At 56.8% G+C, this 55,857-nt stretch carries 60 protein-coding genes and 1 tRNA gene (1 of these 61 only partly in view); 20 read left to right on the top strand and 41 right to left on the bottom strand.

Going from position 1 to position 55,857, the window contains the following annotated elements:
* The 6 genes from ACQZ45_RS25850 to ACQZ45_RS25825 all read right to left on the bottom strand — a co-directional run.
* A protein-coding gene (locus ACQZ45_RS25850) for an FAD-binding oxidoreductase (RefSeq protein ID WP_080849886.1) crosses the window boundary here: on the bottom strand, positions 1-605 show its 5' end (the start). It extends 802 nt beyond the left edge of the window; the window shows 605 of its 1,407 coding nt (coding positions 1-605); the start codon lies at positions 603-605; its stop codon lies off the left edge, out of view.
* A gap of 121 nt (positions 606-726) precedes the next feature.
* Positions 727-1,329 carry a 2-hydroxychromene-2-carboxylate isomerase gene (locus tag ACQZ45_RS25845; protein ID WP_080849885.1) on the bottom strand — a complete coding sequence of 201 codons (603 nt, stop codon included), beginning with the start codon at positions 1,327-1,329 and terminating at the stop codon, positions 727-729.
* The gene (locus ACQZ45_RS25840; protein ID WP_080849884.1) at positions 1,326-1,904 is read right to left on the bottom strand and encodes a TetR/AcrR family transcriptional regulator; all 579 of its coding nucleotides are present in this window, start codon (positions 1,902-1,904) and stop codon (positions 1,326-1,328) included. The genes ACQZ45_RS25845 and ACQZ45_RS25840 overlap by 4 nt, the downstream gene beginning before the upstream one ends.
* Positions 1,905-1,952: 48 nt before the next feature.
* Positions 1,953-2,981 (bottom strand): ketopantoate reductase family protein, encoded by a 1,029-nt coding sequence (locus tag ACQZ45_RS25835; RefSeq protein ID WP_448742611.1) that lies wholly within the window; start codon positions 2,979-2,981, stop codon positions 1,953-1,955.
* Positions 2,982-3,301: 320 nt separating this feature from the next.
* Positions 3,302-4,459: an ATP-binding protein gene (locus ACQZ45_RS25830; RefSeq protein WP_080849882.1), complete on the bottom strand. Its 1,158-nt coding sequence runs from the start codon at positions 4,457-4,459 to the stop codon at positions 3,302-3,304.
* Positions 4,456-5,154 carry a response regulator gene (locus ACQZ45_RS25825; RefSeq protein WP_004431575.1) on the bottom strand — a complete coding sequence of 233 codons (699 nt, stop codon included), beginning with the start codon at positions 5,152-5,154 and terminating at the stop codon, positions 4,456-4,458. Before ACQZ45_RS25825 ends, ACQZ45_RS25830 begins: the two co-directional genes overlap by 4 nt.
* Positions 5,155-5,324: 170 nt before the next feature.
* Between ACQZ45_RS25825 and ACQZ45_RS25820 the strand changes: the two genes are divergently transcribed.
* Positions 5,325-6,110: a phosphatase PAP2 family protein gene (locus ACQZ45_RS25820; RefSeq protein ID WP_080849881.1), complete on the top strand. Its 786-nt coding sequence runs from the start codon at positions 5,325-5,327 to the stop codon at positions 6,108-6,110.
* 140 nt (positions 6,111-6,250) lie between these two features.
* On the opposite strand, the gene ACQZ45_RS25815 is transcribed toward ACQZ45_RS25820, so the two are convergent.
* The 9 genes from ACQZ45_RS25815 to ACQZ45_RS25775 all read right to left on the bottom strand — a co-directional run bounded on the left by ACQZ45_RS25815 (position 6,251) and on the right by ACQZ45_RS25775 (position 13,220).
* On the bottom strand, positions 6,251-6,535 hold the full coding sequence (locus ACQZ45_RS25815; protein WP_004431579.1) for a copper-binding protein: 285 nt from the start codon (positions 6,533-6,535) through the stop codon (positions 6,251-6,253).
* A gap of 24 nt (positions 6,536-6,559) precedes the next feature.
* Entirely contained in the window at positions 6,560-7,036 is a 477-nt protein-coding gene (locus ACQZ45_RS25810) for a cupredoxin domain-containing protein (protein ID WP_004431582.1), read from the bottom strand.
* A 41-nt stretch (positions 7,037-7,077) separates the two neighbouring features.
* Complete coding sequence (locus ACQZ45_RS25805; RefSeq protein WP_004431584.1) at positions 7,078-8,427, bottom strand: multicopper oxidase family protein; 1,350 nt, start codon at positions 8,425-8,427, stop codon at positions 7,078-7,080.
* A 14-nt stretch (positions 8,428-8,441) separates the two neighbouring features.
* Positions 8,442-9,905, bottom strand: coding sequence for a TolC family protein (locus ACQZ45_RS25800; protein WP_004431586.1), 1,464 nt, complete (start codon positions 9,903-9,905; stop codon positions 8,442-8,444).
* A complete protein-coding gene (locus tag ACQZ45_RS25795; protein WP_065663201.1) occupies positions 9,902-10,132 on the bottom strand; it encodes a hypothetical protein in 231 nt (76 codons plus the stop codon). The genes ACQZ45_RS25800 and ACQZ45_RS25795 overlap by 4 nt, the downstream gene beginning before the upstream one ends.
* A gap of 87 nt (positions 10,133-10,219) precedes the next feature.
* Positions 10,220-10,633, bottom strand: a complete 414-nt coding sequence (locus ACQZ45_RS25790) for a hypothetical protein (protein ID WP_080849880.1) — start codon at positions 10,631-10,633, stop codon at positions 10,220-10,222.
* 88 nt (positions 10,634-10,721) lie between these two features.
* Positions 10,722-11,645: a hypothetical protein gene (locus ACQZ45_RS25785; RefSeq protein WP_448742610.1), complete on the bottom strand. Its 924-nt coding sequence runs from the start codon at positions 11,643-11,645 to the stop codon at positions 10,722-10,724.
* 123 nt (positions 11,646-11,768) lie between these two features.
* Positions 11,769-12,668 (bottom strand): helix-turn-helix transcriptional regulator, encoded by a 900-nt coding sequence (locus tag ACQZ45_RS25780; RefSeq protein WP_080849878.1) that lies wholly within the window; start codon positions 12,666-12,668, stop codon positions 11,769-11,771.
* A 105-nt stretch (positions 12,669-12,773) separates the two neighbouring features.
* The gene (locus ACQZ45_RS25775; RefSeq protein WP_080849877.1) at positions 12,774-13,220 is read right to left on the bottom strand and encodes an acetyltransferase; all 447 of its coding nucleotides are present in this window, start codon (positions 13,218-13,220) and stop codon (positions 12,774-12,776) included.
* Positions 13,221-13,443: 223 nt separating this feature from the next.
* On the opposite strand from ACQZ45_RS25775, the gene bioB reads away from it, so the two are divergent.
* From bioB to ACQZ45_RS25750, 5 genes are read left to right on the top strand one after another with little or no spacing between them, the layout of a single operon-like run.
* Positions 13,444-14,463 carry a biotin synthase BioB gene (gene bioB / locus ACQZ45_RS25770; RefSeq protein WP_019566574.1) on the top strand — a complete coding sequence of 340 codons (1,020 nt, stop codon included), beginning with the start codon at positions 13,444-13,446 and terminating at the stop codon, positions 14,461-14,463.
* Positions 14,460-15,602 (top strand): 8-amino-7-oxononanoate synthase, encoded by a 1,143-nt coding sequence (locus ACQZ45_RS25765; protein ID WP_112200709.1) that lies wholly within the window; start codon positions 14,460-14,462, stop codon positions 15,600-15,602. Before bioB ends, ACQZ45_RS25765 begins: the two co-directional genes overlap by 4 nt.
* Positions 15,599-16,237 carry a dethiobiotin synthase gene (bioD, locus tag ACQZ45_RS25760; protein ID WP_080849875.1) on the top strand — a complete coding sequence of 213 codons (639 nt, stop codon included), beginning with the start codon at positions 15,599-15,601 and terminating at the stop codon, positions 16,235-16,237. The genes ACQZ45_RS25765 and bioD overlap by 4 nt, the downstream gene beginning before the upstream one ends.
* Positions 16,234-17,547, top strand: coding sequence for an adenosylmethionine--8-amino-7-oxononanoate transaminase (locus ACQZ45_RS25755; RefSeq protein WP_448742609.1), 1,314 nt, complete (start codon positions 16,234-16,236; stop codon positions 17,545-17,547). The genes bioD and ACQZ45_RS25755 overlap by 4 nt, the downstream gene beginning before the upstream one ends.
* Before the next feature lie 2 nt (positions 17,548-17,549).
* Positions 17,550-18,536 carry a beta-ketoacyl-ACP synthase III gene (locus ACQZ45_RS25750; RefSeq protein WP_080849873.1) on the top strand — a complete coding sequence of 329 codons (987 nt, stop codon included), beginning with the start codon at positions 17,550-17,552 and terminating at the stop codon, positions 18,534-18,536.
* Positions 18,537-18,658: 122 nt separating this feature from the next.
* Here the strand turns inward: ACQZ45_RS25750 and ACQZ45_RS25745 are convergent.
* Together ACQZ45_RS25745 and ACQZ45_RS25740 are read right to left on the bottom strand one after the other, a co-directional pair.
* Positions 18,659-18,732: transfer RNA gene (locus tag ACQZ45_RS25745), tRNA-Gln, on the bottom strand.
* A gap of 123 nt (positions 18,733-18,855) precedes the next feature.
* On the bottom strand, positions 18,856-19,293 hold the full coding sequence (locus tag ACQZ45_RS25740) for an Lrp/AsnC family transcriptional regulator (RefSeq protein WP_004431612.1): 438 nt from the start codon (positions 19,291-19,293) through the stop codon (positions 18,856-18,858).
* A 132-nt stretch (positions 19,294-19,425) separates the two neighbouring features.
* On the opposite strand from ACQZ45_RS25740, the gene rocF reads away from it, so the two are divergent.
* Positions 19,426-20,346, top strand: a complete 921-nt coding sequence (rocF, locus tag ACQZ45_RS25735) for an arginase (protein ID WP_025595246.1) — start codon at positions 19,426-19,428, stop codon at positions 20,344-20,346.
* Positions 20,347-20,359: 13 nt separating this feature from the next.
* A complete protein-coding gene (locus ACQZ45_RS25730; protein WP_080849872.1) occupies positions 20,360-21,415 on the top strand; it encodes an ornithine cyclodeaminase in 1,056 nt (351 codons plus the stop codon).
* A gap of 23 nt (positions 21,416-21,438) precedes the next feature.
* Here ACQZ45_RS25730 and ACQZ45_RS25725 read toward each other — a convergent pair whose 3' ends face one another.
* The 5 genes from ACQZ45_RS25725 to ACQZ45_RS25705 form a co-directional block, all read right to left on the bottom strand.
* The gene (locus ACQZ45_RS25725; RefSeq protein WP_041694708.1) at positions 21,439-22,323 is read right to left on the bottom strand and encodes a DMT family transporter; all 885 of its coding nucleotides are present in this window, start codon (positions 22,321-22,323) and stop codon (positions 21,439-21,441) included.
* 264 nt (positions 22,324-22,587) lie between these two features.
* Positions 22,588-23,580, bottom strand: a complete 993-nt coding sequence (iolG, locus tag ACQZ45_RS25720; RefSeq protein ID WP_080849871.1) for an inositol 2-dehydrogenase — start codon at positions 23,578-23,580, stop codon at positions 22,588-22,590.
* Between the two features lie 232 nt (positions 23,581-23,812).
* Positions 23,813-25,063, bottom strand: a complete 1,251-nt coding sequence (locus tag ACQZ45_RS25715) for an adenylate/guanylate cyclase domain-containing protein (RefSeq protein ID WP_080849870.1) — start codon at positions 25,061-25,063, stop codon at positions 23,813-23,815.
* A 224-nt stretch (positions 25,064-25,287) separates the two neighbouring features.
* The gene (locus tag ACQZ45_RS25710) at positions 25,288-25,518 is read right to left on the bottom strand and encodes a helix-turn-helix domain-containing protein (RefSeq protein WP_004431634.1); all 231 of its coding nucleotides are present in this window, start codon (positions 25,516-25,518) and stop codon (positions 25,288-25,290) included.
* 257 nt (positions 25,519-25,775) lie between these two features.
* Positions 25,776-26,891: an RHE_PE00001 family protein gene (locus ACQZ45_RS25705; protein WP_080849869.1), complete on the bottom strand. Its 1,116-nt coding sequence runs from the start codon at positions 26,889-26,891 to the stop codon at positions 25,776-25,778.
* Positions 26,892-27,113: 222 nt separating this feature from the next.
* Between ACQZ45_RS25705 and ACQZ45_RS25700 the strand changes: the two genes are divergently transcribed.
* Entirely contained in the window at positions 27,114-28,418 is a 1,305-nt protein-coding gene (locus ACQZ45_RS25700) for an MFS transporter (RefSeq protein ID WP_004431639.1), read from the top strand.
* Between the two features lie 62 nt (positions 28,419-28,480).
* Here the strand turns inward: ACQZ45_RS25700 and ACQZ45_RS25695 are convergent, their stop codons facing one another.
* The 4 genes from ACQZ45_RS25695 to ACQZ45_RS25680 all read right to left on the bottom strand — a co-directional run bounded on the left by ACQZ45_RS25695 (position 28,481) and on the right by ACQZ45_RS25680 (position 32,674).
* Entirely contained in the window at positions 28,481-29,818 is a 1,338-nt protein-coding gene (locus ACQZ45_RS25695) for a sensor histidine kinase (protein WP_080849868.1), read from the bottom strand.
* Positions 29,819-29,824: 6 nt separating this feature from the next.
* Positions 29,825-30,478, bottom strand: a complete 654-nt coding sequence (locus tag ACQZ45_RS25690) for a response regulator transcription factor (RefSeq protein WP_004431644.1) — start codon at positions 30,476-30,478, stop codon at positions 29,825-29,827.
* Positions 30,479-30,543: 65 nt separating this feature from the next.
* Positions 30,544-32,199 (bottom strand): phosphoethanolamine transferase, encoded by a 1,656-nt coding sequence (locus ACQZ45_RS25685; protein WP_080849867.1) that lies wholly within the window; start codon positions 32,197-32,199, stop codon positions 30,544-30,546.
* Positions 32,200-32,410: 211 nt separating this feature from the next.
* The gene (locus tag ACQZ45_RS25680; protein ID WP_065663213.1) at positions 32,411-32,674 is read right to left on the bottom strand and encodes a spike base protein, RCAP_Rcc01079 family; all 264 of its coding nucleotides are present in this window, start codon (positions 32,672-32,674) and stop codon (positions 32,411-32,413) included.
* A 348-nt stretch (positions 32,675-33,022) separates the two neighbouring features.
* Here ACQZ45_RS25680 and ACQZ45_RS25675 point away from each other — a divergent pair, with 348 nt between their 5' ends.
* The 5 genes from ACQZ45_RS25675 to ACQZ45_RS25655 all read left to right on the top strand — a co-directional run bounded on the left by ACQZ45_RS25675 (position 33,023) and on the right by ACQZ45_RS25655 (position 38,009).
* A complete protein-coding gene (locus tag ACQZ45_RS25675; RefSeq protein WP_162691729.1) occupies positions 33,023-33,925 on the top strand; it encodes an iron-siderophore ABC transporter substrate-binding protein in 903 nt (300 codons plus the stop codon).
* Positions 33,922-35,886 (top strand): Fe(3+)-hydroxamate ABC transporter permease FhuB, encoded by a 1,965-nt coding sequence (gene fhuB / locus ACQZ45_RS25670; protein WP_080849865.1) that lies wholly within the window; start codon positions 33,922-33,924, stop codon positions 35,884-35,886. The genes ACQZ45_RS25675 and fhuB overlap by 4 nt, the downstream gene beginning before the upstream one ends.
* A 34-nt stretch (positions 35,887-35,920) precedes the next feature.
* A complete protein-coding gene (locus ACQZ45_RS25665; RefSeq protein WP_080849864.1) occupies positions 35,921-36,730 on the top strand; it encodes an ATP-binding cassette domain-containing protein in 810 nt (269 codons plus the stop codon).
* Between the two features lie 248 nt (positions 36,731-36,978).
* Positions 36,979-37,506 carry a DUF992 domain-containing protein gene (locus ACQZ45_RS25660; protein ID WP_004431668.1) on the top strand — a complete coding sequence of 176 codons (528 nt, stop codon included), beginning with the start codon at positions 36,979-36,981 and terminating at the stop codon, positions 37,504-37,506.
* A gap of 92 nt (positions 37,507-37,598) precedes the next feature.
* On the top strand, positions 37,599-38,009 hold the full coding sequence (locus tag ACQZ45_RS25655; RefSeq protein WP_013762038.1) for a c-type cytochrome: 411 nt from the start codon (positions 37,599-37,601) through the stop codon (positions 38,007-38,009).
* A gap of 3 nt (positions 38,010-38,012) precedes the next feature.
* Here ACQZ45_RS25655 and recX read toward each other — a convergent pair whose 3' ends face one another.
* The 7 genes from recX to ACQZ45_RS25620 all read right to left on the bottom strand — a co-directional run bounded on the left by recX (position 38,013) and on the right by ACQZ45_RS25620 (position 44,987).
* Positions 38,013-38,603, bottom strand: coding sequence for a recombination regulator RecX (gene recX / locus ACQZ45_RS25650; RefSeq protein WP_013762039.1), 591 nt, complete (start codon positions 38,601-38,603; stop codon positions 38,013-38,015).
* 73 nt (positions 38,604-38,676) lie between these two features.
* On the bottom strand, positions 38,677-39,597 hold the full coding sequence (locus ACQZ45_RS25645) for an SMP-30/gluconolactonase/LRE family protein (protein ID WP_013762040.1): 921 nt from the start codon (positions 39,595-39,597) through the stop codon (positions 38,677-38,679).
* Between the two features lie 35 nt (positions 39,598-39,632).
* On the bottom strand, positions 39,633-40,580 hold the full coding sequence (locus ACQZ45_RS25640; RefSeq protein ID WP_013762041.1) for an ABC transporter permease: 948 nt from the start codon (positions 40,578-40,580) through the stop codon (positions 39,633-39,635).
* Positions 40,577-41,518 (bottom strand): ABC transporter permease, encoded by a 942-nt coding sequence (locus ACQZ45_RS25635; protein ID WP_013762042.1) that lies wholly within the window; start codon positions 41,516-41,518, stop codon positions 40,577-40,579. Before ACQZ45_RS25635 ends, ACQZ45_RS25640 begins: the two co-directional genes overlap by 4 nt.
* The gene (locus ACQZ45_RS25630; RefSeq protein WP_013762043.1) at positions 41,515-42,978 is read right to left on the bottom strand and encodes an ATP-binding cassette domain-containing protein; all 1,464 of its coding nucleotides are present in this window, start codon (positions 42,976-42,978) and stop codon (positions 41,515-41,517) included. Before ACQZ45_RS25630 ends, ACQZ45_RS25635 begins: the two co-directional genes overlap by 4 nt.
* 101 nt (positions 42,979-43,079) lie before the next feature.
* A complete protein-coding gene (locus ACQZ45_RS25625) occupies positions 43,080-44,096 on the bottom strand; it encodes an ABC transporter substrate-binding protein (RefSeq protein ID WP_004431691.1) in 1,017 nt (338 codons plus the stop codon).
* Between the two features lie 606 nt (positions 44,097-44,702).
* Positions 44,703-44,987, bottom strand: a complete 285-nt coding sequence (locus ACQZ45_RS25620) for a hypothetical protein (protein WP_448742608.1) — start codon at positions 44,985-44,987, stop codon at positions 44,703-44,705.
* 82 nt (positions 44,988-45,069) lie between these two features.
* Between ACQZ45_RS25620 and ACQZ45_RS25615 the strand changes: the two genes are divergently transcribed.
* Both ACQZ45_RS25615 and ACQZ45_RS25610 read left to right on the top strand, forming a co-directional pair.
* Complete coding sequence (locus tag ACQZ45_RS25615) at positions 45,070-45,789, top strand: DUF2971 domain-containing protein (RefSeq protein WP_448742607.1); 720 nt, start codon at positions 45,070-45,072, stop codon at positions 45,787-45,789.
* 40 nt (positions 45,790-45,829) lie between these two features.
* Positions 45,830-46,552, top strand: coding sequence for a DUF2971 domain-containing protein (locus tag ACQZ45_RS25610; protein WP_448742606.1), 723 nt, complete (start codon positions 45,830-45,832; stop codon positions 46,550-46,552).
* 149 nt (positions 46,553-46,701) lie between these two features.
* Here the strand turns inward: ACQZ45_RS25610 and ACQZ45_RS25605 are convergent, their stop codons facing one another.
* The 6 genes from ACQZ45_RS25605 to ACQZ45_RS25580 form a co-directional block, all read right to left on the bottom strand.
* A complete protein-coding gene (locus ACQZ45_RS25605) occupies positions 46,702-47,337 on the bottom strand; it encodes a recombinase family protein (RefSeq protein ID WP_448742605.1) in 636 nt (211 codons plus the stop codon).
* Between the two features lie 242 nt (positions 47,338-47,579).
* Positions 47,580-48,728, bottom strand: coding sequence for a hypothetical protein (locus tag ACQZ45_RS25600; protein WP_065688803.1), 1,149 nt, complete (start codon positions 48,726-48,728; stop codon positions 47,580-47,582).
* A 28-nt stretch (positions 48,729-48,756) separates the two neighbouring features.
* Entirely contained in the window at positions 48,757-49,470 is a 714-nt protein-coding gene (locus tag ACQZ45_RS25595; protein ID WP_448742604.1) for a hypothetical protein, read from the bottom strand.
* Positions 49,471-49,724: 254 nt separating this feature from the next.
* Positions 49,725-50,069, bottom strand: coding sequence for a hypothetical protein (locus tag ACQZ45_RS25590; protein ID WP_448742603.1), 345 nt, complete (start codon positions 50,067-50,069; stop codon positions 49,725-49,727).
* A gap of 73 nt (positions 50,070-50,142) precedes the next feature.
* The gene (locus ACQZ45_RS25585) at positions 50,143-50,400 is read right to left on the bottom strand and encodes a hypothetical protein (protein WP_448742602.1); all 258 of its coding nucleotides are present in this window, start codon (positions 50,398-50,400) and stop codon (positions 50,143-50,145) included.
* Entirely contained in the window at positions 50,378-51,361 is a 984-nt protein-coding gene (locus tag ACQZ45_RS25580; RefSeq protein ID WP_448742601.1) for a hypothetical protein, read from the bottom strand. The genes ACQZ45_RS25585 and ACQZ45_RS25580 overlap by 23 nt, the downstream gene beginning before the upstream one ends.
* A 74-nt stretch (positions 51,362-51,435) precedes the next feature.
* On the opposite strand from ACQZ45_RS25580, the gene ACQZ45_RS25575 reads away from it, so the two are divergent.
* From ACQZ45_RS25575 to ACQZ45_RS25560, 4 genes are all read left to right on the top strand, one after another.
* Positions 51,436-52,218, top strand: a complete 783-nt coding sequence (locus ACQZ45_RS25575) for a DNA-methyltransferase (RefSeq protein ID WP_448742600.1) — start codon at positions 51,436-51,438, stop codon at positions 52,216-52,218.
* Positions 52,219-52,274: 56 nt separating this feature from the next.
* Complete coding sequence (locus ACQZ45_RS25570; RefSeq protein WP_448742599.1) at positions 52,275-52,775, top strand: lysozyme; 501 nt, start codon at positions 52,275-52,277, stop codon at positions 52,773-52,775.
* A 213-nt stretch (positions 52,776-52,988) separates the two neighbouring features.
* Positions 52,989-53,549, top strand: a complete 561-nt coding sequence (locus ACQZ45_RS25565) for a hypothetical protein (RefSeq protein ID WP_448742598.1) — start codon at positions 52,989-52,991, stop codon at positions 53,547-53,549.
* On the top strand, positions 53,549-53,692 hold the full coding sequence (locus ACQZ45_RS25560; protein ID WP_448742597.1) for a hypothetical protein: 144 nt from the start codon (positions 53,549-53,551) through the stop codon (positions 53,690-53,692). The genes ACQZ45_RS25565 and ACQZ45_RS25560 overlap by 1 nt, the downstream gene beginning before the upstream one ends.
* Here ACQZ45_RS25560 and ACQZ45_RS25555 read toward each other — a convergent pair.
* Positions 53,682-55,103, bottom strand: a complete 1,422-nt coding sequence (locus ACQZ45_RS25555; RefSeq protein WP_448742596.1) for a phage tail protein — start codon at positions 55,101-55,103, stop codon at positions 53,682-53,684. The genes ACQZ45_RS25560 and ACQZ45_RS25555 overlap by 11 nt on opposite strands.
* 36 nt (positions 55,104-55,139) lie before the next feature.
* On the bottom strand, positions 55,140-55,857 hold a 718-nt coding region (locus ACQZ45_RS25550), incomplete at its 5' end, for a hypothetical protein (protein WP_448742595.1).

Below are 55,857 nucleotides of genomic sequence, written 5' to 3'. Positions count from 1 at the left end.
AGCGTCCCCTCGGAGCCGACGAACAGCCGCGTTAGGTCATAACCTGCTGATGATTTACGCGCCCGCCCGCCGGTGCGGATGACCTGGCCGTTCGGCAAGACGACTGTCAGCGACAGCACGTTTTCTCGCATTGTGCCGTAACGCACGGCGTTTGTGCCGGAAGCGCGGGTTGCCGCCATGCCGCCGATGGACGCATTGGCGCCAGGATCGATCGGAAAGAACAGGCCCATGTCGCGCAGATGCGTGTTCAGTTGCTCGCGCGTGACGCCGGCCTCCACCGTGCAATCGAGATCCTCGGCGCTGATGCGGACGATTTTCGACATGCGCGACAGATCGACCGAGACACCGCCACGCACTGCCGTCAGATGGCCTTCGAGCGAAGTGCCGGTGCCGAAGGCGATGACGGGAACACCTTCAGCGGCGCAAAGCCGCACGGCTTCCGCCACATCATCCGTGCTCTCGGCGAAAACGACGGCATCCGGGATCGCTGGCGTATGGTGGGATTCGCCACGGCCGTGTTGTTCCCGCAATGCCTGCGCGGTGGAAAAACGCTCGCCGAAACGGTTGCGCAAAGCGTTCGAGAGAGCGGGAGGCAGTGCGCTCATCGCGATACTCCGCGCGAAGAGGGCGGGAAAAGAGACATGAGAAACTCCACGGGAATGGTCTGGAGAGAGCCATGGCCGGGTTGCGGCCACGGCGTGACAGTCACCCGGTTTTCGGCGGGGATCAGGCGGCCAGTTTTTCGCCCTTGAGATGACGTTCGAGGAAGGGCAGGCTGTCCTGTCCCCAATACAGTTCGTCCTCGTAGCGGAATGTCGGAAGCCCGAACACACCGGCTGCCTTTGCGGCCTCATAATTGGCTTTCCGGATGGCTTCCACGGCATCGCTTCCGCCGCGTTCGTCCAGCGCCGCCCCGTCGAAACCGGCTTTGTCAGCGATTGCGCGGCGAACTTCGGCATTGCCAATATCTTGGCCTCCTTCCCAGAAAGCTTCCTGAAGCGCCTTGGTCAGCCTCAACCAGTCCTCGCCCGCATCGATCGCGGCAATGACCATGAAGCCGGCCGGCGTGGGATCGGAAAGGGCGGCGCGATTGTCGAAGTTAAGGGACTTGCCGCGCAACGCCGCCCATCGCTTCAAATCCTTCGTCCAATAGGCGCGGCGCGCTTCCGGACGGTTGCGTGAGTAGATGGCGCCATTATCCTCGATCAGCGGGATGACATAGGGCCGTATCGTGGCGTTGTGCTCGTTAGCGAGCGCGGCGAAAGGCTCCAGGCCGAGAAAGGCCCAGGGGGAGCCGATGCCGAAGAAATAGTCGATGGTCTTGGTCAAATCTTTTCTCCTGAGGATATCTTGCCGGTGGTGAGATCGAACACCGAGAGCGCACAGTCCCGGGCGATGAGTACGGCATGCGGATCGCGCCCGACCGCGACGGTGGCAAGTGCGCCTTCGTAAAGAAGCGAAAGGTGGGAGGCGGCCTGATCCAGTCGCACCCCCGCTTTCGACATGACGGTCTCGAAAATATCCCGCACCATTCTTTTGTGGGTTCGAGCCACGGTGACGACGCGTTCGGAATCGCCGTGTTCGGCAACCGCGAGTGCAAAGGCACAGCCCCTGAATTCAGGGCTGTCGGCCTTCTCGTAAAGCCGCTCGAAAATCACCCGCAGCTGGTCCCTTGGATCAATCGTCGCCGTCAGAACATCCTTCAGCGAGCGAATGACACGGTCGTGGCGATCCTGAAGATAGGCCGCGACAAGATGATCCTTGGACGGAAAATGCCGATAGAGAGTAGCTTTTGCGACCTTCGCTTCTTCGATGATGCGGTCGATACCGACTGCCCGGATACCTTCGGTATAAAACAGCGCTCCGGCGGCGGTGAGAATCTGGTCTGGAATGGCTTCTCTCATTTTATCGCTTCAGCTTGGTGGTTTCATGGGAAGAACGGGTCGCACGCATCATTGCGCGGCGGCGAGACCGGTTTTGTCGCGCTCGTGGAGCTGCCCGACAAAAGAAAGGATCGCGTCAAGCGGCACCGCCTTCGAGAAGCCGCCCTGATGCGCCAGCCTGCCGCCAAGAGACTGGATAGCCTCGTTATACGGTGTCGCGACGTTATGCAGACGGCCGAGCAGCACAATCTCACCGTTGAGAAAATCGACCTCGCTGGAAGCGCCGCGGGCAAAGCTCTGCCAGGTCGATTGCTGGCCGGGCTGAATGCCGCTGTTTTGAGCGATGCTCCAGCCTGAAATATCGACAGCCCGTTCAGAGGGAGAGGCGAGATTGTAGCCTGCTACCTCAAGCGCCTTGCGGGCTTCATTGACCAGCGCTTCGGCGATCGATGCTCGCAGATCGTCTTCTCCGTCGAACAGATCCAGCGCGTTGCGGACGTTATGAAGCAGTTTTGCCGATTTCCAGCGGCGGATATCGCTGCTGGTTTCCGCAAGATAATTGGCGCGTGTGAGGTCTGCGGCAATCTCCTTCGCCGTTTCGTCGGAACCGGCCGGGAAGCGCCCGATCGTGACCACGCCGACCTGCGGATTGCCGGCCGCCGCAACCGCGCCGGTTTGTGTAAACCGGGCAGGGGTCAGAATACTGGCGCCGTAGACATTGGCGAAGGTCCTGAGCGCCAGCGCTTCCGTCGCCAGACCGTTCTGAAAGGTAACCACCGGCAACTGCGTGGCTGTTAGACCTTCCACGCCGGATACCTGTCGCCATGACCAGTGTGCCAGAGTGGCTGCCGCATCCTGCGTTTTGACGGTCAGCAGCAGGATATCGTCGGGCGCCAGGTCCGGCGGAGCGGATACGTCGAAGGCGTTCAGCCTTATTTGTTGCGTGCCTGAGGGGCGTTGGTAGCTCAGCCCCTGTTCAATGATGGAGGCAATTTGTGCGCCGCGTCCGACCAGAGCATATTTGATGCCGGAAAGCTCGAACTGCGCGGCAAGGCTCGCGCCAACCGCGCCTGCGCCAATGATAACGTATCGTGTCACCTTTTCCCCCAATTCAACCGGGCCGATAATGCGCCAGTATCAATTGCAGCGGTGCAGTTTGCTGGATCGATACGGGATTTCGCTCAACATCGGTCCTCCCTGATGGCGACCAATGATGACAGCTAAACTAGGCATGAGGAGCGCCTCAAGAAAGACAGGTCGTTCTTTTTCTATCTATTTTATAGAAAATAATTCGGCGTAAGGAAAATTTGCGATCACCTTATTCCCGACAGCAGTCCTGGCGCGGCGAAACCCTGGAATAAGCCCCGACGAAGCACACCGTCAGCGCGCATGGGAGAGCATCAACTCGCCGGGATTTTTCAGGTGGCTGCCTTGAAGAGAACCGTGACGACGGTTCCGCCGTCTTGTCGCGGATCTATCTGCAAATCGCTGTCATGCGCCCTTGCGATCGCTCGAGCAATCGACAGGCCGAGGCCGGTGCCACCGGTCTTACGTGCACGCGACGGCTCTGTGCGCCAGAAGAGTTCGATGCCGTGTGCCTCGATGCCGGGGGGGAAACCCGGCCCGTTGTCTTCGATTGTTATGAAGGGACGTCCTTCCCGGACTCCGGTCGAGCAGAAGAGGCTCTTCCCGCTCGCCGCATAGCGGCGTACATTATCCATCAGGATGAGCAGCAGCTGTTGAAGGCGTTGAGGGTCGCCGCTAATTGGAGCCGTCTGCAGCGACATATCGAGACGAATTCCTGCCTCTTCGAGAAGAGGCCGTGCCGCCTCCGCCACGGCCGCGCATTCGGTAGCGAGATCGAGTGGCCGCATCTCCGTAACGAGACTGTTGGTTTCTGCCAGCGAAAGCGTCCGCAGATCGTCGACGAGACGCGCAAGTCCTTCCACATGGCCGATGAGGTGGCGAATGGCCTGCTTGTCGAGCGGAAAGACGTCATCGGCAATGCCGTGTAAACGGCCTTGCAGGATGGTCAGCGGGGTGCGCAGCTCGTGGGCTACCGCCATGGTGTTGAACTTCAACCGGCGCTCCATCATCTGAAGCTCCTGCGTCAAAGTCTCGAAACTGTCGACCAGAAATCCGACTTCGGCGATGCGGCTCGCCTTGATCTTTGCGCCTCCGCTGAAGTCGCCGGTCGCCATGCGCCGCGCCGCGTCGGCAAGTTCGCCGAGAGGTGCTGCAATGCGCCGGGAGATGAAATAACCAAGCAAGCTGCACAGGAAGACACCGAGCAATCCGAAGAGGAACACCGATTTGAGAAGTTCGCTATCTGCCTGGTCCTCCAGGCCCGGTAAAACCTCGATAAGGGCCTGAAGCTGGCTCTGATCCGGCATCACGCCCCGGTCAATATCCGAGAAAGCCTTGGCGGCATCAGGCGACAGTTGGGCAAGGATGCGCTCCTCAATGGTGTCCGAATACCAGGAAACGCCGAAATAGACCAACGCAACCGCAAAGATGAGCATTGTGGTGATTGTGATCGCCGTCATCGTGCGCAGGCGGAGCCGCCGGAACCTCATGATGTCTGCTCCCTGGCAAGCCGGTAGCCGATGCTGCGCACCGACACCAGATAACCGCCAGCACCGTGATCCGTCAGTTTTTTACGCAGATTGGCGATGTGCGTATCGACCGTGCGTGCCAGCGCATCGCTTTCCGGCAGGCAGGCATCCAGAAGATCGGCGCGCTGAAAGGCATAGGTGGGGCGACGCGTCATATGGGCAAGAATTCTGAATTCGCTGAGCGTCAACGGCAGAACGGTTCGTCCCGCATCGCTGCAAACAGCCGCGATGTAAGCTTCGGTATCTATTTCGATGGCGCCGAAACGCAGGATCCCTCCGCCAGTTGGCTGACGCGAGCGTTTTAGAACGGCATTCACCCGGGCGACCATTTCCTGCGGGTTGAAAGGTTTGACGATGTAGTCGTCGGCACCCAGGCGCAGACCGGTCAGCTTGTCCATATCTTCGGCAAGGGCGGTGACCATGATGATCGGTGTATCACGCTCCCGCCGTATGCGTGTCAGCACATCGATGCCATCGAGCTTCGGTAGCCCGATGTCGAGAAGAATGAGATCCGGCCGCAGCATGGAGAAATGCGTCATGGCCGTCTCGCCATCCCCGGCTCTAACGGTTCTGTATCCGTCACGAATGAGATAGGCGTCCAGAATCTGCATGATGTCGGGGTCGTCTTCGACGATGAGAATGAGACCTTTGTCCATGCTGACCTTACGAACTTACTGATATTACCGCTTTATTGCCGGGACGCTAAGCCGACGCAAAGCGCCGGGCAAGAGCTGTCGCCCGAGATAGATGCTGCAGGCACGCTTTTCCTCTCAGTCTTGAGACTTCCTCCGCAGAACCTTGACATTTCTACGGAAGAAAGCTGGCCATGCACCAGTATCTCTCCCATAAGACCGAACAGAAATGGCCAGGCCGGCCCGAAAAACCGAAGTTCCGCTTTGCCGTCATCCCCACGGCGCGCCAGACTTTCGCATGGGTTTCCGGCAGCCCATCCCTGCTCGCGCTTTCGACCACGCTTGCAATGATGGTCTTCTTCACTGTCAGGCCGGATATCGATCTTGACGCCAGTCGCTGGTTCTGGACAGATGGTTTTCGTCTTGGCGAGGATCAATTCTTGATTTCCGTCCGCGATCTGAACCGCGCACTTCCCGCCATTTTATTGTCCACGCTTGTCTGCCTGCTCCTTGCAACGCCATTTGTGTCCGGCGTGCGGCGTGCCATCCGCCCTCACAAACTGCTACTTGTTCTCACCTTTTATGCGCTTGGGCCGGGTGCGACCGTGCATGTGCTGAAAAACCTGTTCGGACGTGCCAGACCGCGGCATATCAGTGAATTCGGGGCGGATTTGTTTTTTACGCCCGTTCTTTCCCTCGATGGCAGCTGTTCGCGCAACTGCTCCTTTCCATCCGGCGAAAGCGCGTCCGCAATCGCCCTGCTAGCGTTCATCATCTTCCTGCCGGAAAAATTCCGCCTGAGTGCCACGGCGATCTTGATGCCGTTCATCGTGCTTTGCTCCCTAAACAGGGCAGCTATGGGCGCACATTTTCTCTCCGATGTCCTGATTGCATGGCCACTGATGCTCGCCGTGTTCCTCTCACTGCATCGGCTGTTCACGAAGCATGCGGACACAATCGACACTGTGCTTCTGCGCTAATTCATGGGAATACGGCATAGCGCCGAACAAAGGTCATGCCCCGAGCAATAAATTTGTGTCCGGGGTTCGTCCGCCGCCTGCTCAAATCGCACATGCCCGTGCCTGTGGTCTGGTACGGGCATGTGCAGACGAGGACTGCCTTATTTCACCTGCGCGACGACCAGCTTGCCATCCGCACGTTCGGCGATGAACTCGATGTTCGCGCCTTCCTTGAGCTTGGCGAGCAGGGCATCGTCCTTGACGCGGAACACCATCGTCATGGCGGGCATGTCGAGGTTCTTCAGTTCCTCATGAATGATGGTGACTTTCTTGGCGGTAGCGTCGACCTTCTTCACCGTACCCTTGGTGAATTCCTGTGCGAATGCGCCAAAGGGGGCTGTAAGCAACAAAGCGGCTGCAAGGGTAATTTTAACGATCGTCTTCATGGTCAGATTCCTTTTTTCGATTGGTTACTTGGCCGAAACTTTGAGATCGCCGCGCATGCCGGCCTCGTAATGTCCGGGCTTCAGGCAGGCGAATTCGAACATGCCGTCATTGGTGAATTTCCAGATAATTTCGCCGCTTTCGCCCGGCGCAAGGCTGATTGCGTTCGGATTGTCGTGTTCCATCTCCGGGGCCTTTGCCATGGCGGCCTTGTGCTCCAGATTTGCGCTCTGTTCGTCGAGAATGAATTCATGGTCCAGCTCGCCGACATTCTTCACGGCAAAGCGAACGGTCTTGCCCTTCTTGAATTCGAACTTGGCGGGCGTGAACAGCATCTTGCCATCAGGCGTTTCCTTCATGGTGACCTGTATGGTCTGGGTTACCTTGGATTTGTCGCCGGGTTCGCCAATCGCCATCGCTTCATGGCCGCCGCCGTGGGTGCCCGATGCGAAGGCGGGTGTGGCAAGAGCGGTGAGAAGCAGTGCAAGTTTCAGTCTGGTCATCGAATTTTTCCTTGGTTCTGGTGGGGATATGGTCTGCACGATCAGCCGTGTTTCATTGGTTTCGGCGTGATCTGTGTTTTCGGATCATTGGTCTTTTCGGTATCCGGCACGTCGCCGGTCCATTCCCAGGCCTGGGTACCGGGCGGGTTTTGGTACCAGCCGGGATCTGAGTAATCGCCCGCGGAGATGCCTTCGCGGACCTTCACCACGGAGAACATGCCGCCCATTTCGATGGGGCCGTGCGGACCCCAGCCGGTCATCATGGGAACGGTGTTCTCAGGGATTTCCATCTCCATCGCGCCCATATCGGCCATGCCGGCTGTACCCATCGGCATGTATTCCGGCCGCACCTTTCGGATCTTTTCGGTGACGGTCTTCTTGTCGACGCCGATGAAGGTCGGGACATCGTGTCCCATCGCATTCATCGTGTGGTGCGACTTGTGGCAATGGATCGCCCAGTCGCCGACATATTTGGCGTCGAATTCATAGGCCCGCATCGCGCCGACGGGTATGTCGATGCTGACCTCCGGCCACCGGGCCTCGGGCCGCACCCAGCCGCCATCCGTGCACGTCACCTCGAAATCATAACCGTGCATGTGGATCGGGTGGTTGGTCATGGTCAGGTTGCCGACCCTGACACGCACCCGGTCGTCCTTGGAGACCACCAGCGGATCGATGCCCGGAAATACCCGGCTGTTCCATGACCACAGATTGAAGTCCGTCATGGTCATGATTTTCGGAACGTAGGAGCCGGGATTGATGTCGAAGGCGTTGATCAGGAACACGAAGTCGCGATCAACAGGCATGAAGGTCGGGTCCTTTGGATGGACCACGAAAAAGCCCATCATGCCCATCGCCATCTGCACCATCTCGTCTGAATGCGGGTGGTACATGAAAGTGCCGGACTTCACGAGATCGAACTCGTAGACGAAGGTCTTGCCAACGGGGATATGCGGTTGTGACAGGCCGCCGACACCGTCCATGCCTGATGGCAGGATCATGCCGTGCCAGTGGACCGTTGTATGTTCCGGCAGCTTGTTGGTCACGAAAATCCGCACCCGGTCGCCTTCTACGGCCTCGATGGTCGGGCCGGGTGACTGGCCGTTATAGCCCCAGAGGCGGGCGGTCATGCCCTCCGCCATCTCGCGTTCCACCGGCTCGGCGACAAGGTGGAATTCCTTGACGCCATTGTTCATCCGGAAGGGCAGGGTCCAGCCGTTGAGGGTGACGACTGGATTGTAATCGGGACCGGTAGTGGGCTTGACGGGGGCTTGCGTCGCTGCCGTTTCCATCACGGCCGCTTCCGGCAGGCTGCTATTCGATGTCTTTGCCCAGGCCGCCGTGGAGACCATTGCGGCGCCGACGCCCAGAAAGTTTCTTCTATTGAACATGGTCGTTTCCTTTCTCAGTGTCCGCCACCGCTGCCGCCACCAGTGGCGGCAACTTCGGTCTCCGCGCCTGCCGTACCCGCGCCACCGCCGTAGATGGCGGGCGCAAGGCCGGCTTCCGCGAGCCAGAAGTCACGTTTGGCATTGATGGCGAGCAGGTTCGAATTGACCTTTTCGCGGCTGTCGGCGAGCAGTTCGAAGGTGTTGGTGAGCATGCCGTTATAGGTCAGCAGCGACTCCTCCTCGATCTTGGTCCGCAGCGGCACCACGCTGTTGCGATAGTGCCGGGCGATGTCGTAGTTCGAGCGATAGGCCTGATAGGCGGAGCGGGCTTCGGAGCGGATATTGACCGCTTTTTCGGCCAGCAGGTTTGCTGCGCGCATATAGGCGAGTTCGGATTCCCGCATTCTTGCCCGACCGGAATCGAAGATCGGAATGACGAATTCCAGCTCGGCATTGCCCGTCGTCTGTTTGTGTTTTTCGCCGTCTTCAAGTTCGCGTTCGGTCTCGAAGCCGGAACGAAGTTCTAGATCGGTGACGTATCGGGTGGCTTCTGTGAGTTTGAACGACCGGGCGGTCGATTCCAGATCGAGCTTCGCCATCTGCAAATCCACCCGGCGCTGCAGCGCCTCAGCCTCGATCATCTCACGTTTGGCCAGATCCTTTGGAAGCTGGGGCAGGCGGTTGGGGATGGAGTAGTCTATGTCCGCGCCCCACAGGCCCATCAGCCTTGTCAGTTCCTCCTTCGCAAGCCGGGCTTCAAGCCGCGCCTTGGCGATCTGGCCGGTCAGTTCGGCATAGAAGACCTGCTCGCGAGCCTGGCCTTCCTTGTTCAGCGAGCCTGCTTCGCCAAGCTTCCTCGCAAGTTCCGAGGCGGCATCCGCGGCTGTCTGGGCCTGCGCCAGCTGGCCGACATTTTCCCAGGCAGCAACCGCCGTGATCCAGGCGCGGCGGGTATCTGCCGCCAATTGCAACGTCTTCAGCGCGGCTGCGAGCTGCGCCTTTCGGAAGCCGGTATCGGCAATCTCGACATTCTGTTTGAGCGTGGCCAGTGCCAGAATATTGGTGACGATCACACCCTCGATCGCCTTGTAGGCCCGGAGCCCCGGAGTGCCGATCCCCGTCAATCCGATGCCGACCCTCGGATTGACCAGCATGGTCGATTGCCAGGCGGTTGCGGCCGATTCACCCAGATCGGCATAGGCCGCCTGAAGGCCCTTGTTGTTGAGGAGCGCGACCTGAACCGCCGTCTCGACATCGATTGTTTTCGCTGACATCAGCGATTTGACGCGGGTTGCGGTTGCCTGCGCCTCGGCCCGGTTCTGTATCCAGACAGTCTGCTTTCCTGTCGCCTCGGTCGCCCTGGCCGAAACGGTGGTGAAGCCTGCGTTCTTCGAGGTGTAGTCGGTGGCCGTGACGCAGCCGCCAAGAACGAGCGGGACGGAAAGGACGGCCGTGAGTTTGATCACGCGTAGCGTCATGATGCGTCTCCTTTCGGAGCCTGCGCATCGTTCTGGTTTCGCCAGGGCTTCGGGTCCACCGGCGCACGGTGCGAATAACCTGCGACCGGTGTCTGATAACGCAGAGGGGTGACGCCGAGTGACGGGTTTGCCGCGTCTTCATACGAGGCGGCCTCGTTCATCGAGGATGTGGCTGTGCAGCCGCCCAGCAAAAGGGGCGCTGCAACCACGATGTAGATAGGGTTCATGGTAATTTCCGAACAGGAGATGCAACGGCGCGACTGCGCTAAAGCCGTTCACGCACGATCATTGCCCGAGAGGCGGGCTTTGCCTGTTCAGATATTCGGTGGACGGTGAAGCAGCGGGATCTGGCCCACGGTCTTGCTGTCGTCAAGGAAGGAACGGATGGAATTGACGACTGGTACGCCAAGGGCGTCATGCGCAATCAGTACCGCCATGCCGAGACAGAAATCGTTGCAGCATTCCGGCTTCACGGGCTTTTTGACGCCGCTGTCGTGGTCTGCCGTATCCATATTATGGTGGTCGCTGGACATCATGGCCGAACCGCCATGGTCCATCATCGCGCCATGATCCATCATCATGGCGGATTGGGTGGTCTGCATTTCCGCGGTATCGGGGCCATGCATTGCGGCATTGACGGTGGAAACGCTGTATCCCGCCAGTGACAATATCATCACCAGTCGAAACAGCAGTGCCGTCAATTTCGATGTTCGCAACATCCCACGCATGCCCTGTAGAAGAGCCGCAGTCCTGAAGTTTGTCAATGGATATCGCTCATAACCATCAATAAATAGCACGCCTGCCGGTTCTTAAACCTTACACTGTCTCCATAAAGGCATCGTCGAGAATGAGGAGTTTACGTGCCTGCATGCGGGCATATTCCTCGTAAAAGCCCTGGGAGATCCAGAGAGCGGAACGCCCCTTCCGTCCGCTCCAGCCGATGCCGCCGATCAGTTCGGCCGCGCCAAGCTTGCGCCTGACATGGATTCGGGAAAGGGAGAGCGATGCCGCCAGTTGCGATGCTGTTTTCACATCCGTCAGGTGTCTGCCCTGTTCTGTCGGCTTTTCCCAGTCGATCCCGGCGATCAGGCGGTCCATCAGCAGCCCGCCCGCGTCGAACCAGTTGAAGATGATGGAAAGCGGGCCCGGGCAACGCACTTCCGGATTAGAAAGCAGCGCCGGCGCCACGCGGGGATGGATGTGTGCGAGCATGGTTTCGGACCGCTCGATGAACTGAGAGGCCCTGAACCCCTCATCGATGAGGTCCAGCGCCTGAAAATGCACGTCGTACCATTGGGCAAGCATCGCCAGCGTGGAAGGTGAAGGCACCACGCCATCGGCCGGCTTTTCGCCGGCTTGGTGCGCCGGTCTAGTCAGGCCGCGTTTCAGCGCCTCTTTGAAGAAGGCATAGGCGACATCATGGCTTGCAAGGCCGTGTTGGAGCGCGAGTTGGCCGAAATCTTCCCGCGTCAGGGCGGGTTCGTCCGTTCCGGTCTTGCGCTTTTGAAAATAGAGCGCCAACAGCGCGTGGCAAAGAAGCCGGCTCTGGCGCGTGGCGAAAAGCGCGGTTATGTCGGGCGAACCTTCGTAGAGGGTGATGAAACTTCCCGCCAGCAGCCGTAGTGCTGCCGCGAAAGCACCCGTTTGAAGCAACCGGTCGATTTCGCTGGGTGGTAGCCTGCGGCCAACGGCGGAGGCGTCCGGCAACCCGGAGATCGCGAAATCGAAAAAATTGGTCATGGGCAGCGCTCCTCGAATTGCCGGCACCACCCTCCTTGCGGAGTGTAATGAGGATTGGATGATCCATCGGCCTTACAGGGGTCGGGATGAGGCGTCTTCTCATTGCGCGCAGAGGTGACACTTTTAGGCCGTCGGCATGCCCGTGGCGCGGGCTTCGCCGGGCGTCATGCCATAGGTGCTGCTGAACACCCGGTAAAAGGTTGGAAGACTGTCGAAGCCGCAGCCGTACGCGACCTGCGTGATTGGCAGGGCGGGAGATTCCAGCAGCAGGCGTCGCGCTTCCTCGATCCGCATGGAGGCGAGCGTGCGGGAAAAAGACAGCTCTGCGCCTTCGAAAACGACGTGCAGTTGCCGAAGCGAAATGCCCAGTTCCTTTGCCACTGCGGCAGGCGTGAGGTTCTGCCAGGACTTTTTGCGCATCATGATGTCCTGGGCCGCATAACAAAGCCCGGTGCGGAGTGCGGCGCGCACTTCCGGCATTGCAGGCGAAAGCCGTCCACGCGCCGTCATGGCTAATCGGGCGATATGTGTCACATCGCGCACGGGATCGATGAGCCTGCCGCGTTCGGCGTTCAGCGCGTTGAAGAGCGCCCGGAACGGCCGGGAGAAGGCGGTCTTGTCGGCGTAACGCGTGGCGAACAGGTCATCGGCCGGTCGGCCAAGCATGACTTCGTCGTCGACAGGGATCTTGAGCATCTTGTAGTGAAAATCCGCCTCACCGCCGGGTATCGCGTCATAGGGCAAGTCCGAATAGTTGATGGTGAAATCACCACCGCAAACGGCATGGATCCTGTCTCGACCGGCATGCAGCAACCCCGAACCCTTCACCTGCAAGCCAATGCAGAGGCTGTCGCCGGCAATGCGGGCAATATCGGCTTCCGTGCGGTTGACCCGGTAAGAGGAAGCGCGCATTTCGCTTACGACGGCGCCTGCAACAGAGCGCGCCTGAAACGACCCGCTGAAGGTCTGGCGGCGATCCGGCGCAAGCTCGATCGTTACGCCAAACAGGCTTTTGCCGCGCACTTCGCGCCATTGGTCGAAGCGGTGCTCGGGCTGAAAATCCTCGGTTGCGAAACGGATGATGGTGTTCGTGGCTTGCTCCCCCCAGATGAGCCATGTCCCCCCGGCTTATTGTTCGGTTGCGCCAAACCCAAGATGGACGAGCGGATAGGGACGTCCCTGCCCGTCGAGGTCGGAGCGTCCCGTCGGCTTGAAACCGAGCCGGCGATAAAAGCCCATGGCCTGCGTATTCTGTTCGTTGACATCGGTGGTCAGCGCGGGGTGTGTGGCAAGTGCTGCCTGCACGAGCGCCTTGCCGATGCCTCTGCCGTGATAATCCGGATCGATGAAAAGCGCTTCCATGTGCCCTTCATGCAGAAACATGAACCCGAGAGGCTTATCCGACGCATCAACGGCGAGCGTCAAAGCGGCCTCGGGAAGAAAAGCCGTCACTTCTTCCTCGATTGCGGCGCGATCCGCTCTGTGAAGAAAATCATGGGTAGCGTCTACGGCCTTACACCATATTTCAAGGATGCGGGCCGTGTCGCGAGCGTTGGCGGGACGAAATGTGATCATGCCTCACCCATAGCAATTGCGGCGTTTTTGCGCCATGGGTCTCTTTCGCAAGGCGTTTTCCCATTCGCTAAATCCCCGCAGCCAAACGCCGCAGTCTTATCCCGCATATTTCTTCGATCTCCGGTGCCTGACGTTTTTCTCGAAAAAAGTCCTTGCAAAAGGGTCCGATAAAAAAATAGATAAAAATAAGTTCTATCTATTTATTTGAAGGGAAGATCGCCGGATGAATCAGATTATCACGGAAATTGAACAAAATCAGGCGCAGATTCCCTCAATCAAAGCGGATCCTTCACTCGAAGAAGCAAAAATTATCTATAATTTACCATTTAATGACCTCCTGTTCCGGGCACAGCAGGTGCATCGTCGCCATTTCGATGCCAACGCCATCCAGATGAGCCGGCTTTTATCGATCAAGACCGGCGGCTGCCCGGAGGATTGTGGTTATTGCAGCCAGTCCGCCCGCAATCCAACAGGTCTGAAGGCTTCCAAACTCATGGAGGTGGAGCGAGTGCTGGCAGAGGCGCGCAAGGCGAAAGAGGGCGGGGCGACGCGCTATTGCATGGGAGCGGCGTGGCGCAACCCTAAGGAGCGCGACATGGAGGCGGTGGTGGCCATGGTCGAAGGCGTCAAGGCGCTCGGCATGGAAACCTGCATGACACTCGGCATGCTGACGCCGGAACAATCCGAACGTCTCGCTCACGCCGGGCTAGATTACTACAATCACAATGTCGATACGTCGGAGCGGTTCTATTCGGAGATCATCACCACCCGCACCTTCGAGGATCGGCTGGAAACGCTCGCCAATGTTCGTGATGCCGGCATGAAGGTCTGCGCCGGCGGCATTCTCGGCATGGGAGAAACGGTCGAGGACCGTATTTCCATGCTGGTAACCCTTGCCAATCTGCCGGTTCCGCCGGAAAGCGTGCCGATCAACATGCTGATCCCGATCCCCGGCTCGAAGCTTGCCAAGGCCGCTCCGGTTGATCCGATCGACTTCGTCCGCACCATTGCGCTTGCGCGCATCCTCATGCCCCGTTCGCATGTGAGGCTTTCCGCCGGACGTACCGAAATGAGTGATGAGACGCAGGCGCTCTGTTTTCTGGCCGGGGCGAATTCCATCTTCGTCGGCGAGACGCTGCTGACGGCGGATAATCCGGGGGAAGATCACGATACGGCGCTGTTCCGGCGACTGGGCCTGAAGCCGATGGCGTTGCAAACGGCGGAAGCGGGAGAGACCCGGTGAATTCGTCGGCGCTCTCCGCCTATGAGCTGAAGCTTGCCGGTCTGCACCGCAAGTCGCGCCTGCGGGCGCTAGCGCCCCGGCAGGGTATCGACTTCACCTCCAACGACTATCTCGGGCTTGCCGATGCACCCCGGCTGAAGGCGGCGATCACTGACGCAATCGAGAGGGGCGTGCCTGTGGGTGCAGGTGGTTCGCGGCTGCTTCGTGGCAACCATCCCGAACATGAGGCGCTTGAAACGGAGGCGGCGGTATTTTTCGGCGCTGAGAGGGCGATCTATTTCGGTAGCGGATTTGCCGCCAATGCCGCACTTTTTTCCGCACTGCCGCTACGGGACGACCTCGTTCTCTACGATGCGCTGATCCATGCCAGCGTGCATGACGGCATTGCCGCCGGCAAGGCGAAGGCGGTCGCTGTGCCGCATAATCAGGTTGAGGCATTCGAACGGGAAATAAACCGATGGCGGCAGGCGGGCGGCAAAGGTCGCCCGTGGATCGCGGTGGAGAGCCTCTATTCCATGGATGGTGACCGGGCGCCGGTTGCGGCCCTTGCCGACCTCGCCGGGCGACATGGCGGCTTTCTCGTCGTCGATGAGGCGCATGCCACCGGCGTGTTCGGGCCGGGCGGGCGCGGCCTGGCCGCTGAACTGGAAGGTCGGGGTAATGTCTTGGCGCTGCACACCTGCGGCAAGGCGCTTGGTCTTTCTGGCGCGCTTATCAGTCTGCCTGCGGTTCTTGCCGATTACCTCACCAACCGCGCCCGCGGTTTCATCTATTCGACCGCGCCGTCACCGCTGATGGCGGCGGCTGTGCGGGAGGCCTTGCGGATCGTCGCCGACGAGCCCTGGCGGCGCATCCGTCTGGAAGAACTGATAAATTTGGCCAGCGAACAATTACGATCCCGGCTGGGCGTGACGCCCGGCGGCTCGCAGATATTGCCGGTGATGATTGGTGACAATGCGCGTGCACTGAAGATCGCCACGCGTATGCGAGACGGCGGCTTCGACGTGCGCGCTATCCGCCCGCCAACGGTGCCGGAAGGCACGGCACGCCTGCGCATATCCATTACGCTCAATGTCGAGGAAAGCCAGATCGCCGATATGGTCGGGCTGCTCGCCCTCGCCATGGAGGAGGAACGATGAGCCTCCGTTTCATCGTCTCGGGCACCGATACGGGTATCGGTAAGACGGTTTTTTCTGCGGCGCTTACTTACGCATTGCAAGCCCATTACTGGAAGCCGGTGCAATCCGGGCTCGAGGAAGAGACCGACAGCGAGGTGGTGGAGCGGATGGGTGGCGTGCCGCGCACGCGCATCCTGCCGGAGGCCTATCGCCTGAAAATGCCGGCCTCACCGCATCTTTCGGCCCGCTTCGACAATGTCACGATCGAGCCCGAGCTTTTGCTGCCGCCGGAAACGGATGGGCCGCTGGTGATCGAAGGGGCGGGCGGTCTGCTGGTGCCGCTGACCGACACATTGCTGTTTGTCGATATTTTCGCCCGCTGGCGAATTCCGCTGATCCTGTGCGCCAGAACCTCACTCGGCACCATCAACCACACGCTGCTGTCGCTCGAGGCGCTGCGGCTGAGAGCCATTCCGGTGCACGGCGTGGTCTTCATCGGTGATGAGAACCGGGAAATTCAGCGCATTATCGCCGATATCGGCCGAGTTCGCTCGCTTGGCCGCTTGCCTCGCATACCGGAGATGACTGCCGAGACGCTGCACCATGCATTCGCTCAACAATTCGATCTCGCTGATTTCCTGGAGGTGCCGGCATGAGTCGTTCCCGCGTCTGGCATCCTTTCACCCAGCACGGGCTGGAACCGCCGATGAAACGCATCGTCTCGGCGGAGGGCGCCTATCTGGTCGATGAGGATGGCCAGCGGTTGTTCGATGCAATTTCATCCTGGTGGGTCATCACTCACGGCCACCGGCACCCGGCAATCATGTCCGCCATCCGCGCAGCGACCGAGACCTTCGACCAGATCATTTTCGCCGAGTTTTCGCACGAGCCGGCCGAAACGCTGGCCAAAGGGCTGATCGAACTCGCGCCTGCCGGCTTGGAACATGTGTTTTATTCCGATAGCGGTTCGACCTCGGTGGAAGTGGCGCTGAAAATGGCGCTCGGTTATTTTCACAATTGCGGTGAAAAGCGAGATCGCATCGTGGTCATGGAGCACGGCTACCACGGTGATACGATCGGCGCCATGTCGACGGGCGAACGCGGCGTGTTCAATGCTGCGTATGAACCACTGCTATTCGGCGTCGACCGACTTGCTTTTCCGGAAGCGGATTGTGAGCAGGAGACGCTCGACATGTTCGAGAGCTTTTGTCGTTTGGGCCGAGTCGCCGCCTTGCTGATCGAGCCGCTTGCTCTAGGTGCCGGTGGCATGAAGATTTACCGCGCGGACGTTCTCGCCGGACTGAAACAAATTGCCGAACGCTACGGTTGCCTTGTCATCGCCGACGAGGTGATGACGGGCTGGGGCCGGACAGGAACCATGTTCGCCTGCGAGCAGGCGGGAGTTTCACCGGATATTCTGTGCACCTCCAAGGGGCTGACCGGCGGCTCCCTGCCGTTGGCAGCGACCTTGTGCAGTGGCGAAATCTTCGACGTGCACTTCTCGACCGATCGCCGCAAGACCTTTTTCCATTCGAGTTCCTACACCGCCAATCCGATTGCCTGCGCTGCCGCTGTCGCCAATCTGCAGGTTTGGCGGGATGAGCCAGTGGTGCAGCGCATCGGTCAACTGCAAGAAGTGCTGCGCGACAATCTCGGGAGATTTGCGGATGACAGGCGCTTCACCAACATACGCCAGATTGGAACCATCGCAGCGATTGACCTCGTCGTGCCCTCCGGCGGTTATCTCGCGGAGGCGGGGCCACGCATGCGGCAATTGTTCCGCGAGCGCGGGCTCATCATCCGCCCGCTCGGCAATGTGCTCTATCTGATGCCGCCCTATTGTTCGACGGCGCAAGACCTCACCCGTGCCTTCGACGCCATGGACGAAGTGGCCTCGATCGTGACTGAAGCCGCTCCGGGGGAACCCGGCGCGGCCGCGATCAAAAACCGTCTCCGAAAGGCCTGACAATGCAGACCCGTTCTTCCCGCATGGCTGGCTTCGGGCATGCCGTGCCAGTGCGATGTGTCCGCAACGCGGAGATTGAGACGCGTCTTGGGCTGGAGGCTGGCTGGATAGAGCGTCGGACGGGGATACGCACACGTTATTGGGCGCAAGAGGGCGAGACGCTGAGCGGCCTTGCCGAAAAAGCCGGCCGCATGGCACTGGAAAACGCGAAAATTGGCGCCGAGGATATCGCACTGACATTGCTTGCGACCTCCACACCAGACCATCTTTTGCCGCCTTCGGCCCCGCTGCTTGCGCACCAGTTGGGCCTCACACAATCCGGGGCGATCGATCTTGCCGGGGCCTGTTCCGGTTTTCTCTATGCGCTCACTCTTGCGGATGGTTTTGTCCGCACCCACGGCCGCGCGGTGCTGGTTGTTGCCGCCAATATCTTAAGCCGTCGTATCAATCCGGCGGAAAGGGCAACTGCGGTTCTGTTCGCCGATGCTGCCGGCGCCGTCGTGCTTGTCCCCTGCCGGGATGCGCAGCGCGGCTTTTTGTCTGCCGATCTCGTTTCGGATGGGAGCGGTTACGACCTGATCCAGATCGCGGCGGGCGGCAGCAGCCAGCCTTTTTCCAATGATACAGAGGCTGAAGATACCCTGATGACGATGCGGGACGGCCGCGAAGTCTTTTCCCGTGCGGTCGCCGCGATGACGCAGACCTCACAGCGCGCTCTGCAACGCGCAGAAATGACGGCCACCGATATCCAGCGGTTCGTGCCGCATCAGGCCAATGCCCGCATGTTCGATGCCGTCTGCGGCAATATCGGCATCGACCGGCAAAAGACGGTACGTACAGTCGAAACCTTCGGCAACTCTTCTGCCGCCACTATTCCGCTTTCGCTTTCCGTTTCCAATGCTGAGCGGCCCATCACGGAGGGTGAAACGCTGTTATTGACGGCGGCAGGGGCGGGGATGACTGGGGGGGCGGTGGTGTATCGAGGCTAGGCCAGCTGGATACGGAAATGTCTGAGTCGGATCGAGCCGCGCGCACAACGTTGGCAGATATAGGCAGAGCGCGGTGATGCAGCTCAAGTGCTCGAAACAGTTTGATTTTGTTTGGAGAAATTTGGCTGGGGAACCTGGACTCGAACCAAGATTAACGGAGTCAGAGTCCGTCGTTCTACCATTGAACTATTCCCCAAAAGCCTGAAGCGGGTTACCGCGTTCGCTTTGGTGGGTCGTCATATAGATGATTTCTTGCGAGGCGCAAGTCGAAAAAATCGAAAAATGCGTTTTCGTCGCTCTTTTGCGTCTGTCTCCTGCGTCAGAGCCGCGCACGGGTGGAGCGTGGGGTGGAGAGCAGAAGGCTGGTCTCGCTGCCGGTAATGCCAGGGACAAGGCGGATACGGCGGAGCACCGCGTCGAAATCGCTGAGAGTGGCGGCGTTAAGTTCTACGATCAGGTCCCAGCGGCCGTTCGTGCTGTGAATTTCGGATATTTCCGGGAAACCGCCGAGCGTGCGGATGACGCGGTCCGTCACATGGCCTTCAATCTCGATCATCATGATGCCGCGGATCGCCGCCTCCACCGCATCGGCACGCAGGATGACGGTGTAACCGATGATAGTGCCGTCATTTTCCATTTTTTCGATGCGTGAGCGTACCGTTGCGCGCGAGGTTTCCGTCTCGATCGCCAGATCGGAAATGCTGCGTCTGCCGTTATGCCTCAAAAGGGTCACGAGCCGTTCGTCGAGATCATCCATTGGTAGCCATTCTGATAAATAGATTTGACCAAATCGATAGCCTATTTCGATAATATTGCCAATATTTGATGTTCATTCCGCCATGTCTGTGTGGTTTAGTGAGGTTATCGGTTTATAAAAGCGAGGGCTCAAATGGATATCAGGCTGATCGGTGCGCCGTTGCAAATCGGAGCCGGGCAATTGGGGTGTGAGATGGGGCCGAGTGCGTATCGCATCGCCGGTCTCACGCGGGCGCTCGAAGATCTGGGCCATCGGGTGGTCGATACCGGCAATGTGACGCCGGCGCCGCTGAGGGAGTTTAGCCACCCCAATCCGGCGGTGCATCATCTCGCTGAGACGGTGGCCTGGACCGAGGCGCTGACGGAGGCCGCCTATCGCGAAAGTGCTGCCGCCGTGCCGATCTTTCTTGGCGGCGACCACGCAATTTCCGCGGGAACCGTCGCCGGCATGGCGCGGCGGGTGGCGGAGAGTGGCCGGCCGTTTTTCGTGCTCTGGCTCGATGCCCATACTGATTACCACACGCTTGAAACGACGCGCAGTGGCAACCTGCATGGCACGCCGGTCGCCTATTTCAGTGGTCGCGACGGATTTTCGGGTTACTTCCCCCCGCTCTCCCATGCAGTTCCTGAGGAAAATATCGGCATGATCGGCATCCGCAGCGTCGATCCGGCCGAGAGAGCCGCACTGGAAGACAGCGGCATCACCGTTCACGACATGCGCTCGATAGACGAGCATGGTGTCGCGGTTCTGCTGCGCGCGTTCCTTGCGCGGGTGCAGGCGGCAAACGGCCTGTTGCATGTCAGTCTCGATGTCGATTTCCTGGAACCGTCGATCGCGCCTGCGGTCGGCACCACTGTTCCGGGTGGGGCGACGTTCCGTGAGGCGCATCTGGTGATGGAGATGCTGCATGATAGCGGGCTTGTGTGCAGTCTCGATCTCGTGGAGCTTAACCCGTTTCTTGATGAGCGCGGCAGGACGGCGACGCTGATGGTCGACCTGGCTGCCAGCCTGATGGGCAAGCGGGTTATGGACCGCCCGACGCGGGCCGGCTGAGGGGGATGATGCAATGACGATTATACCGAACCTTAATATCGTACCTTTCGTCAGCGTCGATCATATGATGAAACTCGTGCTGCGCGTGGGGATCGATACGTTTCTGCGCGAGCTGGCCGACGTGGTGGAAGAGGATTTCCGCCGCTGGGAAAGTTTCGACAAGACGCCGCGCATCGCATCGCATTCCCAAGAGGGCGTTATCGAGCTGATGCCGACCAGTGATGGAACGCTGTATGGCTTCAAATATGTGAACGGCCATCCGAAAAACATGAAGGAGGGCCGCCAGACGGTGACTGCTTTTGGGGTGCTTTCCGATGTCGGCAACGGCTATCCGCTGCTCCTGTCCGAAATGACCATTCTGACGGCGCTGCGCACCGCTGCTACTTCGGCTGTCGCTGCAAAACACCTAGCCCGCAAAAATGCCCGCTCGATGGCCATCATCGGCAATGGCGCGCAGAGCGAGTTCCAGGCGCGGGCCTTCAAGGCCATTCTCGGCATCGACACGGTGCGGCTTTTCGATATCGACCGGACCGCCAGTGAAAAATGCGCCCGCAATCTTGCCGGGCAGGGCTTTACCATCGAAATTTGCGATAGTGCGCAGAGCGCAGTGGAGGGTGCAGATATCATCACCACCGTCACGGCTGACAAGCAATATGCGACAATCCTGACCGACAACATGGTTGGTCCCGGCATTCACATCAATGCCGTCGGCGGCGATTGTCCCGGCAAGACGGAACTGCACCGGGACATTCTGCTGCGGTCGGACATTTTTGTCGAATACCCACCGCAGACGCGCATCGAAGGTGAAATCCAGCAATTGCCCGAAGACTACCCCGTCACTGAGCTATGGCAGGTCATATCGGGTGAAAAGCACGGGCGGGTAAACGACAGGCAGATCACGCTGTTCGACAGCGTCGGTTTCGCGACCGAGGATTTTTCGGCGCTGCGTTATGTGCGCTCGAAACTGGCCGCCACCGGGCTTTATACGGAGCTGGATTTGCTGGCCGATCCGGATGAGCCGCGCGACCTGTTTGGAATGCTTCTGCGTTGCGAGGCGGCTCTCGCCTGAGAGGACGTTCAACGGGAATGACGTCAGTCAGCCCGCCTGCGTTCCCTGCGGGCAACGGCATGTTCCCGCCAGATGGTAAAGAGACCGGCGGCGATCACGATTGCAGCACCCAGAACCATGTTGGATGTCACGACCTCGCCATAGATGGTGACGCCGATGATGGAGACGAGCACGAGCTGGTAATAGGAAAACGGCTGCACGGAGGCCGCATCCGCCAGCTCGAATGCCTTGATCAGGCAATAATGGCCGCTCATGCCGGTAATGCACAGCGCCAGCATCCAGCCCCAATCCTGGGGTGCAAGGCTAACCCAATAAAACGGACCCACCAGCGTCAGCGCTGCCGCACCGGCCACGCCGGTATAAAAGAAGCTCGTCATCGCTGAATCGCTCTTGCTGCCAAGGCGGGTCAGGACGCTGTAGAGCGCAAGCATGAAGGCGGCGATGAAAGTGATCAGCAGGCGGTTGTCGAACCCTTCGCCATCAGGTTTCAGAATGACGAGAACGCCGATGAAGCCGACAAAAATGGCGCACCAGCGCCGCCAGCCCACATGTTCGCCAAGCAACGGCACGGACAGTGCGGCGACGATCAGCGGCGCCGAAGCGAGGATGGAGTGGCTGTGCGCCAACCCGACAACGGCGAAGGAGAAAATGGAAAAAACAATCTGTACGGCAAGAAGGACGCCGCGGCTGATCTGCAGCCACGGACGGTTTGCCATGACAGCGCCCCGAATGCCGCCAGAGGACCTTGCAGCCATCAACAAAACGAAGACGGCGAAGGCCCAGTATCGAAGCATGGCGACGAAGACGGGCGGATAAGAACTGCCAAGATGTTTGGATATGCCATCCTGCGCTGCAAAGATCGTGAATGCTATGAGCGCATAAAGATAACCGGTCTTGGGTGATGGCATAAATAAACCACTGTCCGGCTGTTGCCGGCAAAAAGAGGATTCGGCGTGAATAAGGTGAACAGCAGCCATATGGTCTGGCCGTATCTTGTCAGACAACCTTATTTTCCGAATAGCTGCCATGCAAGTCCGAAGACTGCCTCTGCCCGGTCAAGTTCACGGGTGGCGCCGATGCTGGCGAAAGCTCTGCGAATAGCTGTTTTCCTGTCCGCCATGCGTTAACGCACCGCGGACAGGATGTCGGTTACGGAGTGATTTCTGCGTCGATCAGCCGATCGTCACGGCCGCCTTCGAGGTGACGGATTTCAGCGCAGCGTCGGCCAGTTTCAATGCGATCAGCCCATCCTTGATGGAGGGTGACGGAGCCACATTGTTTTCGATGCAATCGATGAAAGCGGTAATTTCCGCCGCGTAGGCCGCCGTATAACGCGTCATGAAGAAATCATGCAGCGGCGGGCGGGTGTAGCCCTCAGCATTGGCGATCTCGATGGAGACCGGCCGCTGGTTCTCGGCCGCAGCCGAACCGAGCGAACCATGCACTTCGATACGCTGGTCGTACCCATAGGTCGCGCGTCGCGAATTCGAAATGCTGGCTTGCCTGCCGCTTTTCGTCGTCAGAATGATGCTGGCGCTATCGAAATCGCCGAGTGCACCGATCTCCGGATTGACGAGAACGGAACCGGTGGCGAATACGCTTTCCACTTCCTCGCCGAGCAGGAACCGCGCCATGTCGAAATCATGAATAGTCATGTCACGGAAAATGCCGCCGGAAACCTTGATGTATTCGGCTGGCGGCGGGCCGGGATCGCGGCTGGTGATGGTCACCATTTCGACCTTGCCGATGCGGCCATCCTCGATTGCCTTGTGCACGGCCTGGAAATGCGGATCGAAACGCCGGTTGAAACCGAGCATCACCTTTGCACCGGTTTCCTCAACCACCTTGGCGCAGGCTTCCGCACGGCCCACATCCAGATCGACGGGTTTTTCGCAGAAGATGGCCTTGCCGGCACGGGCGAAACGCTCGATCAGATCGGCATGGGTGTTGGTCGGCGTGCAGATGATGACGGCATCGATCGTCTTGTCAGCCAGAACCTCGTCGATTGTGCTGACCTTGCACTGCGCTTCGCGGGCGATTGCTTCCGCAGCACCGGCAACGGCGTCCACAACGGCCACCAGCTTCGCACGGCTGTCGGTGGTGATCGCCTTGGCGTGGACCTTGCCGATCCGTCCAGCGCCGAGCAGTGCCAATTTCGTAACCATCTTTCCTCCGGTTCCTCACACCCGTCTTCCACTCCCGGAAAGACAGAATATGAACGCAAACAATGTTTCGATATGGAATATATGTTCTATTTTGCTAGATCGACATCGGAGGCGTGTCAAGCGTTTTGACGACGGGCAGGGCAGCGGAAATCATCTCTTCGGGAGGTTGCGCAGCACAGGTGAGCGCTGAGTTGAGAAAGCGTTGAAACGGGGACAAAGTCCTGACCGGCAGTCAGTCGACAGAGGGTGCGAGGACCTCATGTTGGGGAAGCGCATAAACCTCGACCGGGGTTTCAAGGCCGCGCAGGAGCCATGGGCCAAGATTGTCCAGCTTGTCCTCATGTCCGGCCATACGGACGAATTCTTCGGAAAACAGGACGTTGCGGCCGGTTTCCTTTGTCAGGGTTTCAAGCCGTGATGCGATGTTTACGGCCGGACCGATGACGGTAAAATCGAGGCGGGTTTTCGAGCCGATATTGCCATACATGACATCGCCGACATGGACGCCGATGCCGTAACCCAGAGGGTCATGGCCTTTCTGGCAATTGATGTCGTTGAGGGCAACGAGACTTTTCTGTGCGCTGGCAATGGCTTTCAGCAGGTTTTCACAAGCCTGCGGATCGCTGAGCGGGAAAATCGCCAGCAACCCATCGCCCATGAATTTCAGGATTTCACCACCGAATTCCTCGATCGGATCGCACATCGCGTCGAAATAACCGTTCAGCAATTCGATCACATCATCGCGCGGCCAGAGGTCGGAAATATGGGTGAAGTTGCGCAGGTCGCAGATCAGGATCGCCGCGCCGACCGTTATGCCGCTGCCGCGCGTCGTTGCGCCATTGAGGATTTTTTCGCCCGCATGCGGCCCGACATAGGTCTCCAGCAGGGTGCGCGTCATGCGGTTTTTCAGGCGAATTTCGCTGACCAGCGCGAGCGCCGGTAGCAGGTTTTTCAACGCAAGGACTTCCGCTTCCAAAAAGCCACCGGGCCGATCGCTGGAAAAAGTGGCGACATGGCGCTTGCCGAACGTATGTTCGATCGGCCAGGCGAAATAATCCGTCAGCCCGTCGGCGCGCAATTCCTCATAGATCGGATAAGCGGATGGCTCGATTTCGTCGCCGGTCAGCCGGTGGCGGATTTCGGTTGCGCCCTGATGGATGTCGTTGATGGGGCTGTTCAGATATTCGGGCGAGCTCTCCGCCCCATAGCCATAGGTGGTGATCTCGGCCGACGATATGCCGGCCTTCCACAGGATGCGCGCGCCAAGCCATTGCGGGTGACGAATGCGGAAGGCAAGTGCGCCCCGCGCTATGGAAATTCCACTTTCGCGCAACCTGCTACACAGCTCGAAGAATATCTCATCGATAAAGCGCTCGTCCTTCGTGCCGGTGACGAGCCAGTCGAGAATTTCCGTTTTCTCCGTTGGCCACAATTCATCCAATGCTGAAGAAACCCGTTCTTCGGTGTTAAGGCTGAGTGTCATGGCAGGATTCCGGAAATTATTGGTGCTCTCGCGCAGGCGGGCCACATGGCGAACATGTCCCGTGCGGACATCATGTGGTGCCGGATAACGGAAATGTTAAGAGAGCGGAGCGGAAAATGTTCCGGAGAGACTTGTAGCGTTCAAACCGTTACGCGCGCCGCCCGGATGTTGCGTGAACATCGTCCCCGGCGGCGCTGAGATTTGGTTCGGATCGTTGTGAACGATCAGATAACGGTTTCGACTGGAATATGCAGGGCGGCGGCAACGCGCCTGATGCGCAGAGGATCGCTGTCTGAGCCGTCTTCCAGGGCGCGGATTTCATTGGCTGTCAGGCCGCAGGTGATGGCAAGCTGATCGACCGTATATCCGGCGAGATTGCGCGCCATCAGGACTTTTCGGGCGAAAGGAGCATCTGTTTCCTGATCGGAATCGAGTTGTGAGACTGAAATTGTCATTTTTTGCATCTCCCTCATGGTGGACACTTTAATGCGGATGGCAAAGAAAGGTTGCCGGAGCCGAATGCGACCGCGTTACCGGAGAAAAATCGTGTTGCAACGCAGCGAGAACATAGCCGCTTCATCCACCTACGCAATAGTTAAATTTTGTTAAGATTCGTGATCGCAGGATTCCCGCGGGATTTATCGCAGGAACAAGGGGTTGAGAAAAATACTATTTTTCCGGGGTTTAGGCGGATGAAGACTGGCGGCCTGTGCTACAGCATGCCCCAGGCACGGAAGCGGCCGCGGCCCGTAACCTCCCTCAACTCCAGCTGATTGGCGAGCCCTATCGCGCCCTGCGGCGTGGTGCCGAGTTCCCTGACGATCATGGCCGCCGAAACCACCGGCCGGGAGACGACAAGCTCCACCAGGTCTGGAAGACGCGAAGACGAGCGTCGGCCGGCCAGCTTGCGCATCATGCGTTCTCTGGCGTGGGTCAGCCTGTCATGTTCCTTCATGCTGGCCAGCGCCGCCTCGTAAAAGCTGTCGAGAAGGGCGACTAGGCGTTGCGTCTGGTTTCTGGCGTGCCGGCGCTCGCGCGGGACGGCACGAAGACCAGCGCTGAGCGCCGGCAGGTGGTCGGGAGAGACAGCCCCGTCGCGCAGAAAAGCGGCGGCCATGAGCCTGCCGAGCCAGGGGCTGCGTTGCAGAACCTCGATCATATTCCAGGCATCCAGCAGGATCGCGGTGCGCAGGATTGGGGGCAGCTCCTCCGTCTGGCCAAGGACCTGCCGCCATTCCTTCAGCCTTTCCTCCTCGTCCCAGTCGGGATCGTTGATCATCGGATGGGCCTCTTCCCGATGTGTCACCGGCGCAAGGGTGGTGCCGGCGGTGATCGCGTCCAAGGTCGCGGCGCTTCGCGCCAGAAGTGCGTCCAGCTCTGAAAAGGCCCCGTCCAGCGGTGTCTCGCCGTCTGCATCAGCCTCTTCGTTGCCGGAATGATCCACCGTTTCCGGGGTAAATGCCGTCGCGTCGGCGGCAATTCCCATTCTTCCGCGCAGACGGGAAAGGCCTGGTGCAGTGAAGGCCCAGCCTGGCGCGTTTGAAAAAATCAGCCGCCTTGAGCGGACGATCCGGTGCGCCGCCGTCATTTCATGGGTTGGCGCCCGCACATCCATATGGGCGTCATGCAGGACCAGATCTTCCATATGGACAAGTTCGCCATCCACCCACATGGAGGAAATCGCGTCGGTAAAGTCCTGCCTTTCGATGAAGCCGTGTTTCATCGGCGACCGGCTTATCCTCTCGTCCAGTCGTGCCAGCGCTTCACCCGCGCGCGCGGCGGGGATGAGAAGCTTTTCGATATGGATGTCCGATGTATCGTAAATCATTGATATTTTTTAGTTTGAGCACGGCCGGGTGACAAGGCGTATTAGAATGGTCCGGCGCGGAAGAGGGCGAGTAGACGCTGCCATTGCCATGCTGCGATGCGGCGTAAACTTGCGCATTGCAATATGGCGGGTATATACCCCCTCCGAGAGCGACAAATTATCACACCTTCCGTTCGCCCTTCCACCTCCAGGCGAGATGAATTGGAGTTTACCGTGAATATTATGGCAAATGGTCCCGCTACGGCACCGGATCAGAAAACCCGTTTGAAATCCATTATCGGCGGATCGGCGGGCAACCTCGTCGAATGGTACGACTGGTACGTTTATTCGGCCTTCACCCTTTATTTCGCGCCGGTGTTTTTCCCTTCCGGAAACCAGACCGCTGAATTGCTGAGCGCGGCCGCCGTTTTTGCCGTCGGATTTCTGATGCGGCCCATCGGTGCGTGGTTCATGGGAACCTATGCCGACCGCAAGGGCCGCAAGGCCGGCCTGACCTTGTCCGTTACCTTGATGTGCCTCGGCTCGCTGTTGATCGCAATTACACCCGGCCACGAGACGATCGGCATTGCAGCGCCTGCCATTCTGGTGTTTGCCCGCCTGCTGCAGGGCATCAGCGTCGGCGGTGAATATGGCGCCAGCGCGACCTATCTCAGCGAAATGGCCGGCAAGAACCGTCGCGGCTTCTTCTCCAGTTTCCAGTATGTGACGCTGATTTCCGGCCAGCTTCTGGCGCTGGCGGTGTTGCTGGTTCTGCAACGGGTTCTGACACCCGAGCAGCTCGGCGCCTGGGGCTGGCGCATTCCCTTCTTCATCGGTGGCGTTCTTGCAATTGCGGTGTTTTACATCCGTCGCGGCCTTGCCGAGACGCAGTCCTTTGAAAATGCCAAGGCGGGCAACGCGGACAAGCCGAAATCGAGCGGATGGGCGCTGTTCAAGCACTACCCGCGGGAAGCGATGATGGTCATGGCGCTGACATCTGGCGGCACGCTCGCCTTTTACGCCTACACGACCTATCTGCAGAAATTCCTCGTCAATACCTCCGGATTCAGCAAGGAAAGCGCGACCGAAATCACCACGGCAGCCCTCTTCGTCTTCATGCTGTGCCAGCCGATTGCCGGTGCACTGTCGGACAAGGTGGGTCGCAAGCCGCTGATGGTCGGCTTCGGCATTCTTGGAACGCTGTTCACCTATCTCATCTTCACGACGCTGGCGACGACAACCGACCCGATCATGGCTTTCGCTCTCGTTCTGGTCGGCCTGTTGATCGTCACCGGCTACACTTCCATCAATGCGGTGGTGAAGGCGGAAATGTTCCCCGCCCACATCCGGGCGCTCGGTGTGGCTCTGCCCTACGCGCTAGCGAACACGATTTTCGGGGGAACGGCAGAATTCGTAGCCTTGAAGTTCAAGCAGATCGGCCACGAAAACTGGTTCTTCTGGTACGTTACGATCATGATTGCGCTGTCGCTGGTGGTTTATGTGAAGATGCGCGATACGCGCGACCACAGCCATATTCACGAGGATTGAGCGGCCACAATTATACCAGCGAAAGCCCCGCCCCCTGGCGGGGCTTTTTGTTTTCAGCGCATTCAGGCGTCTTCGACCGGAAGCACGATGCGGGCCTCAAAACCGTCCTGTCTGCCGGGTGCGGGGGAGGATAGCACGAGTTCGCCGCCAATCTGTTCCATCAGGCTTCTGACGATAGCGAGGCCAAGCCCGGTGCCATCAGCCTTGGACGGGCCTCGGACAAAGCGCGTCGTCAGTTTGGGAAGAAGCGCCTTGTCGATCGCCGCGCCGGAATTGACGACGCGGATCGTGCCGTTCTCTTCGGCCAGTATGTGCACCGGGCTTTCCGCCGGACTGTGGATCAGGGCGTTTTCGAGAAGGTTGCGGATGATGATGCCGAAGGCATCCGTGCCCAGCTTGCAGTTCAGGCCGCCTTCGCAGCGATTGGTGAAGCGGATGCGGGACGTGCCGATCGCCGTTCTGCTCATATCGTCGATGATGAGCTCGAGAATGGGGATGAGGTCGGTCGCCGTGTCTGTTACCCCGATCCTTGCTTCCGCGCGCGACATCTGCAGCAGTTTTTCGGCGAGATGGCCGAGATGCATCAGGGCTTTCTCGATATTTTCCACGCGCGGTGCAAGTTCAGGCGGAATATCGGCGTGCAGCCGCTGCGCCTGCGCCAGCGCCCCGGCAATCGGCGTGCGCAATTCATGGGCGCTGTTGGCGGTAAACTCCCTTTCCGCTTCGATTGTCGATCGCAGCCGCCTCAGCAGCAGATTGACCGAGCGGGCAATCGGGTGAAGTTCAGCCGGAAACGGCTGGGTTTCCAGCGGCGCGAGATTGCCGCCGTCTTTTTTCCCGATCTCGTCGCGCAAGGTCTGTATCGGTTGCAGGGTTTTGCGCACTACGAAGATAACGGCAAAGATGCTGGCGGGGATAAGAATGAGAACGGGCAGCAAAATTGCAGTGCCGGCTTCCTCGATTGCCTCACGCCGGTTGGCGAAGGCATCTGCGACCTGAAGGAAGTAATTCCCGTCCGGTGTCGCCACCGTGTAGATGCGCTGGGTCGCCGTTTCAGAAAAACCTGGGTCGAGAGAGACCTCGAAAGGTTCGGTCGAACTGTCATGCGAATGAAGGACGACCTGTCCTTCCCGGTCGCGAACCTGATAGGTCAGATATTCCGCCGCATGTGCAGACTGGTTGAGTTTTTGCGAGGCGGGACCCGTGTTGTTTTCCCTGAGATCGTCTACCAGCAGTGGCAGCAGTCTTTCGGCTGTTTCCTCAACGCCAGCGTCGAAAATTTCAGCGAACTCGTCCTGCATCACCATGACGCCCAACCCGCAGGCGATAAACCAGGATATGGCGACAACGCTCGTCAGCGCCGTGACGAGCTTGCGGGTCATGCTGGTTGGTCTGGCCATTTCTGTCTACCTGATGGTGTAGCCGACGCCGCGCACGGTCTCGACGCGGTCATGGCCGATCTTCTTGCGCAGCCGGCTGATATAGACCTCGACCGTATTGCTTTCTATTTCCGCGCCGAATTCGTAGAGCGTATCGTGCAGTTGAGATTTCGAGACGACCGCACCGGGATGCTCGACCAGCTTTTCCAGCACGGCCCATTCTCTGGCGCTGAGCGTTTGCGCTGTTCCGTCAACGACGATATTGCGCGCCACCTGGTTGATTTCGATGCCGGGCAGGCGAATGACGGGGGCGGAGCGCCCCTCGTAGCGCCGCGAGACCGCCAGCATGCGTGCCGAAAGCTCGTTGAGATCGAAGGGCTTGACCAGATAGTCGTCCGCTCCGGCATTCAGTCCGGCAATCCGGTCGGACACCTGGTCGTGCGCCGTCAGAATGATCACCGGCGTCGAGTCGTCTCGGTTGCGCAGTGATTGCAAAAGGGTGATGCCATCGCCGTCCGGCAGCCGCATGTCGAGCAGGATGAGCCCGTAGGCCATGGTCAGCGTCGCCGCCGTGGCGTCGTCGAGCAACTTAAACCAGTCAACGGCGTGGCCTGCCGCGGCGACATGGTCTCGCAGCGCCTCTCCCAGCACATGATCGTCTTCAACAAGCAGAACCCGCAAGACAGCTCCTTTATCGCGTCGTCTTGCGTATCGCTTTCACGGGATAAGCGTCAAGCACTGTATGCTCAGCTATTCTGGCGCTGCGTGCAGCCGCCGAACACGTCCTGCGCGGAATCGTAGACGGAGGTGGAAACGTTCATCATTCCAAGGATACTGTGGAAATAATTGTCGTGCGAGCGCCCGCCCTTTGCTGCGCCTTTTGCAAGGCATGCGCGATCCAGCCCCATTGATTTGGCGAAATCATCATCGAACCAGACGAGAAACGGCACATGGGTCTGCTGGTCGGGTGCCAGCAGATAGGGTGCGCCGTGCAGATAGACGCCGTTCTCGCCAAGCGATTCACCATGGTCCGAGGCGTAGATCATCCCCGTTGCCAGCTTGTTGGAGCGTGCCTTCAGCTTGTCGATCACGGTCGACAGGAAATGATCGGTGTAGAGAAGCGTGTTGTCATAGGAATTTACGATTTGCGCGTCCGTGCAATTGCCAAGCTCGGCGGTTCGACAGTCCGGGGTGAACTTCCGGAATTCGTCGGTGTAACGCAGATAGTAGGTCGGCCCATGGCTGCCCATCTGGTGCAACACGATGACACTGTCCTTCTTGACGTTGTCGAGCCATGCGTCGAGCTTGTCGAAGAAGATGTCGTCGCGGCATTCTCCGCCGGTGCAGAAGCGGGTGTCGTTGGTGGAAGGCAGGTCGAAAAAGGGAATGCGGTCGGCGACGTTCTTGCTGCCGGTGTTGTTGTCCAGCCAGGTTGCACCGACACCGGCATGGACAAGAACATCCATGACGTTCTCGTTGGCGAGCGCCTTGTTGTGGCTATACTCAGAACGCGGGAATTTCGAGAACATGCAGGGAATGGAAATCGCCGTCGCAGTGCCGCAGCTGGTTGTATTAGGGAAATAGATCACGTCGCGCTTTGCCAGTTCCGGATTGGTGTCGCGCCCATAGCCGTTCAGGGAAAAGTTCGCAGCGCGCGCGGTCTCACCAGCCACGATGACGGTGATGCGTGGCTTGTGGATGCCACCCAGCGCCGGCAGGATTTTCGCATCCTTGCCGATCGGGCTCACCTGTATGTCAGCTTCCTTTTCCGCCTGCGTCAGATAGTGAATGGTGGATATGATCGGCGACAAGGGATTGACGCTTTTGACGATATCCTTGTGCTGGCGCACGGCGGTGGTGAATGTTTTGGAATTCGCAAAGCTGATGATGCCGGCAACGGTGAGGCAGATCAGGATGCTGACGGTGTTCCACAGCAGCTTGTCGATGATCGGCCGATGCCGAACCCGGACGGCGGCGATGACGAGCGACGGCACCAGCCCATAGATGGTCAGATGCCAGAAAAGGCCAGGTGTCATCAGATTGCCCGCTTCCGCCCGCGTGGTCTCCACGGCGTTGCGGATCATGTCGCTGTCGATGATGATGCCGTAGCGGTCCATGAACCATGAAGCCGCCGCGGCCGCGAATACCAGCAAGATAAGAAACGGCTTGATGAGATATTTGGCGGAAAAAATGGTGATGAGCGCGCCGAAAAGCGCCGCTATGGCGACATAAAGCCCAACGATGGCGACCGGATAGGCGGAAAGATAGGTGTGAACCTTCGACCAGAACGTCTGGTTTGTAAAAAACAGCAGATAGGCTCCCGTCAGCAGACAGAGCGGCACGCTGCCTATTTCCGGACGAAGAGTTACAGTCCCAGTCGTTTTCGCGGTAAAAAGCGCCACTATCAGGTCCCACCAGATTCAGAACGGCGGGCATCAGCAAGGAAAGTGCGAACGCCCGTATTTAAATTGCCTCAGAGGCCAGTGGATGGCGGTTGCATCATTTAGCTGACATCAACCTGAATGATTGTCATGGATCTGTCATGTTGCGCCGCGCGCCATGCGACGGTGCACGTGTTTTCGTGTCGATGACCAGCTCTCGAGCGGATATCAACTAATTCAGCCCGACGAGGCCTGTCGCCGTGGTGCGCATTGAAAACACGCGCGTGGCCCGGACCGGTAGCACGCTGCCCGCAGGCAGGTTCTGGAAGGTCACCGTCGCCCCTGACAGCAGGGTTAGGCATAGCTGCCCGCCATTGCCGACATAAATGGCGCGTGTGACTGACGGCAGCGGGTTGTTATCATCGGGAACGATGTCGAAACCGTGGGACGCCGGTGATTCGAGGCCGGCGCTATGATGTGTGTAAGTCTCAGCCATTGCGGTCTCCCGTAAATCAAAATCCGCCGTGATTATGCGGTGAGCCGGGGGGACGGGGACAAGCGGGGAAGACAAATGTCGGCGCAGGCTCCGGTCCCGCACCGGGCTCAGCCGGAAAGACTTATGGTCCTTACGCAATTTCATGGGGTTGGCCGTATCGCCATTTCTGTCGGCCAAGCGGATGGCGGCGAATTTTTATCCCCGGGATCGCGTATTGTGGTAAAACTTGACTGATAAAGAATATATTTCTAGTTGCTCCACTTTCGGATGGTATTACGGTGACGGAAGAACCGTTGCGGGCAAGCTGACCCATCGGTGATAACGCATATCAAGTGAAGCAGCAGGGGCATGAAGCGCAGAGATCGATTGATGTCTTCCGGTTGGGGGCGGCGGGAATTTCTGGGGCTGCTTGCCGCTTCGGCTCTTGCGGGCAAGGCGCGGGCGGCGGTGACGCCGCGTCTTGCCGCGATCGACTGGGCCATGCTGGAAACCTCCGTCGCGCTCGGTATCATGCCGGTTGCCGCAACTGAACTCATCCAGTTCAGGGCAGGTGCTGTCGAGCCGGAAATTCCTGAAACCGTCTCTGATCTTGGTCTGCGCGGCGCGCCGAATTTTGAGCTTCTGCAACTGACGCGGCCCGACCTCATCCTCATTTCACCTTTCTACACGCGTTATACCGGCCGGCTGGAAGCGATAGCGCCGGTATTTTCATTGCCATTTTACGTGAAGGGCGAGCCGCCGTTTGAAAAGTCGCTTGCCGCGGTCTCGGCACTTGGCGAAAAGCTGGGCAGGGCTGACGAAGCCCGCAAGGTTCTGGACGAGGCACGCCTTGCGCTGCAAGCCATGCGGACGCGCCTGGCAGGTTTTGCGTCGCGGCCGACCTATGTGATCAACATCGGCGATGCCCGGCATTTCCGCGCCTTCGGTGAAGACAGCATGTTCGGCGATATTCTTGGCCGGCTGGGGCTGACCAACGCCTGGGTAGACCATTCGCAGTTCACCTTCGCCGCTCCGGTTCCGCTCGAAAATCTAGCCGACGTGGCCGATGCACGCATCGTCATTGTTTCGGATGTTCCGGTGGAGGCCCGCGAGAGTCTGCGCAACAGTGCCATCTGGCGTGCGCTTCCGGCCGTGCGGGAAAACCGGGTGGTCACCCTCGGTAATGTCAGCCCCTATGGCGGTATCACCGCAGCCATGCGTTTTGCGCGGCTTTTGACCGAGGCTCTGGCGACCCACGGAGAGGCATTGTGACGGCACGGCCTCTCCAGCTTTTCTTCGGCCTCGTCTTTCTTCTGGCCTGCGGGCTTTCCCTGCATGCCGGATTGCTGCGGTTACCCCTCGGCGCTTGGCCCGGCCTGCCGTTCGATGCTGCGTCCATGTCGATGGATCAGGTCATTTTCGCCTTCAGCCTGATGCCGCGTGTGGCGGTTGCCATTCTGGCGGGGGCGATGCTGGGATTGTCGGGTGCGCTTTTCCAGCAATTGCTGCGCAATCCGATTGCGGACCCCTCAACCCTTGGCATCTCCGCCGGCGCCCAGTTGGCAATCGTCATCGCGACCCTGTTCTTCCCCTCGGTGCTGGATGGCAACCGCGCATGGGTGGCGCTCGCCGGCGGTACCGCTGCGGCCTCCGTGGTGTTTCTTCTCGGCTGGCGGCGGTCCTTCGAGCCCGTCACCATGGTGGTGTCCGGACTGCTGGTCGGCATCACCGCCGCTTCCGTTGCCGCCGCGCTGACGCTTGCACGAGGCGAATATCTAATGTCGCTTGTGGTCTGGAATGGCGGTTCGCTCAGCCAGCAGGACTGGTCGAATGCGTTTGTGCTTGCCGCCCAACTTCTCGCTGGTCTCGTTCTCACCAGGCTACTGATAAGGCCATTGACGGTTCTGGGTCTCGGCGATTCCAGTGCGCGATCGCTCGGCGTATCGCTCTTTTCGATCAGGCTGGCGGTGGCTGCCGTCGCCGTGATGCTGGCGGCATTCGTCGCCGCCGCCGTCGGTCTCGTCAGTTTTATCGGACTTGCAGCACCTGCGCTTACCCGTGCGCTGGGTGTGCGGCGTGCATCTTCCGTGCTGTTCGTTTCGCCGCTTCTGGGCGGTCTGCTGCTCTGGTTCTGCGACGGTCTCGTGCAGCTTCTGGCGAGTACGACAGCGGAAGTGTTTCCGACGGGTGCGGTCACGGCTCTCATCGGCGGGCCTTTGCTGCTTTGGCTGCTGCCGAAAATCCCGCCTACGAATATCCATCGCAGTGAGGGCGGCGATCTCGCGATCAGACGCAGGCTTGCCTCCCTGCTGCCGGTGCTTGTCATCATGGCCGGGCTGGTTTTTGCAGCCCTCGCCATCGGCAAGGGGCCGGAGGGCTGGACGGTGCTGAAAGCTGGCGACCTGCAAAGCCTTCTGCCCTTTCGTTGGCCGCGGTTGATGGCGGCTTGTGCTGCCGGTGGTTTATTGGCGATGGCGGGCGCGCTTCTGCAGCGGCTGACCGGAAATCCCATGGCAAGCCCGGAGGTGATCGGCGTCAGCGGTGGCGCGGGTCTTGGTTTTGCCGCCGCCATCACGCTCTTTCCGGCCGCCGGGCTGTTCGAATTATTTTGCGGCGCCGGCCTCGGCTCGGCAGCCGTCATGATGCTCGTTCTGTTCTTTTCGGTGCGCCGGCATCTGGCGCCTGAAAAAATACTGCTCGCCGGCATTGCCATCAGTTCGCTCTGCTCGGCGGTACTTTCGGCACTGCTTGCCATTGGTGATCAGCGGGCCTGGCAAATTCTCTCCTGGCTCAGCGGCTCGGGTTCGACGGCGACATCAGCTTCGGCGATCTTTCTTGCGGTGCTTTCCGTCGTGCTCCTGGCCGCTGCCCTGTCGGTGACGCGCTGGCTGGTGATCCTGCCGCTTGGCCGGGATGTGCCGCTCTCACTAGGTCTGCCGCTCGCTACGGCGCGTATTGCAGTCATCGCCGTGGCAGGCATTGCCACCGGTGCGGCCTCACTGCTGGTCGGTCCGCTGAGCTTCGTCGGGTTGATGGCACCGCACATTGCGCTTCGGGCCGGTTTCACCACACCGCGCGACCACCTGTTTGCATCGTTCCTGTTCGGTGCGGTGCTGATGGCGCTTTCTGATCTCGGGGCAAGAACCGTGACCTTTCCTTACGAGTTGCCGCTTGGGCTTTTTGCGGCTCTGGCCGGTGCGCCCTATCTGATCTGGCTTTCAGGCAGGCGATGATGATTTTTCTGAACGATTTACGGAGATGAGAACAATGGGTCAGGCCGCACCTGCAGTGGATTACGACGATATCCCGCTTTTCTCTCTGGAAGCGGTAACGATGGAGGTTCCGGGCAGGACATTGCTGCATCCGCTGACGGCAAGCTTTGCCACCGGCAAGACCATCGGTCTTATCGGCCATAACGGTTCGGGAAAATCGACGCTGCTCAAGATACTCGCGCGCATGCAGGAGCCGACGGCGGGCACGGTGTCGTTCGAGGGGCAGCCGCTGGGGAGTTGGGGCAACCGCGAATTTGCGCGAAAGCTCGCCTATCTTCCTCAATATACGCCGGCTGCGTCCGGCATGCTGGCCAAGGAACTGGTGGCGCTTGGCCGTTACCCCTGGCACGGCGCGCTCGGCCAATTCACCAAGGCGGATCAGGAGAGGGTAGACGAGGCTATCGAGCTGACCGACACCGTGGCCTTCAGGGACCGGCTGGTGGACACGCTTTCCGGCGGGGAGCGCCAGCGCGTGTGGCTGGCCATGCTGGTTGCCCAGAACGCCGAAAGCCTGCTTCTCGACGAACCCATATCGGCGCTCGACATGGCACACCAGCTTGAGGTTCTCTCGCTGGTGCAAAGATTGTCGCGGGAAAAGGGTCTCGGCGTCATCGTGGTGCTGCACGATGTCAACATGGCGGCGCGGTTCTGCGATGAGATCGTCGCACTGCATTCCGGTAGGCTTATCGCAAGGGGAACGCCGAAAGAAATCATGACGCCGGAAACGCTGGAGCGTATCTATGGCGTCCGTATGGATGTCATGACCCATGCTGCGACCGGCTTTCCCGTAGCACTGCCGCTTTGACATCGTTGCAGCAAAACAACGCCCTGAAGTACTCGCCTTTAACAGGAATTCCGCAGGCGTTTCCCGCCCTAACAATGTCTTAATGGCATCCTACCGCCAGTAGACATTGTTAACCGTTTTGCTTTCCTTGCACCCAATTCAGTTGTTTTGGATCGATTTCGGGGAACAAACGTTAACAGTGCGGAATTCAATATCCGGAGAGGGCAAGAAGGGCTGCTGCGGGTAGGAAGAAAACAGGAGAAAATCAGATGAAAAAGGCTGTTGCCGTAACTTTTGCCGCATTGACGATGGGTCTCGGTGGAACCGTGTCCGCACTTGCTGCCGACCTTGCAAGATATGAGCCGGCTCCGCAGGAGCAGGACGAACGCAATGGCGTCAAGATCGGTTACCTCACCTGCGATATCGGCGGTGGCGTCGGTTACGTAATCGGCTCGGCCAAGGAACTGGATTGCACCTTCCAGTCCACCATGGGCGCGCGTCGCACCGACCATTATACCGGCGCCATCCGCAAGATGGGCGTTGACCTTGGCTTCACCACGCAGGGCCGTCTGGTCTGGGCCGTTTTCGCCCCGACAGCGGGTTACCACCGTGGTTCGCTCGGTGGCCTTTATCAGGGCGCGACGGCTGAAGTGACCGTTGGTCTCGGCGTTGGCACCAACATCCTCGTTGGCGGCACCTCGGGTTCCATCCAGCTTCAGACGGTCAGCGTAACGGGTCAGGTTGGCCTTAACCTCGCGGCAACCGGTACGTCCGTGACGCTCACGGCGATGAACTGATCATCGGCGTACTGCCCGGCTTACAACGCCGGCTATTCTGTCGCATGTCAAAAAACGCCCTCTTCGTTGTCAGACGGAGAGGGCGTTGTATTATGCGGGGCATGATGATCTCGGCATTCAGAACGCTTCCGGCTTCAATGGCTTTTTTCCTCTGTATTGCTGCGCCGGCATTGGCCGAAGGCGATGCGGTGCACGGGGAAAAAGTTTTCAGCCGCTGTTCCACCTGCCACAGTATAGACGCGCCGCGCACCCGCATGGGACCGCATCTGATGGGCGTGGTGGGCAGGCCGATAGCCTCCGTGGCTGATTACGGCCATTATTCGCAGGCGCTGAAGGATGCCGGTGCCGCGGGTCGGGTGTGGACGGAGGAGGAGCTGCAAAGTTTTATCTCGAGCCCAAAAAAGGCGATCCCTGGAACCTCGATGCGCTTTTTCGGGCTGTGGAGCGAAACGGATATTGCGGATCTGATCGCTTATCTGAAAACGCATCCGATGCCGCAATAACCCTTAAAGCGGTGCTTCCGAAACGATCTCTTCTGCCTCTTCCACCGTCATCGCCATCACCTTCGCGCCGATTTCGAAGCCGAAGCCGTTGCGGGCGAAGGCAGAAAATTCCTTCGACTTGCGTTTTTCATCAAGCTCGACACGGCGAAAGGGGCCGAAGGCGCGCTTGCGCGCAAAGATGACGGCCGCCACCAGATCGTTGGTTTCCTGCAGCGCGACTGCGGCCGTTTCCCGATCAATGCCCTTGATCTGAAGTTTTTGCGCAAGCCCGCGCTTCGACTTGCCGCTGCGCTGGCCACTTCGCACGGCAATTTCTGCATAAGCCGTATCGTCGAGCGCCTTGATGCCATAGGCGAAGGTCACGGCGAATTCGCCAAGCGCCTTTATCTGAGCGGGGCTGATATCCTCGAATTTTTCCCGTGCCTTGCGGGTGATCGCATCGCGCAGCTGCTTTTCCGTCATCATGCGCTGTTCCAGCCGGTAGAGAGCGGAATTGCGCGCCCATGACAGCATGCGGCTGGTGGGTTCGATGGCCTGCGTTTCGCCATCCAGTGCCATGTCGTCGGTCAGGAAGGGGCTGGAATCATCGTTCATCCCGCTTTTATAGCGCAGCGAAGCCGTCTTGCCAGTTCCCGTCTGCTACACGCCCTCCGGTTTTTTCAGCGTCTCACGGCGTCTGCGCGCCGGTTGCGGCGACGTAGACCGAATAGAGCGATTTCGTTGCGGTGATGAACAGGCGGTTTTTCTTCGGGCCGCCGAAGGTGAGGTTTGCGACCGTCTGCGGCACCTTGATCTTGCCAAGCAGCGTACCGTCAGGCGAGAAGCAGTGCACGCCATCGCCGGCACTGGTCCAGAGATTGCCAGCTGTATCCAGACGGAATCCATCAGGCAAGCCATTGTCGAGATTGCAGAATTCCCGGCCGTTTGTGAGCTTCACGCCGTCCACGACATCGAAGACGCGGATATGGCGTGGGCGGGATACATCATGGCTGTAGGAACTGTCTGCGACATAGAGCTTGGTTTCATCAGGCGAGAAAGCCAGACCGTTTGGCTGCACGAAGTCATCGATGGCGATCTTGATATCACCGGTTGCGGGATCGAGCCGGTAAACATTGCGCGTCTTCTGTTCGGGTTCCGCCTTGTAGCCCTCATAATCGGAAAGAATGCCGTAAGTGGGGTCGGTGAACCAGACGCTGCCATCGGATTTCACCACCACGTCATTAGGCGAGTTCAGCCGCTTGCCGCCGTAGCTGTCGGCAAGAACGGTGATCGAGCCGTCGACTTCGGTGCGGGTGACGCGACGGCCGCCATGTTCGCAGGAAACCAGCCGTCCCTGCCGGTCGCGCGTATTGCCATTGGTGAAGTTGGAGGGGTGGCGGAATACCGAAATCCCGCCATCCGGCACCCAGCGCAGCATGCGCTCATTGGGAATGTCGCTGAACAGCAGGCAGTTCAAATCGGAAAACCAAACCGGGCCTTCGGCCCAGCGGCAGCCGGAATAAAGCTCTTCCAGTTCCGCATTGCCGACGATCAGAAGGCGGAAGCGTTCATCGTGGATTTCGTAAGGGGAGGCGTTGTCTGTGGTCATGAGCGTGGTCCGCTTGAGGGCTTTTCGTTCGGGGTTCAGCGTGTGGCCTTGGGGCCGCTTGCCAGAAGAATGACGGAAATGATGATGAGGCCGGTGAGGATGAGGCGGATGCCCGCGCCGAAACCATAGGTGTTCAGCATCGAGACCACCAGGAACATGAACAGCGAAGCGCCCCAGATACCGGGTACGTTGGAATCGCCGCCCGCAACCGCCGTGCCGCCGATCACCACCACGGCGATGGACATCAGCAGATATTCCGATCCCATGTTGAGTGCTGCGCCGCCGGAGAAGCTGGCGAGCAGATAACCCGCGATCGCTGCCAGTACCGCGCAGAGCACATAGGTGACGAAGCGTGTTCCATCCACCGGAATGCCGGTCATGCGGGCGGCGAAAGTGCTCTGGCCGATGGCGGAAATCCAGCGTCCGTAAAAGGTGCGGTCGAGCAGCAGCCAGGCGATGACCGAGAGGACAAGGGCGACGAGGGCAACATTCGGAATGCCGAGAGAGCTCGACGTGGCAAAGGTGGCCAGTGTTTCCGGCGGCTTGATCCGCAGGCCGCGGTTGGACCAGATGGCGATGGACTGCACGATGAAGCTCATCGAAAGCGTCGCGATGATCGGTGGGATGCGAAGAAGCTTGATCAACGTATAGTTGCCGATGCCGATGGCGATGCCGATCAGGATGGCGATCAGCAATCCCGGCAGGATGAGACCATCGGACACATCCATGAATTTGAGCGCCAGTGTGCCTGATAGCGTCATCGTGGCGGGAACGCAGAGGTCGATATTACCCGGCCCGAGCGTGATGACGAACATCTGGCCGATACCGACGATCACGGAAAAGGCCGCGAAGGTCAGGGCTGCGTGCGACAGGCCGAAGGAGCTGGCGCCGCCGGTGAACATGACGGTAACGATCCAGACCGCAGCCGTTGCGGCGAACGACCATATCCATGGTTTTTTCGAGAGCGACGAAAGCCCGTTCATTGGTTTTTCTCCCGCTTTTCGAGACGGTTGAGCAGGATGCGGAGCGCCAGCACGATGATGAGGATCGCCCCTTGCGCGCCGATCTGCCAGTCCGGCGAAATGCGCATGAAGGACAGGAACGAGCCGGCGAGAGTGAGCGTCAGCGCGCCGATGACAGCACCGATGGGCGAGACCCGACCGCCGACGAATTCGCCGCCGCCCAGAATAACGCCGGCAATCGACAACAGCGTGTAGCGAAGCGCGATATTGGCATCTGCCGATGTCGTCAGCCCGACGAGCGCTATGCCCGACAACACCGCGAAGAAACCGGCCAGCGCGAAGGTGGCAGCACGTATGCCGATGACCGACCAGCCGGAGCGCTCGACGGAGCGGAAGTTACCGCCGACGCCGCGCATCAGCACGCCGAAGGAGGAGCGCATGACGATGTAGTGGGCGACGACCGCAATCACGATGCTGGCAACGATGGCAATTGGCAAGAGCGGCGGTTTGGCCGTCATCAGCGCCCGGATGAAGGCTGGCGCCTGGCCGCCGGGTGAGGGGAGGATGAGGACGGCAAGGCCGCCCCAGACAAAGCTCATGCCAAGCGTGACGACGATTGAGGGCAGGGCGCGGATGTGGATGATGGCGCCCAGCATCGCATAAACCGCAATCGCACCGGCGAAGATCGCGATACCGAGCAGTGGCGTCGTTTGCAGGAAGGTGGCGGTGACGCAGGCGCAGAAACTGACGAAGGTACCCATCGACAGATCGAGATCGTTGACGGACATGATCAGCATCTGCGCAATGGTGGCAAGTGCAATCGGCACCGCCAGATTGAACAGCAAGTTGAGTCCGTTATAGCTCATAGCGCGCGGCTGCATGTAAAAGACGGCGGCGAGCAGGAAGGCGAGCGAGGCGGCGGGAATGATGAGACGAAGGGCACTGGCGGAGAGTTTCATGCGTGGTCCTCTCCGGAAAAGGAAGCGGCCAGCACATTCTGTTCGGTGATGTCCTCTCCCACCAGTTCCGCCTGAATGGCGCCGTCGCGGAAAACATAGACCCGGTCGCAAAGGCGGATTTCATCCATCTCGGTGGAGTACCAGATGAAGGTGCGGCCGTGGGAGGCTTCGGTTCTCAAGATATCGTAGACCTCCTGTTTGGTGCCGATATCGACGCCGCGCATCGGGTCGTCCATCAGCACGGTGCTGGCCGTGGTGGCGAGCGCACGGGCGAAAAGCACCTTCTGCTGGTTGCCGCCGGAGAGCGATAGGATTTTGTTGCCCATGTCGGGCGTGCGAATTTCGATGCGCTTTTTCCACTGCGCGCCAAGCTCGGTTTCTTTGCCCCTGTCCACCATGCCGGCGGATGAAATATCCCGCAGCGAGGCGATGGAAAGGTTTTTGAGGATGCTCCACAGCGGGAAGGTGCCGTTCAGACTGCGATCACCCGCCACAAAGGCGATGTCGGTCTTGCGCGCGGGCAGCCAGCTGCTGTTGCGGGCAAGGTAGAGATCGAGCAGCGCTTCGGTCTGGCCGTGGCCGCCGAGACCGGCAAGGCCGATGATTTCACCGCGGAAAGCCTCGAAGGCGAGGCCTTCGCCCCGGCGCGCCGGCATCGAAAGCACCTTCTCTCCCGCCTTGCGGTTTTCGCCCTTTTGCCTGTCCTGTTCCTTGACGACGCTGCCCATGGCTTCCACCAGCGTGCGCGTCGTGAACTCGCCCGCTGCCCGATCAGCGACCACTCGGCCGTCCTTCATCACCACGATACGGGTTGCTGTCGACAGAATCTCGCCGAGAATATGCGAGATCAGCAGCACGGAGCCACCGGTGCGCACGAAACTGCGAACATAATCCATCAATTGTTCCGCAAGACCCGCATCAAGCGAGGAAGTCGGTTCATCGAGGATCACCAGTCTCGGCGCATCCGGGGTTCGACAGAAATTGATGGCGATTTCGACCATCTGCCGCTCGGCGATGGAGAGTTCCGCGATCGTCAATTCGCAATCGATACCGTGGCCGGGAAAAATCTCGTCCAGCGTATGCCGGATCATGGTGAGCGCACGTCCGCGCCAGTTCCGCCCGTTCATCGCGGCATGCATGATGCGGACGTTTTCGCTGATCGTCAGGTTCGGGCAGAGCGACAATTCCTGAAACACGCAGCGAACGCCGCTGGCGCGTGCTGCCGCGATGCCTTGACGGCCTTGTTCGCCGCGATAGGAAATGGACCCCTCATGCGGCGTCAGCCCGCCATTGATGACGTTGACGATGGTGGATTTTCCCGCACCGTTATGGCCGACGAGCCCCAGGCATTCGCCCGAACGGATGACGAGATCGGCCCCATCAAGCGCCCTTACCGCGCCGAACACGACCTTCACGCCGCGCGCGGCAACGACTTCTTCCGCCTCGATGATGTCATTCATGAGCATTCACGCCAGTGATCTGAAACTTGGATAATATAGGTGGCAGTTGCGGCGCCCGTTCAGGGAGCGCCGCAATCGCTTTTGTCCGGAAATCATCCGGCCTATTTGGCGGAGGCGATGGCCTTCTGGGCGTCTTCCTGTGAATATTCCACATTCGCGACGCCGCCCTTCTGGGTGTTCTTGAGGTTTTCCTCAAGATTGCCCTGATCGATGCGCAGGAAAGGTACCGTCAAATCCTTTTTGACATCCTTGCCGTCGAGGATTTGCTGCGCCACCCAGAAAGCGAGCGTGGAAACGCCGGGGGCGATGGAGACCGACATGGTCTCGTAGCCGCTGGCATCCTTCTGCTGCTTCCACCATTGCAACTCGTCTTCGCGGTTGCCCATGACGATGGTGGGTGTCGGGCGCTTGGCGGCGGCGAAAGCCTGTGCCGCGCCGTAACCGTCGCCGCCCTGCGTCACGACTGCCGCAACTTCGGGAAGGCTCGGCAGAATGCCGGCGACAGCGCGCTGTGCGACGTCCTGCGCCCAGTCGCCATTGACCGAACCGACAATCTTGAACTGCGGGTTCTTGGCGACGGCGTCGACGATGCCGGCATGGATTTCATCGTCCACCGAAACGCCCGCGAGGCCGCGGATTTCGAGCAGGTTGCCACCCTTCGGCATCGCCTTGGCGAGATAGTCGATCTGGCTTGCGCCCATCGCCTTGAAGTCTACGGCGATGCGCCAGGCGCAAGGCTCGGTGACGATGCCATCGAACGAGACGACGGTGATGCCGGCGTCGCAGGCTTCCTTCACGGCACCGTTAAGAGCGGTGGGCGAGGCGGCGTTGATGACGATGGCGTCGTAACCCTGAAGAATGAGGTTCTGGATCTGCGCCGCCTGTTCGGTCGCCTGATTTTCGGCTGTCGTGAAGGCGTCAGCGGCAGCTACCTGCTTGTCTGCAACCGCCTGCTTGGTGATCTTGTCCCAGCTCGTCAGCATTGCCTGACGCCAGGAATTGCCCGCGTAATTGTTCGAAAGCGCGATTTTTTTAGCCGAGGTATCGGCGTGAGCGGTGATCGGCAAAGCTGCGCATGCGACAGCCGCCGATGCCAGAAGCATCTTTCTGAAAGCCATTGATTTTCCTCCCTGGTGGCTTGCCCTTTTTGAGCTCGGAACCCGCTTTCCCGCAAATCTCCTCGGCGGCAGGCGGAATTCCTTTGCACTGGAGCTCCTTTCCCCAGTAAAAGCGAGAATGACCAAGAAGGTTTGGCTTGTACAGGCGGATAACGGCAATCTTCCTGCGGGTTTCCGCAGAAAGGATGCGGGAACCCGCAGGACGAAACGCCACCGCCGGGCGCAGAATAGCCGATACGGGGCAGGTCGCGCCGCCACAAGTTGACAAGGCAGGCGCTTGGGAGGGTGTCCGCACATGCTGGATACGCCGAAAAGCGCTCTTATGCAATTAATAGTTTATAGCACGGCGACAGTGGAAAAGACAATTTCTTGAATTTAAACAGAAAAACCCCCTGACGCTAATCAGAGGGCTTTCCAGAGGATCAAGGAAATATGGAGTTCAAATGTCTAAACTCATCGGATGGAAATTATGGCAAAACCATTCGACATAGTTATTTATCATAGTCTTGAAATTGACAATTATAAAGCATAACTAAGCCGGGCGGAGATTAGGGACATACCCCCGGCTGATATGTTACCCATTAGACCGGTCGCTGATCTCCGCAATCACGGTCTGATCGATCCTTTACCGCACTTGTGCCATTTCATTTGATATCCGGCCTGACCGTCTTTCCCGTAACACAGGCCTTCTCGTCCAAGCAGCATCGAGACCTCTCCGCGAGTATCGCAGGCATATTGCGTGGCTTTCTCATCACCTGATGCGCCACGGCAGATATCATTGTAGGCATCGTACTGGCCGATCAGCCGTTCTACGTGAGCTTCGAAGGCAAACACATTGTTGGAAAACGCCGTTGCGGCGATACCAACCAGAACAATTCTGAAAACAGACATCTCACCCTCTATGCCTTGTAACTAATTCAATTTTAAGTATGCACTGATATGACGAAAAAATACAACGCAGGGCAGGGGTGAAATGCGTCTTTATTACTATACTTCTCTCAAATACGGACTGGCGGCGATCAGGGATCAGAGAATTAAGATTTCGCATTTCGATGCGTTAAATGATCCGTTCGATTTCATTGGTATCGCAACTGACACAGAAGAGCAGCGCAAACAGGTTGAAAAAAGGCGAGACCGGCTAAAAGCGAATAACGGCCTAATTTGTATGTCGGAAACGTGGAAATCACCTCTGCTTTGGGGTCACTATGCTGATTGCCACAAGGGTGTATGCCTAATTTTCAACGTTGATGATTCCAGTAAGTGGCGCAAGGTCAATTATACCGATCAGCGCAAAAGTCTGGAGGACTTCGGAGTTGATACGATCAATGATCTTAAAGGCGAGGATTTCACGACTTTATGCTCAACGAAATTTGAGGCGTGGGAATACGAACAAGAGTGGCGCTTGTTTCTGAAACTGAGACCAGAACGCAAGGACTTCGTTGATGGAAATTTCTTCTACAAATTCTCTGACAAAGGCGGCGAGGTTATGCGCTTAGATGGGATCATTTTTGGCGCTCGTTGTAAGATAGATGATGACACAATCGAACAATTCACCGATCCAATAGAAGATTTCAGAGTGGGATATGTTCGACCTGCTAATTCTCGTTTCGACATCATCCTCGACCAACCCAAAACGAAACCTTGGATCGATAAACTCGTTGGGATCAGTTACGCGTGGTTAAATCAAAAGTAACGGCTCCAAACAACCGATTACACCATACACTGAATGAAGAATGCGATTATTCTATTACACTTCACTGAATTACGGACTTGCAGCAATTCGTGATCGGCGTTTGAAAATCTCTGAATACAGCCAACTCAACGATACATCAGAGTTGTCGCTGTATGTCGAAGGTCCAACAAACAGGAAACATCAACGACGACAAATCGAAAGGCTCGACCGAGAGGGAGGGATTATTTGTATGTCGGCTGTATATAATTCACCCTTGATGTGGGGCCAGTATGCGGACAAACATAAAGGCGTGGCATTGATATTCGATGTCGATCCCCAGATATGGAATCCGATTGGATATACCGAAACAAGACCAAATTTAGAAATGTTCGGTAAGGCGAGATATCGAGACCTCTCAGAAAGAGACCTGCGCGCTGTTGCAATGATGAAATCCACCGAATGGTCATATGAAATCGAGCGTAGAGCACAAATACCATTCGATGTAGCAACAAAAGAAAATGGGTTGTATTTCGCTTCATTCGATACAGCATCCGTAAATTTGTATGGAATTTTGTTCGGTATTCGAACGCAAGTTAGTGCCGAAGAATTGGACGCCGTAAACCATCTAAAAAGCGGGTTTATGAAGCAGTCTGACTCGAACTACAAAATCATTTTGGATACTGCTCTAACAATGCGAAACCAGAACCACGTGACGTTTTATGATCTTGATAAAGACGTATACGAAGACTTGGGCGATGATGAAACGTACGCAGGTAGACCCTGAAAAAATTGGCAAAAATTATCGGACGATCAGATAAAAATAAAAACATCCGCAAAAGGGGGGCTCGTCCAAAATTCTCCCCCACAAAACGCCACACAAGCCCACACAAAGCCATCTGACAAAACTGACTACACCCATAGCCAAAACGCTTATCAAGCCTGTGTGCGGGACAGTGTTCGGGAGACTTGCATAGCGGTCCAGGTATTGCCTCGGGTGGTTTTATGACCGGCTCGGTTCAAGGCGATTGCGAGGGCGTTGAATGAGAGGTTTTGATAGTCAGGGATTGATTGTATCAACGTCATAGCCCGCTCGGCAGAGGCTTGGCCGCGTTGCCGGTTGGTTTCCATAGAACCGTGACGAATGCCGCCAAGCGCTTGCCCACGTTCTTTAGCCATAGCCAAAGCGGCTTTGGTGCGTTCGGATATCATTCTGGCTTCGTGCTCGGCAAACACCGACAGCATTTGCAACATCATTCGATTGGCTTCGGGCATATCAGCGCATTTGATTTCAACGCCTGATTCAAGCAATCCCGAAACGAAGTGAACGTTACGAGCCAGACGGTCGATTTTAGCGATTAGTAGGACGGCTTTGTTAGCCTTCGCAAACGCAAGGGCTTTCAACAGTTCCGGCCTATCGTTCTTCCGACCGCTTTCGACTTCGACGTATTCCGCGACGATATCCGAGCCATTGGCAAACGACTGAACCGACGCTCTTTGCGCATCCATTCCAAGGCCATCAAAGCCCTGCTTAGTCGTGGAAACGCGGTAATATGCAACGTATTTCGTCATTAGGATTATTGTCTCTATGGTAGCCTGACATTGACCAAACATACAACAAATCCAACGAACGTTGCAAATGTTAAACTACTGATATTTCTGGATATTTTATGGATTTGACGAAGATTTTAGTTGATTTTGGAGTCGAGATCGAGTAACGTCGATGGGTCGAAAATTTCAGAAAATAAATCGAAATTTGTTTCTGGATTCATAGGTCGAATCCACAAGTCTTATCGTCCTGAAACGCGACTTTCTCAACCATCGTAAGATCGATCTTTTGAACGCACCGGTTCCAGCCTTGGAACATCATCAAAGCACCTTATCTGGTTCTGAACGTACCTCGTGAAGTCCAAGGTATGGGTATCAAACAATTCAGAACACGTCTGAGAGTAACCCACTCGAATCTTGGCGTCCCAGTCCTCTCTTCTCCACTGTTCATCATCCTCGACAAATAGATGACGGATACGACGTTTCATTGTTCCATCGATCACCTTCGATAAATTATATCCTGTAGCATAGACATTACGTGCCGGTAATTCAGGGATATATTTCACTCTCAACAAATCGAGATTCTGATTGTTAAAACCAAACCCGAGGAAAGCGAGCACACTGCAATGCGCCATTGCTCGATGAATACGTTGGATCATTTTAGCGTCTTCAAATTGCTCGGTGTACGTCCTGATGTTCCGTTCAGCAATTTCTTCAAGCGATATATGTTCCTCTGATGAACCAAAGGCAATTCGGTCACCAACGCTGGTGTTGTTCAAAGGTAGTTCGCCAAGCCAACCGTAAGGATGTATGATTTCCATTCTACTGACGATGGCGTGGGCTTCCTCTATCGAAACACGGAATGCGTCCACAATGGATTGCCTAAGATAATATTCAATGCAGCGGTCATAGTTGAAGCAAATGATTTTAATGTTTTTTCCAACTTCATTTACGTTGGTTACACCATCCAACATAATGCGAACGAACTGACCAAGCCAAGAGAAGTCGGGTTCCATCGCCCCTCTTTTCCTCATCTGCTCGGTAACTTCGTTTAGCATCGTGCTCTCTCGCTCTGCCTTGAGGATTTCAAGAGCGATAAGCATTTTGCCGAGTTTGGGGATATATGAGTGGCTATTGTTTCGATGGACGAAAGCGTCGATACTGACTGCTGTTCTTATGCCATTGTGAATGGCGCTGAGGGCTTCGAGGACTGGCTTTCTGTCAATGTCGGTGGGCCAAATCCGCTTGACCGTATGCATAAAAAATTCGTCACCGTATGATATTTTACTACGATAGTTGTCGATGTGAAGAACTGAACTCTTCTTAATTCGAGTTGCCAAACCTGCGCCAATTGGCAGACCAAATTCAACACTTGCACCTGCACCAACTACAAAAGTTGTTTTGTCCCTGAACATAGCCTTCACCCCAAACCTGGCGCATAAATCACTCGTAGATAGTCAGGTGCTCTTTGAATCTCATATGAAACAAATCGTCTGATATGAGAGCAGCCCACTGACTTCTATCGTTTGCAGTATCCAACCGGTCTTGTAGTTTTTGCCGAGTTATCTGCAAATCATACATCCATCGGTATAGAGTTTCGTCACCCGCAAACAGGAAAAACACCTTATTGGTAAGGTGTATAAGGTCTTTTTTAGATGGTTCTGTAGAAAGTTGTTCCCAATTTCTTTCGGTGAATCTTTTAATTTCGTTATATAACTCCATACGCTTATCGAACATCTGAAGTTTTCGGTTCTTGAAGTATGTGATTTTCGCTTGCTCTGCTTGATCGCTCATTATGTTTGTTTGCTTTTCAACAAAAACCGTATTCGCTTTCGCCTCTTTGGCTTGATCTTGCATCGCTTTCCGCTGCTCGATTAGTTCGTCCCGTGTGAGTTTCAGTTCCTGCTTTTGGAGGAACACGGTGACGATAAGCCAAAGGAACGCCACAGGTGCGAATAGACCAGCTAGAAAATCACCGAGGCTGTTTAGTTTTTCGGCGTCTACTTTTGTAGCCCAATCACCACTTAACTTTGCTTCAATGCTGATCACGCCGAGATACAGGATTGTGATAACAAGACCGACATTGAACGGCTGTGTTATCCAATTTATGCATTTGCTGCGCTTAATTCGCTTTAGAAGCGGCGCTCGTTTCATCATTGATAATTACCCCCAAAATTCAACCGTCGGGACGTTAGGGGTAAATGGTTGATGAGTTGTGTCCGTCTCAAAAATTCCCGTGTCAGATGCAAACCGATGAAGAAAAAAGCCGCTGTTACAGCGGGTTTTCTGCGCCATAAATTGATTCGTCAATTTTGATCAGAGATAAATCTTCAGTTACGATCAATTTCGATCACAAAAGCACTTTTTTGACGTATTGAAATACTATTCCTACAAAACTAAACAATAATACGTTAAATACGATCAGTCATACTTGAGCAAATCGGTGCGTAATATTCATATACCTTACCGAATGCGTTTTCCTTGTAAAGTTTGCTCTGGAATTCATAAGCGTTCTTTATCTTGATTTGTATGGCTTCCTTGGTAATCCCAACCTTTTCGCCTTCAGCAAAGATGTAATTAGAGACATCCGCGCCGATAAGAGTAAGTTTGGCTGAATCATCGAAATTACCTTTGGAGATTGCGCGGTTCCCCATAATGGAAAAGAACGCGATACACTCAGCACCCATCTCAATTTCCGCAGTACCTGCACCAAAAGCGATAGATGGGATAAGGAAAGTGAGTGCAATGAACTTCACGTGATACTCCTGTCACTGTTCGATTTTATCATTTGAGAACATAAAGGGAAAATGGCGCAAAGCAAATTGCTTGTCACCAAGGGATTACCTCTCTGACCGTGCATATCCCGTAACGGTCGGATACGCCCATATATGCTTCCAAAAGATCGCTGTCCGACAATTCGCTCGGGTGGTAAATCGTTACCAGGCCCGTACCCGTTTTTGGATATGCGTAGTCACCAATCTCGATTTCCTTGATGTGGTGCGTAGTCAGCGAGATATCGCCAAAATCTATATCGATTACCCATATGTGATCTGCGTGGCCGTGGTCAGGGTCTTTGATTTTGATCATTGGGTATATCCTTGTTTCCAAGGATATTTAGTCGGTCGTGATAATCTTTTGGCTGGAATGCGTCTATGCCGACGACAGTTGTTAGGTGGTCGAGCACATAAGGCAGGCCGAACCGCCTTTTGTTTTGCTGCTTCTTAAGCAGTCTCAATTCGGTCGGATTGACGAAAAACTGGAAGATATCGGTGGGCTTATTACCTTCTTCGACATTGGTGAGATACACGTCGTAACATTGATTACCTCTACGTTTTGGCGTTTTCACCGTGCGCAGGTAAAGCGGCCTGACATTGGGATGCGGTGTCCTTGTCGTCTTGTGATCTTCGATATGCGCGATGATCGTGCCGTCGTGAATTATCCAAGCGGTGGCTTGCGTCAGCACGTAGTCCGCTTTTGTTTTAGAGTTTTCGATCTTGGGCAGGTGCCGATTATGAAAACTCGCCGGTACTAATACAACGTCGCTATCACCTCGGTCTTCAAGGAGGTGCTGCGCATAAATTACGCTCCCTGAGTGCGTCATCACCTTGTCGGTGGGCCTGATGTCCCGCGTTATGATTTTCTGCTTCGTACCGTCCCAAGCCAACCCTTTGCCCGCAATAGGAGCGTGGCTGGAATGGCGCGAAAACACGGCCACATCGCCAAAAATCCAATCGAGTAACTCCGGTTGTTTATCGGGCCTCGGAATATAGACTTTCGGTATGGCGTAGATATGGGCGCTGTCCTCTTCCTGCCAATCGACCTTGCCGAGGGTACGGCGTGTTACGACACCGTCCGTGATGTCCGCATACAGCGTTTTGATCTTCATCGATGCCGGAGCGATTACACGGATATCTTCGTGGTCCTGCTCGGTTAATTCTTCAAACCAAACCACCGCAAAAATCTCACTGAGTTCTTTGATCTTGTGGGCGTTTGTAAAAGCGAAGATTTTGTCGGTGATGTTGTTTGGCAGGGGGATACGACGACGCATTCTCGTTGGTCCAATGTTAACTCGTGCCACTTATCGGTGTATCCGCGAAATGACGGGTTAACAGGATTTCGAAGATGGGCGAAAAGATCGGAAATGGTGAATACTTTATGGGCGATTGTCTGGAGGTGATGAAAGACATCCCGGATGCCTCGGTCGATATGGTGTTGTGCGACTTGCCGTATTCCGTGCTCGATTTGGAATGGGATTCGATCATCGATCCAGAGCAATTGTGGAGCCAGTACAGTCGGATATGCAAGCCAAATGCCGCTATTGTTCTGACAGCGCAGCAGCCGTTTACGACCACGCTGATCAACTCCGGGCGCGGACTATTCCCTAAGTTCTACTCTTTGGTTTGGGATAAAGGTCGGTCGACTGGTTACGCCAATTCCAGGATCAAGCCGATGGCAGCGCACGAGGATGTGCTCGTATTTTACAAAAAGCGGCACACCTATAATCCTGATGTCACCAAACTTGACGAACCGGTGGTCCGCAAAGGCAAGAAGGCAAAGGCTAGTGGCGAGTCGTATATCAGCCGCGACACAATGGATAACGATCACCTGGTTGATGCAGTAGGCTTTCCGACTTCGATTCTGACTACCGATCCCATTGAAATGGCTAAATGGGACTGGATCGATAAGGGCATACATCCGACACGCAAACCCGTGCCTTTGTTTCAGCGGCTTATCAATTGGTATTCAAACCCCGGCGAAGTCGTATTGGATAATACGGCGGGATCAGGCACCACTGCTTTGGCCGCACAATCAACTGGCCGTAAATGGATATGCATTGAGCAAAGTGATCATTATTACGAGGTCGGTACATATCTGGCGAAAGAATACATTCGCCGCAGCCGGTAATCACCTGAGCTGACTAAAATAAATACACCTGTATTCAATATTACAGGTGTATTTCAATGGCTATCAATTCAGCCACTATTTCTCTTATTAAGCGTTTTGAAGGCTTAAAGACTACCGCATATTACTGCGCCGCGCACGTTCCCACAATCGGATTCGGACATACCGCAACGGTCAAAGCGTCGGATGTCGGTGTCAAAAAGATCACCGAAGCGCAGGCAGAAAAACTTCTCCAAGACGACCTGAAACGTTTCGAAGCCGATGTAACGCGTCTCGTTAAAGTCGATATCAACGAGAACCAATACGGTGCTTTGGTGTCCTTTTGTTATAACATTGGCACCGGCGCATTTGCCTCTTCAACCTTGCTGAAATTACTGAATGCCGGTCGCACAAGGGAAGCCGCTGACCAGTTTGCACGATGGAATAAAGCAGGTGGTCGTATCCTTGCTGGCCTGACCGCACGTCGTGCTGCTGAAAGATTGTTATTCGAGGCGCCAATTATGGCCGCTCCGAAGTCAGAGAAGCGACCCACTGCATCAACAAAAAAAGCCCCACGCTAAGGAGGGGCTAGTTTGATGTCGCTCGGGGAAAGTTGGGCAATGCCCGTGAGCGATGGCGCTGGTGTAGTCGTATATGTCGCTGATAGGATAGGTCACTTCTGCCCCAAACGGTACGCCATTGGAAATTTGGCGCTAAATGCGCATTTTTTGGACTTTTGAATAAATACATTTGTAGGCGAGGCAACGTCTACGCATATTCAAAGGATCAAATAAATGGCAATAAAATCACGTAAGATAAAACCACCCGCACCACGTACATCATCCGCTTGGATTGATGATCTTATCAAAGATTATGGGTTGGTGGACGGCGAATTATACGATGTCGGTGGGCGAGAGGAATCGACCTTGAATGAGTTGTCGGATCACGCTCTTGTAATCGACTACTCGGTTAAATCGACCGGGACTAATCAAGGCAAGCCGTACCTCGATATTCCTGACCGGCGATTGCTAAACAACATCATCGCCGAGTTGTATATGATATCCACATTGGATGCAGTGGCTGTGTCAGCAGACGATTATGTTTCAAACGTGTGGAGCGTTTTGCAAAAGACAGCGACACCGGTAAATCGAAATGGCAAATCGCAACCGTGGCAGGATTTTTTAAAAGGTCTCCTGCAAGACAAAATAAAGTACAAACGTCGTAATTATAACGGTAAATGGCGGCGATATACGAATGATATTAGTCTCGATCAATTGCTGCATTTAAAAAATTTATTCGAGCTTTTAGAGAGCAATTCCGCGTTCAACGGCGTTGATTTCGTGGAGGGTTTTTGATGTCAGATGTGAAGCCCTGTAACGGCTTAATAGCGCAGTTATCAAATCCCGTAAAAGCCGCTGAAAAGGCGATTGAAGAATACGAAGCCGAAGAAGGTGAAAATAAGAAAGCCCCATTTAAGGGGCTTTTGGTCACGTCTTGATGATGTAATTCATAGCAAGGTTGCGAGGTCTGGACTCCGCTCCACCACTTGCTGAAAGCCAAATACCGGTTGCCGCCGCCCACGTATTGCCATACGAGAATACGGCAGGGGGTTGGTCAACAGCGGTAGAACGTCCTGTTGATGCAGTACCGTTCTGAACACCACCGTGAACGTGTCCCGGATCATTAACACCGTGGTTGTGGCTTTTGTTGTCCGAATCCTGATACTGGCCGAATGAGTGACCGGGATCGAGACCACGCCCTGCATCAAAGCCACGAACGAATAGACCTCTTAAATCCGGTATGTTGAACGTTGTTGTTCCGTTACCTGCCCCGTACGTAGTACCTACTATCGCGAATAATGCTGCATAGGTTGTTCTGGAAATAGCAGCACCATTACATATAAGAAATCCAGTAGGTGCACTGTTTGCCGACCATATAGTTACGGAACCGGTAGGGGTGCTTACTGCTATTGACGCGTTGAGCGCATCTATTGCGGCCTGTAGGCCAGCCACGGTGCTAATTGCCTGAGTGCCTGTACCATTAGAGCGGGCAAGATAATATGCGCCGTGTTGTCCGTCCAAAAGGTCGGCGTCTAGACCTTTACCTGTGCCATAGTCATATACAGTGACGACGCGACTACCACCGACTGTCACCAGTCCGCCGTAACGGTTCAAATCTAGTCCGTGTTTAGTGGCTGAGTTGGTAGTCAAGAACGCTTCGATATCAATGGCGTCGGCATTATTTCGCTGAATGGATAGCGTCGTACCGTTGGTGGTCATAACCAACGAACCTGTATTGGTAATACCACCTACTACCGCCAAACCACCGGCAGAAACCGTTGTCGCGGACGTAAAGGTCTTGCCGGTCTGGCTTGTTGGGAGACGAGCATTGTTAACCGTGCCTGTCGTCAAGTTGGTGGCGTTCAAGGCGGTCAAGGCCGCGCCAGAGCCAGTGAAGGCGGTAGCCGTGATTGTGCCGGAATAGTTCGAAAGATTAACTGCCGATTGGAGGATGTAGCGGGTCCCGTCATACAGAAGGTCAACCGGATAACCTGCCCTGATATCGCCTGCTTGCAAAGCCGTACCGTCTACACGGACAATAGCGACGGCACCTGTTCCGTTTAAATTGATCGTGGATGCGCCGGTATTCGTAACGTTTGCAAAGAACGCAATACGTTTGCCTTTGGCGATTTCGAGCGGTGTTGCGAAGGCGATGGCATAGGTGTTTGCGACGCCAGTTGATGCATAGACGGGGTTAGCAGATACATATTCTCTTTTGACTGCGCCTCTTATGCTGCGGATAATGGGGGCGAGTGTAGATGGTTGATAGCCACCTTGGACGCCATCAGGTGATGCTGATATATTTCCGCCATCCAATTCGGTCCATTTATTATTACTGATATCTACCATTTATTTTCTTCTTATTAGGTAATTTGATATCAGTATTTATTCCCGCAAATCCTGCATATAATCGCGTATCGCAATCTTGAGAGATTGGTCCGCAGTCTTATTGTAGATGTTGTTCAGACGCGTGATTGCACCTTTGGTCGTGCTGGTATTCAGGCCAGCCATCCATTGCAGTGTTTCCGGCGAAGAAAACAGTTTATTTGCATAGCGTTTTCCGGCTTTATCCGCGCCAAGTTTGAGCACAGGGATGAGCAATGCAGATGGTGATGCGGTCGCAATTGCACCAGCAATGGATGCAGAATTTACAAAATTATCGAGTTGGGTGGATAGGTGACGTGCGGTATTCGAGTGGTTCTTGGTGCCTGCGTATTGGACAAGGTTGCGCGATACTTCGACAATCTGCTCCATTGATTTGCGGAGTTCGTTGCCGTCTTTAGTCATATACAAGGCGACCTTCGTCTCCTTGGGCATACTGTCCCAATCCGCGATCAAACGGGCAGGGGAGAAGTTACCGGCATTATCTCTGCCAAGTTTTTGAAAAACACCTGAGCCAATTTCGCGAACAGCATCATCACCACCCGCTACTCGTGCCTGACGCACCATTTGTGTGATCTTGCTGCCTGCATTTTTGCTGCCGGAAATCATCATCTTGTAGGCGTGACCTGCCACTGAGAATTTCCTCCAGAATGGATTAGAGTTCGGCCCATTAAAGGACGGACGCATGAAGAAGCAGCGATTTACGGAAGAGCAGATTATT

The organism is Agrobacterium sp. 16-2014-1-2a, assembly GCF_053522705.1.
This window is presented reverse-complemented; position numbering and strand designations above follow the sequence as displayed.

Bases quoted from the DNA above. Each gene is read 5' to 3' on its own strand.
- ACQZ45_RS25655 (WP_013762038.1), top strand. From the start codon at position 37,599: ATGCGGGGCATGATGATCTCGGCATTCAGAACGCTTCCGGCTTCAATG.
- ACQZ45_RS25755 (WP_448742609.1), top strand. From the start codon at position 16,234: ATGAGTCGTTCCCGCGTCTGGCATCCTTTCACCCAGCACGGGCTGGAA.
- ACQZ45_RS25815 (WP_004431579.1), bottom strand. From the start codon at position 6,535: ATGAAGACGATCGTTAAAATTACCCTTGCAGCCGCTTTGTTGCTTACA.
- ACQZ45_RS25705 (WP_080849869.1), bottom strand. From the start codon at position 26,891: ATGATTTACGATACATCGGACATCCATATCGAAAAGCTTCTCATCCCC.
- bioD (WP_080849875.1), top strand. From the start codon at position 15,599: ATGAGCCTCCGTTTCATCGTCTCGGGCACCGATACGGGTATCGGTAAG.
- ACQZ45_RS25645 (WP_013762040.1), bottom strand. From the start codon at position 39,597: ATGACCACAGACAACGCCTCCCCTTACGAAATCCACGATGAACGCTTC.
- ACQZ45_RS25840 (WP_080849884.1), bottom strand. From the start codon at position 1,904: ATGAGAGAAGCCATTCCAGACCAGATTCTCACCGCCGCCGGAGCGCTG.
- ACQZ45_RS25825 (WP_004431575.1), bottom strand. From the start codon at position 5,154: ATGGACAAAGGTCTCATTCTCATCGTCGAAGACGACCCCGACATCATG.
- ACQZ45_RS25700 (WP_004431639.1), top strand. From the start codon at position 27,114: ATGGCAAATGGTCCCGCTACGGCACCGGATCAGAAAACCCGTTTGAAA.
- ACQZ45_RS25830 (WP_080849882.1), bottom strand. From the start codon at position 4,459: ATGAGGTTCCGGCGGCTCCGCCTGCGCACGATGACGGCGATCACAATC.
- ACQZ45_RS25620 (WP_448742608.1), bottom strand. From the start codon at position 44,987: ATGTCTGTTTTCAGAATTGTTCTGGTTGGTATCGCCGCAACGGCGTTT.
- ACQZ45_RS25570 (WP_448742599.1), top strand. From the start codon at position 52,275: ATGGCTATCAATTCAGCCACTATTTCTCTTATTAAGCGTTTTGAAGGC.
- ACQZ45_RS25640 (WP_013762041.1), bottom strand. From the start codon at position 40,580: ATGAACGGGCTTTCGTCGCTCTCGAAAAAACCATGGATATGGTCGTTC.
- ACQZ45_RS25595 (WP_448742604.1), bottom strand. From the start codon at position 49,470: ATGATGAAACGAGCGCCGCTTCTAAAGCGAATTAAGCGCAGCAAATGC.
- ACQZ45_RS25800 (WP_004431586.1), bottom strand. From the start codon at position 9,905: ATGACGCTACGCGTGATCAAACTCACGGCCGTCCTTTCCGTCCCGCTC.
- ACQZ45_RS25575 (WP_448742600.1), top strand. From the start codon at position 51,436: ATGGGCGAAAAGATCGGAAATGGTGAATACTTTATGGGCGATTGTCTG.
- ACQZ45_RS25740 (WP_004431612.1), bottom strand. From the start codon at position 19,293: ATGGATGATCTCGACGAACGGCTCGTGACCCTTTTGAGGCATAACGGC.
- ACQZ45_RS25555 (WP_448742596.1), bottom strand. From the start codon at position 55,103: ATGGTAGATATCAGTAATAATAAATGGACCGAATTGGATGGCGGAAAT.
- ACQZ45_RS25630 (WP_013762043.1), bottom strand. From the start codon at position 42,978: ATGAATGACATCATCGAGGCGGAAGAAGTCGTTGCCGCGCGCGGCGTG.
- ACQZ45_RS25810 (WP_004431582.1), bottom strand. From the start codon at position 7,036: ATGACCAGACTGAAACTTGCACTGCTTCTCACCGCTCTTGCCACACCC.
- ACQZ45_RS25695 (WP_080849868.1), bottom strand. From the start codon at position 29,818: ATGGCCAGACCAACCAGCATGACCCGCAAGCTCGTCACGGCGCTGACG.
- ACQZ45_RS25750 (WP_080849873.1), top strand. From the start codon at position 17,550: ATGCAGACCCGTTCTTCCCGCATGGCTGGCTTCGGGCATGCCGTGCCA.
- ACQZ45_RS25710 (WP_004431634.1), bottom strand. From the start codon at position 25,518: ATGACAATTTCAGTCTCACAACTCGATTCCGATCAGGAAACAGATGCT.
- bioB (WP_019566574.1), top strand. From the start codon at position 13,444: ATGAATCAGATTATCACGGAAATTGAACAAAATCAGGCGCAGATTCCC.
- ACQZ45_RS25615 (WP_448742607.1), top strand. From the start codon at position 45,070: ATGCGTCTTTATTACTATACTTCTCTCAAATACGGACTGGCGGCGATC.
- ACQZ45_RS25610 (WP_448742606.1), top strand. From the start codon at position 45,830: ATGCGATTATTCTATTACACTTCACTGAATTACGGACTTGCAGCAATT.
- ACQZ45_RS25600 (WP_065688803.1), bottom strand. From the start codon at position 48,728: ATGTTCAGGGACAAAACAACTTTTGTAGTTGGTGCAGGTGCAAGTGTT.
- ACQZ45_RS25725 (WP_041694708.1), bottom strand. From the start codon at position 22,323: ATGCCATCACCCAAGACCGGTTATCTTTATGCGCTCATAGCATTCACG.
- ACQZ45_RS25805 (WP_004431584.1), bottom strand. From the start codon at position 8,427: ATGTTCAATAGAAGAAACTTTCTGGGCGTCGGCGCCGCAATGGTCTCC.
- ACQZ45_RS25565 (WP_448742598.1), top strand. From the start codon at position 52,989: ATGGCAATAAAATCACGTAAGATAAAACCACCCGCACCACGTACATCA.
- ACQZ45_RS25820 (WP_080849881.1), top strand. From the start codon at position 5,325: ATGCACCAGTATCTCTCCCATAAGACCGAACAGAAATGGCCAGGCCGG.
- ACQZ45_RS25790 (WP_080849880.1), bottom strand. From the start codon at position 10,633: ATGCGTGGGATGTTGCGAACATCGAAATTGACGGCACTGCTGTTTCGA.
- ACQZ45_RS25605 (WP_448742605.1), bottom strand. From the start codon at position 47,337: ATGACGAAATACGTTGCATATTACCGCGTTTCCACGACTAAGCAGGGC.
- ACQZ45_RS25560 (WP_448742597.1), top strand. From the start codon at position 53,549: ATGTCAGATGTGAAGCCCTGTAACGGCTTAATAGCGCAGTTATCAAAT.
- recX (WP_013762039.1), bottom strand. From the start codon at position 38,603: ATGAACGATGATTCCAGCCCCTTCCTGACCGACGACATGGCACTGGAT.
- ACQZ45_RS25580 (WP_448742601.1), bottom strand. From the start codon at position 51,361: ATGCGTCGTCGTATCCCCCTGCCAAACAACATCACCGACAAAATCTTC.
- ACQZ45_RS25680 (WP_065663213.1), bottom strand. From the start codon at position 32,674: ATGGCTGAGACTTACACACATCATAGCGCCGGCCTCGAATCACCGGCG.
- ACQZ45_RS25775 (WP_080849877.1), bottom strand. From the start codon at position 13,220: ATGATCACATTTCGTCCCGCCAACGCTCGCGACACGGCCCGCATCCTT.
- ACQZ45_RS25795 (WP_065663201.1), bottom strand. From the start codon at position 10,132: ATGAACCCTATCTACATCGTGGTTGCAGCGCCCCTTTTGCTGGGCGGC.
- ACQZ45_RS25635 (WP_013762042.1), bottom strand. From the start codon at position 41,518: ATGAAACTCTCCGCCAGTGCCCTTCGTCTCATCATTCCCGCCGCCTCG.
- ACQZ45_RS25625 (WP_004431691.1), bottom strand. From the start codon at position 44,096: ATGGCTTTCAGAAAGATGCTTCTGGCATCGGCGGCTGTCGCATGCGCA.
- ACQZ45_RS25585 (WP_448742602.1), bottom strand. From the start codon at position 50,400: ATGATCAAAATCAAAGACCCTGACCACGGCCACGCAGATCACATATGG.
- ACQZ45_RS25675 (WP_162691729.1), top strand. From the start codon at position 33,023: ATGAAGCGCAGAGATCGATTGATGTCTTCCGGTTGGGGGCGGCGGGAA.
- ACQZ45_RS25785 (WP_448742610.1), bottom strand. From the start codon at position 11,645: ATGACCAATTTTTTCGATTTCGCGATCTCCGGGTTGCCGGACGCCTCC.
- iolG (WP_080849871.1), bottom strand. From the start codon at position 23,580: ATGGTTACGAAATTGGCACTGCTCGGCGCTGGACGGATCGGCAAGGTC.
- rocF (WP_025595246.1), top strand. From the start codon at position 19,426: ATGGATATCAGGCTGATCGGTGCGCCGTTGCAAATCGGAGCCGGGCAA.
- ACQZ45_RS25665 (WP_080849864.1), top strand. From the start codon at position 35,921: ATGGGTCAGGCCGCACCTGCAGTGGATTACGACGATATCCCGCTTTTC.
- ACQZ45_RS25715 (WP_080849870.1), bottom strand. From the start codon at position 25,063: ATGACACTCAGCCTTAACACCGAAGAACGGGTTTCTTCAGCATTGGAT.
- ACQZ45_RS25730 (WP_080849872.1), top strand. From the start codon at position 20,360: ATGACGATTATACCGAACCTTAATATCGTACCTTTCGTCAGCGTCGAT.
- ACQZ45_RS25660 (WP_004431668.1), top strand. From the start codon at position 36,979: ATGAAAAAGGCTGTTGCCGTAACTTTTGCCGCATTGACGATGGGTCTC.